The sequence below is a fragment of the Brevibacterium epidermidis NBRC 14811 genome (assembly GCF_001570805.1).
In the GTDB taxonomy this organism is placed as follows: Bacteria; Actinomycetota; Actinomycetes; order Actinomycetales; family Brevibacteriaceae; genus Brevibacterium; species Brevibacterium epidermidis.
In genome coordinates this window covers 57,672-114,970 of the sequence record NZ_BCSJ01000013.1, presented here as the reverse complement: position 1 = coordinate 114,970, position 57,299 = coordinate 57,672, and the positions used below count along the sequence as shown (strand labels likewise).

General features: G+C 64.8%; 53 protein-coding genes and 1 tRNA gene (2 of these 54 cut by a window edge). 40 read left to right on the top strand and 14 right to left on the bottom strand.

Going from position 1 to position 57,299, the window contains the following annotated elements:
• The 5 genes from imuA' to metX all read left to right on the top strand — a co-directional run.
• Positions 1–858, top strand: the 3' portion of a protein-coding gene (imuA', locus tag BEP01S_RS09635; protein ID WP_244882178.1) for a DnaE2-dependent mutagenesis accessory factor ImuA'. 6 nt of this gene lie to the left of the window's left edge; 858 of the gene's 864 nt are visible here — the last part of the coding sequence; its start codon lies beyond the left edge, outside the window; the stop codon is at positions 856–858.
• Entirely contained in the window at positions 848–2,518 is a 1,671-nt protein-coding gene (locus BEP01S_RS09630) for a DNA polymerase Y family protein (RefSeq protein WP_062242580.1), read from the top strand. The genes imuA' and BEP01S_RS09630 overlap by 11 nt, the downstream gene beginning before the upstream one ends.
• Before the next feature lie 76 nt (positions 2,519–2,594).
• Positions 2,595–6,047 carry an error-prone DNA polymerase gene (locus tag BEP01S_RS09625; RefSeq protein ID WP_062242577.1) on the top strand — a complete coding sequence of 1,151 codons (3,453 nt, stop codon included), beginning with the start codon at positions 2,595–2,597 and terminating at the stop codon, positions 6,045–6,047.
• 241 nt (positions 6,048–6,288) lie between these two features.
• Positions 6,289–7,611: an O-acetylhomoserine aminocarboxypropyltransferase/cysteine synthase family protein gene (locus tag BEP01S_RS09620; RefSeq protein ID WP_062242574.1), complete on the top strand. Its 1,323-nt coding sequence runs from the start codon at positions 6,289–6,291 to the stop codon at positions 7,609–7,611.
• Position 7,612: 1 nt separating this feature from the next.
• Positions 7,613–8,647 carry a homoserine O-acetyltransferase MetX gene (gene metX, locus BEP01S_RS09615; protein ID WP_062242571.1) on the top strand — a complete coding sequence of 345 codons (1,035 nt, stop codon included), beginning with the start codon at positions 7,613–7,615 and terminating at the stop codon, positions 8,645–8,647.
• 85 nt (positions 8,648–8,732) lie between these two features.
• On the opposite strand, the gene BEP01S_RS09610 is transcribed toward metX, so the two are convergent.
• Both BEP01S_RS09610 and BEP01S_RS09605 read right to left on the bottom strand, forming a co-directional pair.
• Positions 8,733–10,772, bottom strand: coding sequence for an acyl-CoA dehydrogenase family protein (locus BEP01S_RS09610; protein WP_062242568.1), 2,040 nt, complete (start codon positions 10,770–10,772; stop codon positions 8,733–8,735).
• Positions 10,769–11,380, bottom strand: coding sequence for a TetR/AcrR family transcriptional regulator (locus BEP01S_RS09605; protein WP_062242565.1), 612 nt, complete (start codon positions 11,378–11,380; stop codon positions 10,769–10,771). The genes BEP01S_RS09610 and BEP01S_RS09605 overlap by 4 nt, the downstream gene beginning before the upstream one ends.
• Positions 11,381–11,438: 58 nt before the next feature.
• Here BEP01S_RS09605 and BEP01S_RS09600 point away from each other — a divergent pair, with 58 nt between their 5' ends.
• The 5 genes from BEP01S_RS09600 to BEP01S_RS09580 all read left to right on the top strand — a co-directional run bounded on the left by BEP01S_RS09600 (position 11,439) and on the right by BEP01S_RS09580 (position 16,642).
• On the top strand, positions 11,439–12,728 hold the full coding sequence (locus tag BEP01S_RS09600) for an acetyl-CoA C-acetyltransferase (RefSeq protein WP_062242562.1): 1,290 nt from the start codon (positions 11,439–11,441) through the stop codon (positions 12,726–12,728).
• On the top strand, positions 12,725–14,077 hold the full coding sequence (locus tag BEP01S_RS09595; protein ID WP_062242558.1) for a 3-oxoacyl-ACP reductase: 1,353 nt from the start codon (positions 12,725–12,727) through the stop codon (positions 14,075–14,077). The genes BEP01S_RS09600 and BEP01S_RS09595 overlap by 4 nt, the downstream gene beginning before the upstream one ends.
• Positions 14,074–14,925, top strand: coding sequence for a MaoC family dehydratase (locus BEP01S_RS09590; RefSeq protein WP_062242556.1), 852 nt, complete (start codon positions 14,074–14,076; stop codon positions 14,923–14,925). The genes BEP01S_RS09595 and BEP01S_RS09590 overlap by 4 nt, the downstream gene beginning before the upstream one ends.
• A gap of 84 nt (positions 14,926–15,009) precedes the next feature.
• Positions 15,010–15,097 (top strand) — tRNA-Leu (locus BEP01S_RS09585).
• Between the two features lie 237 nt (positions 15,098–15,334).
• Positions 15,335–16,642: a M20/M25/M40 family metallo-hydrolase gene (locus BEP01S_RS09580; RefSeq protein ID WP_062242554.1), complete on the top strand. Its 1,308-nt coding sequence runs from the start codon at positions 15,335–15,337 to the stop codon at positions 16,640–16,642.
• Here BEP01S_RS09580 and BEP01S_RS09575 read toward each other — a convergent pair.
• Entirely contained in the window at positions 16,596–17,585 is a 990-nt protein-coding gene (locus BEP01S_RS09575; RefSeq protein WP_062242551.1) for a DMT family transporter, read from the bottom strand. The genes BEP01S_RS09580 and BEP01S_RS09575 overlap by 47 nt on opposite strands.
• A 4-nt stretch (positions 17,586–17,589) precedes the next feature.
• Positions 17,590–17,793: a DUF5703 family protein gene (locus BEP01S_RS09570; RefSeq protein ID WP_039207594.1), complete on the bottom strand. Its 204-nt coding sequence runs from the start codon at positions 17,791–17,793 to the stop codon at positions 17,590–17,592.
• A gap of 37 nt (positions 17,794–17,830) precedes the next feature.
• Here BEP01S_RS09570 and BEP01S_RS09565 point away from each other — a divergent pair, with 37 nt between their 5' ends.
• Positions 17,831–18,544 carry a histidine phosphatase family protein gene (locus tag BEP01S_RS09565; RefSeq protein WP_062242548.1) on the top strand — a complete coding sequence of 238 codons (714 nt, stop codon included), beginning with the start codon at positions 17,831–17,833 and terminating at the stop codon, positions 18,542–18,544.
• A gap of 61 nt (positions 18,545–18,605) precedes the next feature.
• Here the strand turns inward: BEP01S_RS09565 and BEP01S_RS09560 are convergent, their stop codons facing one another.
• Positions 18,606–19,442: an undecaprenyl-diphosphate phosphatase gene (locus BEP01S_RS09560; protein WP_039207597.1), complete on the bottom strand. Its 837-nt coding sequence runs from the start codon at positions 19,440–19,442 to the stop codon at positions 18,606–18,608.
• Positions 19,443–19,511: 69 nt separating this feature from the next.
• Here BEP01S_RS09560 and BEP01S_RS09555 point away from each other — a divergent pair, with 69 nt between their 5' ends.
• On the top strand, positions 19,512–20,426 hold the full coding sequence (locus BEP01S_RS09555) for an aldo/keto reductase (RefSeq protein ID WP_062242545.1): 915 nt from the start codon (positions 19,512–19,514) through the stop codon (positions 20,424–20,426).
• 45 nt (positions 20,427–20,471) lie between these two features.
• On the opposite strand, the gene BEP01S_RS09550 is transcribed toward BEP01S_RS09555, so the two are convergent.
• Complete coding sequence (locus BEP01S_RS09550) at positions 20,472–20,732, bottom strand: hypothetical protein (protein ID WP_025778383.1); 261 nt, start codon at positions 20,730–20,732, stop codon at positions 20,472–20,474.
• A gap of 57 nt (positions 20,733–20,789) precedes the next feature.
• Between BEP01S_RS09550 and BEP01S_RS09545 the strand changes: the two genes are divergently transcribed.
• Genes BEP01S_RS09545 through mshC form a run of 3 tightly spaced genes read left to right on the top strand, consistent with a single transcriptional unit; the run spans position 20,790 to position 23,492 of the window.
• The gene (locus tag BEP01S_RS09545) at positions 20,790–21,353 is read left to right on the top strand and encodes a DUF3090 family protein (protein WP_062242543.1); all 564 of its coding nucleotides are present in this window, start codon (positions 20,790–20,792) and stop codon (positions 21,351–21,353) included.
• 6 nt (positions 21,354–21,359) lie between these two features.
• A complete protein-coding gene (locus BEP01S_RS09540) occupies positions 21,360–22,172 on the top strand; it encodes an SCO1664 family protein (protein ID WP_062242541.1) in 813 nt (270 codons plus the stop codon).
• Positions 22,173–22,232: 60 nt separating this feature from the next.
• Positions 22,233–23,492, top strand: coding sequence for a cysteine--1-D-myo-inosityl 2-amino-2-deoxy-alpha-D-glucopyranoside ligase (mshC, locus tag BEP01S_RS09535; protein ID WP_062242539.1), 1,260 nt, complete (start codon positions 22,233–22,235; stop codon positions 23,490–23,492).
• Between the two features lie 58 nt (positions 23,493–23,550).
• On the opposite strand, the gene BEP01S_RS09530 is transcribed toward mshC, so the two are convergent.
• The gene (locus BEP01S_RS09530) at positions 23,551–24,381 is read right to left on the bottom strand and encodes a proteasome assembly chaperone family protein (RefSeq protein WP_062242537.1); all 831 of its coding nucleotides are present in this window, start codon (positions 24,379–24,381) and stop codon (positions 23,551–23,553) included.
• Between the two features lie 22 nt (positions 24,382–24,403).
• Here BEP01S_RS09530 and BEP01S_RS09525 point away from each other — a divergent pair, with 22 nt between their 5' ends.
• Complete coding sequence (locus tag BEP01S_RS09525; RefSeq protein WP_062242535.1) at positions 24,404–25,078, top strand: HAD family hydrolase; 675 nt, start codon at positions 24,404–24,406, stop codon at positions 25,076–25,078.
• 3 nt (positions 25,079–25,081) lie between these two features.
• On the opposite strand, the gene BEP01S_RS09520 is transcribed toward BEP01S_RS09525, so the two are convergent.
• Positions 25,082–25,891, bottom strand: a complete 810-nt coding sequence (locus BEP01S_RS09520; RefSeq protein WP_039207611.1) for a RecB family exonuclease — start codon at positions 25,889–25,891, stop codon at positions 25,082–25,084.
• Between the two features lie 127 nt (positions 25,892–26,018).
• Between BEP01S_RS09520 and BEP01S_RS09515 the strand changes: the two genes are divergently transcribed.
• The 3 genes from BEP01S_RS09515 to arc are packed head-to-tail and all read left to right on the top strand — an operon-like array spanning position 26,019 to position 29,947.
• Entirely contained in the window at positions 26,019–27,179 is a 1,161-nt protein-coding gene (locus tag BEP01S_RS09515; protein ID WP_039207614.1) for a site-2 protease family protein, read from the top strand.
• A gap of 45 nt (positions 27,180–27,224) precedes the next feature.
• On the top strand, positions 27,225–28,298 hold the full coding sequence (locus BEP01S_RS09510) for a tRNA (adenine-N1)-methyltransferase (RefSeq protein ID WP_083532646.1): 1,074 nt from the start codon (positions 27,225–27,227) through the stop codon (positions 28,296–28,298).
• Complete coding sequence (gene arc / locus BEP01S_RS09505; RefSeq protein ID WP_062242533.1) at positions 28,295–29,947, top strand: proteasome ATPase; 1,653 nt, start codon at positions 28,295–28,297, stop codon at positions 29,945–29,947. The genes BEP01S_RS09510 and arc overlap by 4 nt, the downstream gene beginning before the upstream one ends.
• A gap of 110 nt (positions 29,948–30,057) precedes the next feature.
• On the opposite strand, the gene BEP01S_RS09500 is transcribed toward arc, so the two are convergent.
• A complete protein-coding gene (locus BEP01S_RS09500) occupies positions 30,058–30,462 on the bottom strand; it encodes a DUF3054 domain-containing protein (protein WP_062242531.1) in 405 nt (134 codons plus the stop codon).
• A 32-nt stretch (positions 30,463–30,494) separates the two neighbouring features.
• Between BEP01S_RS09500 and dop the strand changes: the two genes are divergently transcribed.
• From dop to BEP01S_RS09465, 7 genes are all read left to right on the top strand, one after another.
• A complete protein-coding gene (gene dop / locus BEP01S_RS09495) occupies positions 30,495–32,024 on the top strand; it encodes a depupylase/deamidase Dop (protein ID WP_062242529.1) in 1,530 nt (509 codons plus the stop codon).
• Positions 32,025–32,035: 11 nt separating this feature from the next.
• Entirely contained in the window at positions 32,036–32,227 is a 192-nt protein-coding gene (locus BEP01S_RS09490; RefSeq protein ID WP_039207623.1) for a ubiquitin-like protein Pup, read from the top strand.
• A gap of 1 nt (position 32,228) precedes the next feature.
• Entirely contained in the window at positions 32,229–33,026 is a 798-nt protein-coding gene (gene prcB, locus BEP01S_RS09485) for a proteasome subunit beta (RefSeq protein WP_062242527.1), read from the top strand.
• A gap of 34 nt (positions 33,027–33,060) precedes the next feature.
• A complete protein-coding gene (gene prcA / locus BEP01S_RS09480; RefSeq protein WP_039207627.1) occupies positions 33,061–33,750 on the top strand; it encodes a proteasome subunit alpha in 690 nt (229 codons plus the stop codon).
• Positions 33,751–35,154, top strand: a complete 1,404-nt coding sequence (gene pafA / locus BEP01S_RS09475) for a Pup--protein ligase (protein ID WP_039207630.1) — start codon at positions 33,751–33,753, stop codon at positions 35,152–35,154.
• 64 nt (positions 35,155–35,218) lie between these two features.
• Positions 35,219–36,175, top strand: a complete 957-nt coding sequence (locus BEP01S_RS09470; RefSeq protein WP_244882177.1) for an FKBP-type peptidyl-prolyl cis-trans isomerase — start codon at positions 35,219–35,221, stop codon at positions 36,173–36,175.
• A gap of 63 nt (positions 36,176–36,238) precedes the next feature.
• Entirely contained in the window at positions 36,239–36,613 is a 375-nt protein-coding gene (locus BEP01S_RS09465; RefSeq protein ID WP_025778366.1) for an FKBP-type peptidyl-prolyl cis-trans isomerase, read from the top strand.
• A 116-nt stretch (positions 36,614–36,729) separates the two neighbouring features.
• Here the strand turns inward: BEP01S_RS09465 and BEP01S_RS09460 are convergent, their stop codons facing one another.
• Complete coding sequence (locus tag BEP01S_RS09460) at positions 36,730–37,863, bottom strand: DUF3866 family protein (RefSeq protein WP_062242525.1); 1,134 nt, start codon at positions 37,861–37,863, stop codon at positions 36,730–36,732.
• 40 nt (positions 37,864–37,903) lie between these two features.
• On the opposite strand from BEP01S_RS09460, the gene BEP01S_RS09455 reads away from it, so the two are divergent.
• The 5 genes from BEP01S_RS09455 to BEP01S_RS09435 all read left to right on the top strand — a co-directional run bounded on the left by BEP01S_RS09455 (position 37,904) and on the right by BEP01S_RS09435 (position 43,720).
• Positions 37,904–38,926, top strand: a complete 1,023-nt coding sequence (locus BEP01S_RS09455) for a helix-turn-helix transcriptional regulator (protein WP_235354939.1) — start codon at positions 37,904–37,906, stop codon at positions 38,924–38,926.
• Complete coding sequence (locus BEP01S_RS09450) at positions 38,910–39,797, top strand: WYL domain-containing transcriptional regulator (RefSeq protein WP_062242523.1); 888 nt, start codon at positions 38,910–38,912, stop codon at positions 39,795–39,797. Before BEP01S_RS09455 ends, BEP01S_RS09450 begins: the two co-directional genes overlap by 17 nt.
• A gap of 86 nt (positions 39,798–39,883) precedes the next feature.
• Positions 39,884–40,168, top strand: a complete 285-nt coding sequence (gene tatA, locus BEP01S_RS09445; protein WP_039207639.1) for a Sec-independent protein translocase subunit TatA — start codon at positions 39,884–39,886, stop codon at positions 40,166–40,168.
• On the top strand, positions 40,165–41,007 hold the full coding sequence (tatC, locus tag BEP01S_RS09440; protein ID WP_306306260.1) for a twin-arginine translocase subunit TatC: 843 nt from the start codon (positions 40,165–40,167) through the stop codon (positions 41,005–41,007). The genes tatA and tatC overlap by 4 nt, the downstream gene beginning before the upstream one ends.
• Complete coding sequence (locus tag BEP01S_RS09435; RefSeq protein WP_052239799.1) at positions 41,000–43,720, top strand: DEAD/DEAH box helicase; 2,721 nt, start codon at positions 41,000–41,002, stop codon at positions 43,718–43,720. The genes tatC and BEP01S_RS09435 overlap by 8 nt, the downstream gene beginning before the upstream one ends.
• A 93-nt stretch (positions 43,721–43,813) precedes the next feature.
• Here BEP01S_RS09435 and secA2 read toward each other — a convergent pair whose 3' ends face one another.
• Both secA2 and BEP01S_RS09425 read right to left on the bottom strand, forming a co-directional pair.
• Positions 43,814–46,075, bottom strand: a complete 2,262-nt coding sequence (gene secA2, locus BEP01S_RS09430) for an accessory Sec system translocase SecA2 (protein ID WP_062242521.1) — start codon at positions 46,073–46,075, stop codon at positions 43,814–43,816.
• Positions 46,076–46,117: 42 nt separating this feature from the next.
• Positions 46,118–47,803, bottom strand: coding sequence for a 5'-3' exonuclease H3TH domain-containing protein (locus tag BEP01S_RS09425; RefSeq protein ID WP_235354940.1), 1,686 nt, complete (start codon positions 47,801–47,803; stop codon positions 46,118–46,120).
• A gap of 76 nt (positions 47,804–47,879) precedes the next feature.
• On the opposite strand from BEP01S_RS09425, the gene BEP01S_RS09420 reads away from it, so the two are divergent.
• Together BEP01S_RS09420 and BEP01S_RS09415 are read left to right on the top strand one after the other, a co-directional pair.
• Positions 47,880–48,806: a hypothetical protein gene (locus tag BEP01S_RS09420; protein ID WP_062242519.1), complete on the top strand. Its 927-nt coding sequence runs from the start codon at positions 47,880–47,882 to the stop codon at positions 48,804–48,806.
• A gap of 270 nt (positions 48,807–49,076) precedes the next feature.
• Positions 49,077–49,823: a polyprenol monophosphomannose synthase gene (locus tag BEP01S_RS09415; protein ID WP_235354941.1), complete on the top strand. Its 747-nt coding sequence runs from the start codon at positions 49,077–49,079 to the stop codon at positions 49,821–49,823.
• 134 nt (positions 49,824–49,957) lie between these two features.
• Here the strand turns inward: BEP01S_RS09415 and BEP01S_RS09410 are convergent, their stop codons facing one another.
• Together BEP01S_RS09410 and BEP01S_RS09405 are read right to left on the bottom strand one after the other, a co-directional pair.
• Complete coding sequence (locus tag BEP01S_RS09410) at positions 49,958–50,299, bottom strand: RNA polymerase-binding protein RbpA (protein WP_039207644.1); 342 nt, start codon at positions 50,297–50,299, stop codon at positions 49,958–49,960.
• 169 nt (positions 50,300–50,468) lie between these two features.
• A complete protein-coding gene (locus tag BEP01S_RS09405; protein ID WP_052239801.1) occupies positions 50,469–51,233 on the bottom strand; it encodes a glycerophosphodiester phosphodiesterase family protein in 765 nt (254 codons plus the stop codon).
• Between the two features lie 56 nt (positions 51,234–51,289).
• Between BEP01S_RS09405 and BEP01S_RS09400 the strand changes: the two genes are divergently transcribed.
• From BEP01S_RS09400 to BEP01S_RS09370, 7 genes are all read left to right on the top strand, one after another.
• Complete coding sequence (locus tag BEP01S_RS09400; RefSeq protein ID WP_062242517.1) at positions 51,290–51,613, top strand: hypothetical protein; 324 nt, start codon at positions 51,290–51,292, stop codon at positions 51,611–51,613.
• A gap of 175 nt (positions 51,614–51,788) precedes the next feature.
• Positions 51,789–52,610 carry a septal ring lytic transglycosylase RlpA family protein gene (locus BEP01S_RS09395; RefSeq protein WP_152609596.1) on the top strand — a complete coding sequence of 274 codons (822 nt, stop codon included), beginning with the start codon at positions 51,789–51,791 and terminating at the stop codon, positions 52,608–52,610.
• Between the two features lie 228 nt (positions 52,611–52,838).
• A complete protein-coding gene (locus BEP01S_RS09390) occupies positions 52,839–54,197 on the top strand; it encodes a flavin monoamine oxidase family protein (protein WP_039207648.1) in 1,359 nt (452 codons plus the stop codon).
• A gap of 3 nt (positions 54,198–54,200) precedes the next feature.
• Complete coding sequence (locus tag BEP01S_RS09385; RefSeq protein ID WP_062242514.1) at positions 54,201–55,724, top strand: APC family permease; 1,524 nt, start codon at positions 54,201–54,203, stop codon at positions 55,722–55,724.
• The gene (locus tag BEP01S_RS09380; RefSeq protein ID WP_062242512.1) at positions 55,721–56,128 is read left to right on the top strand and encodes a helix-turn-helix transcriptional regulator; all 408 of its coding nucleotides are present in this window, start codon (positions 55,721–55,723) and stop codon (positions 56,126–56,128) included. Before BEP01S_RS09385 ends, BEP01S_RS09380 begins: the two co-directional genes overlap by 4 nt.
• A gap of 19 nt (positions 56,129–56,147) precedes the next feature.
• Positions 56,148–56,558, top strand: coding sequence for a VOC family protein (locus tag BEP01S_RS09375; RefSeq protein ID WP_039207654.1), 411 nt, complete (start codon positions 56,148–56,150; stop codon positions 56,556–56,558).
• 5 nt (positions 56,559–56,563) lie between these two features.
• Positions 56,564–57,299 carry the beginning of an ATP-binding cassette domain-containing protein gene (locus BEP01S_RS09370; RefSeq protein ID WP_244882176.1) on the top strand. The gene runs 1,637 nt beyond the window's last position, so the window shows 736 of its 2,373 coding nt (coding positions 1–736); it begins with the start codon at positions 56,564–56,566; its stop codon lies beyond the right edge, outside the window.

Genomic DNA, 57,299 nt, shown 5'->3' with positions numbered 1-57,299 from the left:
GCAGCACCAGTCATCGAACAGCTCAGCCGGGAGACGGGGATCTCCACGGCTGCGGCGCTGTTCGATAAGATCCCACCCCATCCGGTGGGTCCTGTGCTCTCTCCGCTGTTCCGTCGCGGCGGTCTGCCGCGCGGGGAACTCGTCACCGTCACCGGTGAGCTGTCGCTGAGCTGCGGCCTGGCGACGATCGCTGCGGCGACCCGGGAGCAGAAGTGGTGTGCCGGCATCGGGCTCGGCGAACCGGCCGTGTCCTCGATCGCCGATCTCGGTGTCGACCTCGACCATTTCGTCAATCTCGCGACTCCCGGTGAGGACTGGCTGCGGGTGGCTTCGATTCTCATCGAATCCTTCGACATCATCCTCGTCGACCCCGGCTTCGCCCCGAGCGCTTCCGAACGGGCCCGACTCCTGGCGAAGATCCGTGAACGGCGAATGAGCCTCATCAGCCTCCGCCCCATGTCCGGCAGCACGGAGCAGATCGAGATCACCGATACCCGCTGGTCGGGTGCCGCACACGGTCGCGGACGCCTGCAGTCCTGCCTCGTCCGCGCCCGGTCGCAGACGGGAACTCACCGGTTCCTGCTGCCCGGGCCATCCGGGACTCCCTCCAGCGTCCCCGCGGGGACGCTGGAAGTGGTGGCAGACGGGGGATCACCCGCCGCTTCCGCAGAGACCTCTGAGGTCTCCGGCGTGGCAGCCGAAGCGCGTGCCGTTCCTGCAGAGGTTCCTTCTGTATCTGTTGGAGCGTCTATTGCCCCGACAGCGGGCACGGGTACGGACACGGATACGGATACGGCGGACGATCCTCGGTGGTCGACGATCACACAGCTGCGAAAGGTGATCAGCCATGTCGGATGAGCCTGACCGCACCCTCGTGCTCACCGTGCCCGACTGGCCGGCGGTGGCCGCCGCGATCGAACACGACATCGCCCCGGGCCGCCCTGTCGCGGTCCTCCACGCAGGCAAGGTCATCGCCGCCAATGCTCCGGCCCGTGCCGCCGGAATCACCGCAGGCAACAACAAACGCGCCGTGGGATATCGCTGTCCGGAAGCCCATGTCGCAGTCTGGAACGAAGAGGCGGACAACCGACATTTCAGCGCCGGAGTCGGTGCCCTAGAAGACCTCGTCGCCCGGTTCACCCTGCTCAGCCCGGGGACACTGGCGATCCCTCTCGACTCGCTCAGACACGGCTACGCCGACGAAGCCAGCGCTGTCGAGACTCTGGTCTCGGCTCTCGTCGACGACACCGGATGGGAGTTCTTCCCCGGAATCGCCGACACCGTATTCGCCGCGGTCCTCGCCGCCGGACAGGCGCGCCGGGTCGAACCCGGACAGACCGTGGACTTCCTCTCCGCCCAGCCGATCACCACCCTGGAATACGCCGGCACCGAGGCGACCGCCCTGATCGAGGTCTTCCTGCAGCTGGGGCTGCGCACCCTCGGCGACTTCGCCCGCCTCGAGGCCAAAGACGTGAACGCACGCTTCGGTGCCTTCGGCCGGCATCTGCACGACCTCGCCTCCGGGCGGGCAGGAGCCCCGCTCGCCGATCATGTCCGCGGCGAACAGCTCGACGTCGAACTCGATCTCGATGCCCCGACGACCCGCAGCGACACCCTCGGCTTCCTGGCCCGCCAGCTCGGTGCGGATCTGCTGGCCAAGGTGCGCAGACAGGGGCTGGTCTGCACCCAGATCACGATCGAACTCGATGCCGCAGCCGGGCAGTCCTCGTCCCGGACCTGGCGGATCGAGGACATGCAGGAGAACGCGATCGCTGACCGTCTGCGGTGGCAGGCCGAAGGCTGGCTTGCCGGAGCGAACACCGGAGCCGGAGCTTCCGGACCGAAGCAGGACTCCGGATCGGGACAGAACCCCTGCACGACACAGAACTCCGGCACGGCACAGGCTGACCCGCAGGCGCTCGACATCGTCGACGAGCCGGCGCCCGATGCCGAGGACTTCTCCGAGGACGGCATCATCGCGCTGCGCCTCATCGCCGCCGAACTGACCACCCCGATCGGTGCCACACGCAGTCTGTTCGACGAGAACACCGGGCAGATCACCTATACGCTCGAGCGTCTGCAGGGACTGTTCGGTCCCGATGCCGTCCTGGTTCCGGGCATCCAGGGCGGGTGGGATCCCGCCGAGACGAACCTGTGGACCCCGTGGCAGCAGGCGGCCGCCCCCGAACGCAGTCCTGCCGCACCCTGGCCCGGTGCCCTGCACGCGCCCCGTCCGACGACCGTCGAACACTCCGCCGTCGACGTGCTCGCGGCCGACGGCTCACCGGTGGAGGCACGTCCCTCGGGGCTGGGTGCCGCGCCGGCGACGATCAGATTTCCCACCGGGCAGACCGAGACCATCACCGACTACTCCGGTTCCTGGCCCATCGAATCCGGTTGGTGGGACCCGAGCCGGACCGTCTACCGGACCCGTCTGCAGGTGGTCACCGATGCTGGCCGGGCCCTTCTGCTGAGCAAAGAACACGGCCAGTGGTACCTCACCGGCCGCTACCGCTGACCGGTGGCCCATTGGCCGGCACCCAGTGGCCAATGCCCCCGCTGACCGACGCCCCACCAGAGAGGAGGAGACCCCGATGGGATTCTCGAACCCGCGCACACCGTGGTCGAAGCTCGCCCGCCGCCTCGAAGGCAAGGGCCTCCCCGGTGCCTCCGACACCCCCGACAAGCAGGGAACGGGCAGGCAGGGGACAGGTCGTCCCGTCGACAAACACGCCGACGGCTCCGACGCCCCGGCCTTCTCCCGCCCTGACCGCTATCAGGTCTCGGTCGGCCCCGGCGGTTCGGACGGACGCAGCCGCTACCAGGGCCCGGAAGGCGCCGGCAGCGCTCAGGGGCCAGGCAGCGGACCGCTGCTGCGTCAGAGCAGTGTGGACTGGGCGGAGCTGCATGTGCATTCCCAGTTCAGCTTCCTCGACGGAGCCTCCGACCCCGAAACGCTCGTCGCCGCCGGTGCCGCCGCCGGACTGACCTCCCTGGCGCTGACCGACCACAACGGACTCTACGGCGCCGTCCGCTTCGCCCACGCCGCCGCCGAGGTGGGACTGGACACCGTGTTCGGCTCCGAGCTGTCCATCGGTCTGTCCGAGAAGATCCCCGGCCAGACCGACCCCGACGCCACCCACCTGCTCGTCCTCGCCCACAGCGTCGAGGGCTACCACCAGCTCTCTCAGGCCATCACCGAGGCGAATCTGCGCGGTGAGAAGAACCGCCCACTCTTCAGCCTCGAAGAACTCGCGGCAGAAGACGGCGACTGGATGATCCTCACCGGCTGCCGCAAAGGTCCGCTGCGGCGAGCGTTGGGCGACGATGACGGCGGACTCAGCGCTCTGCGCGAACTCACCGCACTCTTCGGACCCGACCGGGTCGCCGTCGAACTCAGCCGGGACGGAACCCCGGATGACGACGAACGGCTGCGCCACCTCGGCGATCTGGCACAGCGGGCGGGTCTGCCGGTCATGGCCAGCAATGCCGTCCACTTCGCCACCCGGGCCGAGTGGAAGTCGGCCCAAGTGCGCGCCTCGGTGCGGTCGCGGAAGTCCCTGGACGAACTGGCCGGATGGCTGCCGGCGACGGCGAGCGCACGCATCCACACCGGTGAGGAGATGCTCGCACGCTTCCCTCGGCAAGCTCTGGACAATGCGGTGCGGATCGGTCGGGAGTGCTCCTTCGTGCTGTCCTCGGCCCGACCCGACCTGCCGAAGGCGCCGATGCCCGATGCGACCGAGGGGGAGACGTATCTGCGCGGCCTCATCGCCGAACGCGGCCGCACCCGCTACGGAACCCGCGCCGAGAACCCCCGGGCCTGGGAACAGCTGGACCGGGAGATGGACATGATCGCGCAGCTGGGCTTCTGCGGATACTTCCTCATCGTCTTCGACATCACCGAATTCTGCCGTCATATGGGCATCTTCTGCCAAGGGCGGGGCTCGGCGGCGAACTCTGCGGTCTGCTTTGTCCTGGGCATCACCGCCGTCGACGCCGTCAAACACGGGCTGCTCTTCGACCGGTTCCTGTCCCCGGACCGCAAGGGGTACCCGGACATCGACATCGACATCGAATCCGGTCGCCGCGAAGAGGTCATCCAATACGTCTACGACCATTTCGGCCGCGACCGGGCCGCCCAGGTCGCCAATGTCATCACCTACCGGGCGAAATCGGCCATCCGGGACGCCGCCTTCAGCCTCGGGTATGCCCCCGGACAGCAGGATGCGTTCTCGAAGTCGAGCAACCGGTGGTCGAGCCTGCCCGATGCCGAGGACTCGCCCGTGCCCGCCCCGGTGCTCGAGATCGCCGAGGATCTGCTCGGCTCCCCGCGGCATCTGGGCATCCATTCCGGCGGGATGATCCTCGCCGACCGTGCCATCGGCGAAGTCGTGCCGATCGAGAAGGCGACGATGGGCCACCGCACCGTCGTCCAATGGGACAAAGACGACTGCGCGGCCATGGACCTGGTCAAATTCGACCTGCTCGGTCTGGGCATGCTGACCGCCCTGCACGAGATGGTCGGACTCGTCCACCGCCACACCGGGGTCCTCATCGACCGGGCGGAGATCGATGACGACGATGAAGCCGTGTACGAGATGCTCTGCCGCGCCGACGCGATCGGGGTATTCCAGGTCGAATCCCGCGCCCAGCTGGCCACTCTGCCCCGGCTGCGACCGAGGACGTTCTACGACTTGGCCGTTCAAGTCGCTCTCATCCGACCGGGACCGATCCAAGGCGGCTCAGTCCACCCCTATATCCGCAGACGTCAGGGCCTCGACGAGGTCGAATACCTCCACCCGCTGCTCGAGAAGTCCTTGGCCAAAACCTGCGGGGTGCCTCTGTTCCAAGAGCAGCTCATGCAGATGGCCATCGACGTCGGCGGGTTCACCGGAGCCGACGCCGACCGGCTGCGGCAGGCCATGGGCTCACGCCGCTCGGAGAAGCGGATGGCCGAACTCGCCGAGAAGTTCCGCACCGGAGCCATGGAGCGCGGAGTGGATGAGGACACCGCCGAGACGATCTTCTCCACCATCGCCGCCTTCGCGAACTACGGATTCCCCGAATCGCATGCCATCAGCTTCGCGAACCTCGTCTATCAGTCCGCCTGGTTCAAATACCACCACCATGCGGCCTTCACCGCCGGACTGCTGCGCAGCCAGCCGATGGGCTTCTACTCCCCGCAGTCCCTCATTGCCGACGCCCGCCGGCACAAAGTGCCGATCCTGCCCGTCGACATCCGCTGGTCCCAGGCGGCCACGGACCTCGAACGGGTCGAACCCGGGAAACCGGGGCACACCATCACCGAGGCGGCGGTCGGGAACGGGGGCACCGCCTCGGCGGGGGAGCTGGGGATCCGTTTGGGACTGGACACCGTCGCGCATGTCGGCTCCTTCGCCGAGGTGATCGTGACCGAACGCGACAAGGCACCGTTCGCCTCGGTGGCGGATTTGGCCGAACGCACCGGAATCGGCAAACAGGCCCTGGAATCCCTCGCCACCGCCGGAGCCCTGTCCGGATTCGACCTCGACCGACGGCAGGCGCTGTGGTTGGCCGGGGGAGTCGCCGGCGCCCATCCCGGGCTCCTGCCGGGGACGGCGAGCGTGGACTCGGCCCCGACCCTGCCGGCCATGGACGCCTTCGACGTGACCTTGGCCGAGCTCTTCTCCACCGGGATCACTGTCGACGGCTACCCCACGGAGATCCTGCGCGAGACGCTTCGTGCCCGCGGATACGCATCGACCGCGGATGCGGCGGCGGCCGCGGACGGAACCCGGATGACGGTGGCTGCGATCGTCACCCACCGGCAGCGTCCGGCGACCGCCTCGGGGATCACCTTCATCAACCTCGAGGACGAATTCGGGATGCTCAATGTGGTGGCCACCGCCGGGCTGATGAAGCGCTTCCGCACGGTCGCGACCTCCCGCAACGCACTCGTCGTCACCGGGCTCATCCAACGCGGGGGAGACGTGGTGAGCCTCTACGCGCACAAACTCATCCCCCTCGAAGTGCAGCTGCCGACGAAGGCCCGCAACTTCCGGTGACCCCAGATTTCCGGTGTCCTCGGCATCGCCGGCAGCGGCAGACCGCGGCGGACAGCCGGCCCAGGTGTGACACACGAGGCGCTGTGTGACACACGAACACGTCCGGGTGTGACGAAAGATGACACATGATGACGCCAACATGACAGACAGGCGGACGCAAGCCGGAGAAGTCGATGACAGTAGACACATCACATCGCCTCAACCAGCGACACGGCCACCGCACTCACAGAGGAGAGTCACCATGACCCAGGCATTCGAAACCCGTCAGATCCATGCCGGACAGGCACCCGACCCGGTCACCGGATCGCGCGCACTGCCCATCCACCAGACCACCTCGTTCGTGTTCAACGACGTCGACCACGCCGCGGCGCGCTTTGCGCTGACCGACGTCGGCCCCGTCTACAGCCGCCTGACGAACCCGACGAACGAAGTCGTCGAGAACCGCATCGCCGATCTCGAAGGCGGCGTCCACGCCGTCCTCACCGCCTCGGGCCAGTCCGCGGCATTCCTCGCGATCACGAACGTCGCCGGAGCCGGTGACCACATCGTGGCCAGCTCCAGCCTCTACGGCGGAACCGTCAACCTCTTCGATGTCACCCTGCGCAAGCTCGGCATCGAGACCACCTTCGTCGACGTCGACGACCACGCAGCCTGGAAGAACGCGATCCAGGACAACACGAAGCTCCTCTTCGGCGAGGTCGTGTCGAACCCGCGCTCGGACATCCTCGACATCGAGGTGATCTCCGGAATCGCCCACGAAGCCGGTGTGCCGCTCTTCGTCGACAACACACTCGCCAGCCCCTACCTCGTGCGTCCGATCGAATTCGGTGCCGACGTCGTGCTCCACTCCGCTACGAAGTACCTCGGCGGCCACGGCAACTCCGTTGCCGGAGTCCTCGTCGACAGCGGCAACTTCGACTACGGCGCACAGCCGGAGAAGTTCCCCGGCTTCAACGAACCCGACGCTTCCTACAACGGACTCGTCTTCGCCCGTGACCTCGGCGCCGACGGACCCTTCGGAGCCAACGTGTCCTTCGGACTCAAGGCCCGCGTGCAGGGCCTGCGCGACCTCGGACCCTCGCTCAGCCCGACGAACGCGTTCCTGCTGGCCCAGGGCATCGAGACCCTGAGCCTGCGCATCGAACGCCACGTGGAGAATGCGAACAAGGTCGCTTCCTACCTTGAGGCACACAGCCAGGTCGACCGCGTCGCCTACGCCGGACTCGAGTCGAGCCCCTGGAACCATCTGGCCAAGAAGTACCTGCCCAACGGTGTGGGTTCGGTGCTCGCCTTCGACATCGCCGGCGGATACGACGCGGCTGTGGCCTTCGTTGACGCCCTCGAACTGCACTCCCTGGTGGCGAACATCGGTGACGTTCGTTCGCTCGTCATCCACCCGGCTTCGACCACGCACGCTCAGCTCGACGAGGAAGCTCAGAAGGCCGCCGGAGTCAACCCTGCCCTGGTGCGTCTGTCCGTGGGAATCGAAGGCATCGACGACATCATCGGCGACCTCGACAAGGGCTTCGCAGCGGCAGCGGCGAAGGCGTCGGCCGCGGCCTGAGATGACCACCCAGAGCACCTCCGTCGAAAGGATCCTGGGCTTCGGCACGGACTCGGGGCACACCTTCGGCACGGTCGAGATCGCCTATGAGACCTTCGGCACCCTCAACGCCGACCGGTCCAATGCGATCCTCATCGAACACGCTCTGACCGGCGACACCCGCGTCACCGACTGGTGGGCGGGTGTCGTCGGGCCCGGGGAGGCCGTGGACACCGACAAGTACTTCGTGGTGTGCGCGAACTCCCTCGGGGGCTGCTCGGGCACGACCGGGCCGCAGTCGACCTACGATGACGGCCTGGCCTACGGCTCCCGATTCCCTCGGGTCTCGATCCGCGATATGGCACGCCTGGAGCACAACCTCGCTCAGATCCTCGGCATCGACTCCTGGGTCGCCGTCATCGGCGGATCCATGGGAGGTGCCAGAGCGCTGGAGTTCGCTCTGCTGGACAAGCGGAAGGTCCGCAAATGTGCGGTCATCGCCGCACCGGCTTTCTGCGAAGCCGACCAGATCGCCTGGGCGATGATGCAGGAACGTGCGATCGAACTCGACGCCGACTACTATTCCGGTGACTATTCGGCCGTCGGCAGCTTTCCCAGCCACGGCCTCGGCCTGGCCCGGCAGATCGCGCATCTGACGTATCGCAATGATGCCGATCTCAACGAGCGCTTCTCCCGTCGGCTGCGTTCGGAGGACTACTACGAGGTGAGCTCCTACCTGGACCACCAGGCCAAGAAGCTCACCGCCCGGTTCGACCCACACAGCTATCTCGTGCTCACCCGCGCCCTGCGCGATCACGATGTGCGCCGAGGGCGCTCCTCAGACCTCACGGTCGCACTGGCCGATGCCTGCACCGACAACCTCGTCGTCTCCGTGTCCTCGGACCGACTGTTCCCGCCGGAACAGGTGGGCATCCTCGCCGAGGCGCTGCCCGGGAGAGTCCGACACAACGTCATCGACTCACCGGTCGGCCACGACGGGTTCCTCACGGAGACCGAGAAGATCTCCGCGGTGCTCGCCGACTTCCTCAACGACTGAGACCGACCGAAACCTCAGACACCAGAAAACCCCCGCAGACCGTTCGCTGCGGGGGTTCTCTGATGCCCAGATCAGGGGCGTGGCATCACTTGGCGGCGGCCTTCGCCTTCTTCTTCGCGGCCTTGCGCAGCTGCTTCTCGTCGACCGGGAAGTCCTGACGAGCGCGTGCCCGACGGTAGTAGTCGGCGGCCTCGGCCTGACGCTCGGCCTCGACGCCGGAGGCGATCGTGGCCCGACGGTGAACGTCCGAGTAGCCGAATGCCTCGACGAGGTCGAGGGCGTTGGCCGAGAGCTTCTTGCACAGGCGGCCCAGCGTCTCGTTGATCTGGCGTGCACGCGACATCGGCAGGCGACCGTACATGAGGTGCCAAGCCATGTGCTTCTCGATCAGCCCGAGACCGTAGGTGTCACGCAGACGACGGAAAGCCTTGGCCTGATCGGCGTCGGTCTGTTCCTTCATCTTCTCGTCCAGCGCCTTCCACTTCTCGAGTTCGACATAGGCGCGTGCCATCTCGATGAGTTCGTGCTGGTGGACGTTGAACAGATCGGCTGCCTCGGCGGCCGGCATCTTCGTCGCCGGGCGCAGCGACTGGGCGACTCCGGCGACCATGACCTCCAGACGAGTCTCGAGCAGGGTCCGCTGCAGGCGTCCCGACCGGATCCGCTTGTCGCCGAGGTTTGGGGTCAGTGCATCCGAGATCGCCCGTCCGGCATTGGCCAGACCCGTACGGTAGAGCGTGTGCTCGGCGGCCTGCGTGCCGATGAAGCGGGCAGCACCGCCGACGTCGAGGTTGGCGAACTCCTTCGCATAATCGCCGAGGAGGCGCTTGGCCACGAGCTGCAGCAGCACCGTGTTGTCGCCTTCGAAGGTGGCGTAGACATCGAGGTCGGCACGCAGTCCCACGAGGCGGTTCTCCGCCATGAATCCGGCACCGCCGCAGGCCTCGCGGCATTCCTGGATGACGTCGAGGGCCATCCAGGTCGAATCGGCTTTGAACGCGGCGGCCCGGGTCTCGAGCAGAGCCCGGTTCTCTTCGGAGTCATCGGCGCCGGCGAAGACCTCTTCGAAGGACTTCAGCAGCTTCTCGTGTGCGAACGCCGAGGCGTAGACGGCGGCGAGAGCCGGCATGAGGCGGCGCTGGTGCTGGCCGTAGTCGAGCAGAGTCGTCTCGGTGAAGTCATCACCGGTGGTGAACTGCTTGCGCTCGAGTCCGTATCGCACGGCGATGTCGAGAGCGAGTTTCGAAGCGACCACGGAGGCGCCGTCAAGCGAGACGCGGCCCTGGACCAGAGTTCCGAGCATCGTGAAGAAGCGGCGTCCCGGTGATTCGATGGGGGAGGAGTACGTGCCGTCGGCGGTGACGTCCCCGTAGCGGTTGAGGAGGTTGGTGCGCGGGATCCGCACAGAGTCGAAGACGAGGCGACCGTTGTCGACGCCCTTGAGCCCGCCCTTGTAGCCGTCGTCTTCGATCGAGATTCCCGGCATCGGCTCACCGGCGTCGTCGCGGACGGGCACGAAGAAGGCATGCACTCCGTGCTTGACTCCCTTGGTGACGAGCTGGGCGAAGACGACGGCGGCCCTGGCATCACGGGCGGCGTTGCCGATGTACTCCTTCGTTGCGGCCCGGAAGGGGGTGTCGATGACGAACTCTTCGGTCGCCTCGTCAAAGGTAGCCGTCGTCGCCACGTTCGCGACATCGGAGCCGTGTCCGATCTCCGTCATCGCGAACGAACCCAGCAGACGACCGGTCTGGGAGTCGACCAGCCACTTCTCATGCTGGTCTTTGTTGCCGAGGTGGAGGATCGCCCCGCCGAAGAGCCCGAACTGGACGCCGGCCTTGATCTGCAGGCTGGGGGTGGCCGTGACGGTCTCTTCGAAACCGGCGACATTCGTGGCGTGTTCGTTCTTCCCGCCCATCTCCGGGGGCAGGCTGGTCATCGGCAGTTTGGTCTCGGCCATCTTCATGACCCCGTCCAGGGTCTTCGCGCGTGCCGTGTCGAGATCATCGGCCGGATCGTCGTGCGTCGACGGATCCTCGGCCAGGGTGCGGCCGCGACGGCGAGCTTCGGCCCAGTGTCCGTCGAGGACTTCGTTGATGGCTTTCGGGTCAAGAGACAGCTTCATTGTTCTACTCCTCGTTGTTCGGGCAGGGTTGCCCAGAGCCAATGGGTGATCGTGGTGGCGAATTCTTCGGGCCGTTCCGGTCGGGACAGCCAGGTCTCGGTGGCGGCGCGGACGAAACCGATCGCCCCGGCAGACCACAGCTGAGCCTGCTCTCCGCTCAAGTCGAGGCGTTCAGCCAGCAGTCCGGCGACGGAGCTGAAGAAGCCGCCGGTCTCCTTGGGCGCGAACCGGTTCACGGCCGTGTCGCAGAAGCGATAGACGTTCGGGGAATTCGCCGCGAGCATGACGAAGGCCCGAATCATCGCGTCCAGGGAATCCTCCGCTCCAGGTGAGCCCTCGGACTTCGCCGAGGCGGCCGCGGCCTCATCGAGAGACCGGACGATGACGCCCATCGCCCATTCGCCCATGGCCGCCTGCAGGCCGGCCCGATCGGTGAAGTATCGGTAGAGCACCGACTTCGACGTTCCGGTCGCGTCCGAAATCTGCTCCATCGACAAATCGTCGCCGTGTTCGGCGACGACGAGCCGCACGGAGCGCAGAAGCTCGCGACGTCGCTCGTCGCGATGCTTCTGCCACCTCGTTGAGCGACCGTCTGTGATCGATTTCATGGAACAGACAGTATCAGGTACTGTCGGTATCGGCTAAATCAATCACTCGGAGGTGCACATGTCCGCTCCCAACAACCGCGCCGTCATCCTCGGCGGCAACCGAATTCCCTTCGCGCGCTCGAACAAGCAGTACTCGAAGGCCACGAACCTCGATATGCTCACCTCGGCCATCGACGGGCTCGTCGCCCGTTTCGGACTGGCCGGCGAGAACATCGGCGAGGTCTCCGGAGGCGCAGTCCTCAAGCACTCGAAGGACTTCAACCTCACCCGCGAGGCTGTGCTCGGCTCCGCTCTGTCGCCGACGACGCCCGCCTTCGACCTCGGTCAGGCCTGCGCCACCGGCCTCGAGGCCGTGGTCAGCCTCAACAACAAGATCAACGCCGGACAGATCGAATCCGGAATCGCCTCGGGCGTGGACTCGACCTCCGACGCCCCGATCGTCGTCAATGATTCGATGCGCGAGATCCTCCTCGAACTGACCCGCGCGAAGACGATGGTGCAGAAGGCGAAGATCGCCTCCCAGATCCGCCCCGCCTACCTCGCCCCGCAGGCACCGACCACGGGCGAACCGCGCACCGGCCTGAGCATGGGAGAGCATCAGGCGATCACCGCCGCTGCGTGGGGCATCAGCCGCCAGGCACAGGACGAGCTCGCAGTGGCTTCGCACAGGAACCTCGCCGCGGCATGGGAATCCGGATTCTTCAACGATCTCACCACCCCGTACCTCGGGGTCAGCCGCGATACGAACATGCGCCCCGATTCGACCGTGGAATCGCTGGCGAAGCTCAACCCTGTCTTCGGCAAGAAGCTCGCCGCTGAGGCGACCATGACCGCGGGCAACTCGACTCCGCTGACCGACGGCGCCTCCTCGGTGCTGCTGGGCAGTGAGGACTGGGCCGCCGAACACGGTTACACCCCGCTGGCGCGACTCGTCGATGCCGAAGCCGCTGCCGTCGATTTCGTCGACGGGGCAGAGGGACTGCTCATGGCTCCCGCCTATGCCGTGCCGCGCCTGCTGGCCCGCAACGGCCTGACCTTCGATGACTTCGACGTCTTCGAGATCCACGAGGCATTCGCCTCGACCGTCCTGTCGCACCTGGCAGCCTGGGAATCCGAGGAATTCTGCAAGGACAAGGTCGGACTCGACAAGGCGCTGGGCAGCATCGACCGTGACAAGCTCAACCCGCTGGGTTCGAGCCTGGCCGCCGGCCACCCCTTCGCCGCCACCGGCGGACGCATCATCGCCACCACCGCCAAATACCTGAAGACCACCGGCAAGAAACGCTCCCTGGTCTCGATCTGCGCCGCAGGCGGACAGGGACTCACCGCGATTGTGGAGGCAGCATGAAAGACACCTATCTCTCCCTCGTCAACGGACCGCTGAAGCAGGTCGCCAAGACCCTCGGCCTGCCGCAGCCGGTCGAACTCAACCGCTTCGGCTCGACGCCGGCGTCGTATGAGAACAAGCCTGTTCTCGTCCTCGGCACCGGCCCCGGAGCCCAGGGCCTGGCCGACCAGCTGCTGGAGAACGGACTCGAGGTCCGCCGCAACGCCCAGACCGGTGAGAAGCTGCGGGCCATCATCGCCGTCCTCGACGATGCACAGTCCCCGGCAGACCTGTCACCTGTCGTCCTCGAGATCGGCGCAGCCCTGCGCTCACTGGCCGCCTGCGGCCGAGTGATCACCATTTCGACGGCACCGGATCCGCAGAACCAGACACCCGAGCAGGCCGCCACTACTCAGGGCATCACCGGCTTCACCCGGTCGGTCGCCCACGAGATGCGCGCCGGCGCCACCGCCAACGGAATCCTCCTCGACGGCGTCGACCTCGCCGCACCCTCGGTGGCTGCGGCCCTGTGGTTCCTGCTCTCCGGCAAATCCGCCTATGTCTCCGGCCAGTTCCTCACGGTGTCCTCGGACGCCGGGCAGCGACTGAGCTTGAACGAATTCATGTCCACCGGCGACGCCGGCCCGCTGGCCGGACGCACCGCCGTGGTCACCGGCGCCGCCCGCGGAATCGGAGCCGCGATCGCGGAGAACCTCGCCCGCGACGGCGCCTATGTCATCGGCGTGGACATGCCGCAGGCCGGTCAGGCGCTGGCCCAGGTGATGAACCGGATCGGCGGCAAGTCGCTGCAGCTCGACATCACCGCAGCCGATGCCCCGGATAAGATCACCGAGGCACTCGGAGGATCCGTCGACATCCTCATCCACAACGCAGGCATCACCCGCGACAAGATGCTGGCAAACATGGATGCGGCCAAATGGGACTCCGTCATCGCAGTCAACATCGCCGCGCAGACGATGATCAATGCTCGCCTGGCGGAAAAGGGACTCTTCGCCGATGGCGCTCAGGTCGTCTCCCTGGCCTCGACCTCGGGAATCGCGGGCAACCGCGGCCAGACGAACTACGCGACTTCGAAGGCCGGAGTCATCGGACTCACGGCCGCCTCGGCGGAGGACTTCGCTGCTCGTGGGGGAGCGATCAACGCGGTCGCGCCCGGGTTCATCGAAACGGATATGACCGCGAAGATGCCGACCCTGACTCGTCAGGTCGCGCGCCGGCTCTCGAGCCTGCAGCAGGGTGGTCAGCCGATCGACGTCGCCGAAGCCATCGCGTTCCTCTCCTCCAGCGGTGCCCGTGGCATCAATGGTCAGACCCTGCGCGTGTGCGGTCAGAACATGGTCGGTGCATGATGGCGGATTCGATGCTTCCCATCTACGCTCGCGCCCTGCTCAAGACCCTTCCGATGGTTCCGCGCACTAGTCCGGAGCTGCCGGAGAATGCTATCGATCGCAGCATTCCGCTCGAGCCGGTCGCCTATGCGGGCTTCGCCCATGTCGTCGGTCATCGTCTGGACGACATCGTCCACCCCGGTTACCTGCACATCCTCGGCTTCCCGCTGAGCATGCAGCTGCTGTCCGATCCCGAGGTGCCGCTGCCGATGATGGGGATGGTCCACATCCACAACCGCGTCGATATGCATTCGCAGGCCCGCCTCGGCGAGGTCGTGGACTTCCACCTCGAACTCGCCGGGCCCTTCGAGCACACGAAGGGCACGACGATCGAGGTGCGGCTCGAAGCGAAGGTCGACGGACGTCCCGTGATGGAGGAAGTCTCTACGTATCTGGCCAAGGGGCGGAAGCTCTCCGGAGCCAAGCCGAAGGCGCAGGTGCCGCATCTCGACTTCACGGCACCGCAGCCGAGTGCACTGTGGCGACTGGATCCGATCATCGGCCAGCGCTATGCGAAGGTCTCCGGTGACTACAACCCGATCCACCTCAACGGTCTGGCCGCGAAGGGATTCGGGTTCCCGAAGCAGATCGCGCACGGGATGTACAGCGCCTCTCGGGCGTTCTCGGCGATGGATCCGCGTCTCGAGTCCTACCGCTGGGATGTGTCGTTCGCGAAGCCGATCCTGCTGCCCGGAACGGTCGGCTATGCGCTGACCGAGGGACGTCGCCACGAAGCCTCACGCTCGGCCGTCTTCGACCGGAAGACGGGCAAACCGCACGTCCTCTCGCAGGTGGCACACCTCGACTGATGGGCCAAAAAGTGCAGTGCGTCACAAAAGCCGATTTCGATTTTGCGACACCGTTTCGCGCATGTAGAGTTATCTCTGTTGCCAGCGCGAGTGGCGGAATTGGTAGACGCGCTAGCTTGAGGTGCTAGTGCCCAACTTATCGGGCGTGGGGGTTCAAGTCCCCCTTCGCGCACAACGAGGAGATGGCCTCCGGATTTCGATCCGGGGGCCATCTTCGCATTCCGGGGTTGCAAGGCTGCAACGGGTTCAAAGATCATTCGCACCGATCAAGATCACCCCGTGTGAACTTCGAACCCGCGGAAGTACCCCTTATGCCCAGTGAGCCACGCCTGCCCGTGGGATACGGTGGTGTCTGTCAGGCCGATCACAGCACTGTCGCGTGATCCACCCACCACCGAGGGGAGTCCCCGTGTTTGATTTCAGTGCCGCAGAGGACGAAGTCACCGAACTGTGCCGTCAACTCATCCGCATCGACACCCAGAACTGGGGCGGGAACAAAGCCAACCCGGAGCTTCCGGCCGCCGAACTCATCGCATCCTGGCTCGCCGAGGTGGACCTGAAGTCCGAAATCGTCGAATCCTCCCCGGGACGGGCCAACCTCGTCGCCCGCGTCAAAGGCTCCGATCCGGAGGCTCCGGCTCTCGTCGTCCACGGCCACACCGACGTCGTTCCCGCAGCCGCAGAGGACTGGAGCGTCGATCCCTTCGAAGGCGTCATCAAGGACGGGCTGCTGTGGGGCCGCGGCGCGGTGGACATGAAGGACATGGACGCGATGATCGTCGCCTCCATCCGGGCCATGCTGTCCCAAGGACTCGTCCCTCGACGGGACCTCATTATTGCCTTCTTCGCCGATGAGGAGGCCGGAGGCAACTATGGCGCCCGGCATATGGTGCGCAACCGTCCCGAACTGTTCTCCGGAGCCACAGAGGCGATCTCGGAGGTCGGCGGGTACTCCGTCGACATCCGCGGGCAGCGCGTCTACCTCATCCAGACCGCGGAGAAAGGTCTGGCGTGGCTCAACCTCATCGCCCACGGCACCGCGGGCCACGGCTCCCAGCGCAATGATGACAACCCCGTCACGCGGCTTGCGGCCGCGATCACCCGGATCGGCAACCACCCGTGGCCCCAGGAGATCCCCCTGGCCACACGGAAGCTGCTCGAAGGCGTCTCTGAACTCACCGGAATCGGGTTCACGGCAGAGACGATCCCACAGCTGCTCGCGGAACTCGGATCGGTCGAGAAATTCGTGGCTCCGACCCTGCAGAACACCTCGAACCCGTCCTTCCTCGAAGCCGGTTACAAACACAACGTCATCCCCGGCACCGCAACCGCCTATGTCGACTGCCGCACCCTGCCCGGCCAGCACGAGGACGTCATGCTGAAGATCAAGGAGCTCGCGGGGGAGGGCATCGACATCACAGCCGAGGATGAGGGTCATGCGCTCGAGTCACCGTTCGACACTCCACTGGTCGCGCAGATGCAGAAGAGCCTGCTCACCGATGATCCGAGCGCGCAGGTCCTGCCCTACACGCTCTCCGGAGGAACGGACAACAAGTCGATGGCCGAGCTCGGCATCACCGGCTACGGCTTCGCCCCGCTCCAGCTCACCGGCGACCTCGACTTCCCGGCCATGTTCCACGGCGTCGACGAGCGAGTGCCGATCTCGGCTCTCAAGTTCGGGACGCGGGTTCTCGGCGACTTCCTGATGAAGGCCTGACCGGAACCGGCAGCACCGTCACGACGATCCCGACGAGGACTCCGGCGGCGCTGGCCACAGTGGTCAGCGTGACGTCGGAGCCCGGAATCGGCAGCAGCGCATCGAGCGCCAGCGCACCGACGAGGTTGCCGAAGAGCGCGAACAGGCTGAGCAGCAGCACGCCCAGCCTCGCCACGGTCACCGTTGTCAGAGCGATGAAGACCACCCCGAAGGCCCCGCCGAGGAGGATCCACCACTGATCCGGTGCCGTTGGGAAACCGCGCCAGGGGACCCCGGCCACGAGCAGGGCGAACGTGCCGATGATGAGCGCGACGAAGCCGACGGTGAAGTTCACTGTCGTCGCGACCACCGCCGACTGAGTGGCGGCCCGGATATGGCCGTTGAGGGCCTGCTGCACACTCGTCAGAGCTCCGGAAACGAACGGCAGCAGGGGAGCCCACAGTGCTGTTCCGGACTGCAGGCGGTCACCGGCGGCGAAAGCCAAGGACGCGAGCACGATGATCACGCCGAGGATGCGCAGCACACTCAGACGCTGTCGACCTCCCGGCGGCAACTCGGTGGAATCGACGATGAGTCCGCCGGTGACCTGACCGGAGACGAAGGCCATCGTGAACATGGCCACGCCCATCACAGGAATCGTCGTGGCCTGTGCGATGACGACGAGACAGCCGCTCAAACCGCCGAGCAGCATCCACCAAGGCAGTGTGCGATCACGCAGCAGTGCGAAGAGGTATCGGGCCGCGCTGCGGGAACGGGCGGAGACCGCAAGGGCGATGCCGACGCAGAGGAGTCCGACGAAGAACGAAACGAGCGCCGCGAAGACGGCATGGCCGAGAACCTGACCGAGCAGACCGTTCGCTCGTCCCTGCAGGGACATCGCCGCTCCCGCAGCGATCGTGACGAGACCAGCGGTGAGAACAGGGACGAGGGAAGGGGATCTCAAACCATCAGCTGCTCATGGTCAGCGGCATGATCTTCCGGCGCAGCCACACTGTGCGGACTCCGCCGACGGAGATGCGAGTGCGTGCGAGTTCCCACTGTCCGTATTCCGCCTGGTCGTTGAGTTCCTGCAGGCTGACCGACCGCGGCACATCCTTGGAGAACGAGACCTTCCGGAACTCGTAGGTCATACGTGGACGCTGACGTTTCATAGACTCACCCTAGATGATTTGGGCTAGTCTTGGCGGTATGCCCGTCATCGTTCTGCTGCGGCACGGCCTCTCCAGCGCCAACGTCTCCGGAATCCTGGCCGGACGCGCCCCCGGCGTGTCTCTCACCGATGAGGGAGCCCGGGCCCTGCGGGCCAACCTCGAACTGCTGCCGCACCGGCACTTCACCCACCTGCTCCATTCGCCGCTGCAACGCTGCGAAGAGACCGCAGCGATCGCCGCGGAGACAGCCGAGTTCGAGCATTTCGACGTCGACGAGGCCGTCATCGAACTCGATTACGGTGACTGGACGGGACGATCGCTGAAGGAACTGGGGCAGGAGCCGCTGTGGGCGACCGTGGTGAAAACGGCCTCGCAGGCCAAGTTCCCCGGAGGGGAATCTATCACCGAGGCGGCCGATCGTTCGACAGCCCGTATCCGTGATCTCGTGGCTCAGCTGCGCGAGGAGGAACGTGTCGACGCGGAGGACAGAGCCGCCTCGGGGAGCGGAACCGACGCTGAGAAGCCGGCGCCGCCTCGGTGGGCGATGATCGTCTCTCACGGAGACATCATCAAGGCGATCATCGCCGATGCACTGGGAATGCCCCTCGACGACTTCCAACGTCTGAGCGTCGCTCCCGGATCATTCACGGTCATCGACTACTCCGGGGACCGACCTGTGCTCGCGGCGATGTCCGTAACAGCCGCCGGACTCGCACAGTCGACCGCCGTGGGCGGCGGCGGAATGCGCTGATCCCGGCACTCATGAGTGAATGCCGGGATCAGTTCGTGCTCGTGTGGGACGGGATTTCGGCTCAGACGGCCGCGAGGACTCCCGTGCCGAGCAGGACGTAGAGGACGATGCCCAGTGCCACGCGGTACCAGACGAAGACGGCGAAGGACTTCGTCTCCACGTACTTGAGGAACCAGTGGATGACGACGAGGCCGAGACCGAAGGCGATGATCGTGGCCAGTATCGTCGGTCCCCAGCCGAGCACCATGTCCTCGCTGCGACCGAGTGTCTGCGCCACGCCGTACAGGCCAGAACCGACGACGGCGGGAATGGCGAGCAGGAACGAGTAACGGGCCGCGGACGGACGATCGAAGCCCATGAACCGACCGGCCATGATCGTGCCGCCGGAACGTGACACGCCGGGAATGACAGCGAGCGCCTGAGCGAAGCCGTACAGAATGCCCTGACCCCAGGTCATGTCCTCGAGGGTGCGTTCGCGCTTTCCTGCCCAGTCGGCGATGCCGATGATGAGGCCGAAGACGATGAGCATCGTCGCCGTGATCCAGAGGCTGCGCAGAGCGCCCTCGATGTAGTCCTGGAAGAGCAAGCCGATGATGACGATGGGGATCGAACCGACGATGATGAGCCAGCCCAGGCGGACCTCGGGGTCCTTGCGATCATGCTTGCCGACGAGTGCTTTGCACCATTTCGAGATGATCGTGACGATATCGCGCCAGAAGTAGACGACGACGGCCGCCTCGGTGCCGATCTGGATGATGGCGGTGAAGAACGCGCCCGGATCGGAACCGGGAAGCATGAGTTCGCCGACGATGCGCACATGCGCCGACGAGGAGACCGGGAGGAACTCGGTGAGTGCCTGCACGATTCCGAGCACGGCAGCGACCAGCCAGTCGTACATACGACTCCTTGAGAATATGAGGTGGGAACGAAACCACGGTAGTCGCAGCATCGGGTAACCTCAAGAAGCATGAAGCACCAACGCCTCGGCACCACCGGTCTGGAAGTCAGCGATGTGGGTCTCGGGACCTTCGAGTGGGGGCACCGGGTCGATGACCAGGTCGCCCAGCGCCTCGTCGACGAGTATAAAGACGCAGGTGGCAACCTCATCGAGCTCCCCAGCTCGGCCACGATCTCCGCCGAGGTGCTCGGGCAGCTGAGACTTCCCGAAGAGATTCTGCTGCTGGCCCGAGTGGGCGTGTCCATGAGTGAACCCGACCACATCGAAGTTGGACTCGGGCGCTCCAGAATCCTCAGTCAGGTCGACTCGCTGCTGCGCACGGTGGGTCGCGATCACCTCGACGTTCTCGTCCTCGACGTCTTCGACGCGGAGGTCGACCGTGCCGAAACCGCCTCGGCGATTGAGACGCTGCTCACTCTGGGAAAGATCCGCTACGTCGGTGTGTCCCATCACACCGGTTGGCAGCTGGCGGAGATGCGCGGAGTCGGAATCCCGGTGGCCTGTGCCGTCGCCGAATACTCTCTGCTCAATCGCGAGGCAGAGGCAGAACTCGTCCCGGCCGCCGACTATGCGGGAGTCGCACTCATCGCCGGAGCCGGATTGGGCCGCGGAGTGCTCACCGACAAGTACCGGAATGCGACTCCGCAGGATTCGCGCCTGGCGGGGGAGCTGAGCGAATACGCCGGCGCCTACCTCGACGAACGGTCGAACCGCGTGCTCGCCGGCGTGCGTCGGGCAGCGACCGCTCTGGGAGTGTCGACCTTGGACATCGCCCTGGCCTTCAACCGGCAGCACGGAATCGCGAGCACCCTGGTCTCGCCCCGCACCCCGGCACAGCTGGCCGAGGTCACCGGCAGCGAGGTCGAATTGGCTGACGAGATCGCCGAGGTGCTCGACCAGATCTCATGGAGTCCGTCGGCCTAGAGCCTCGGAGAGGGGACGAGTCGGCTCCGTTTCTGGACGAAGCTCTCAGTCGTCCTCGTCATCATCGTCGAGGAGGAACTCGTCATCGTCCTTGGCGTCCTCGACATCATCGAAGAGTTCGAACGGGGTGACTTCGTCGAACGCGGTGTAGATCGCGTCTTCGTAGATTTCGAAGGCATCGGCCAAAGCCATATAAGCGGCTTCGACTCGGGGGTCTTGGTCACCGTTGCGGTGTGCGGATGCAGCGTAGTGCTCTCTCACTGCTTCGAGGAATGCGTCCAGGGCCTCACGAGGATCAGTGCTCATGACTCAAATGTATCCCAGGCAGGACCGACATGTAAGTGTTTGAACTAGGCTGAAGACATGGCAGCTCTGTACGACCACCCCACACCCGATCGTTTCATCGTCGGCACAATCGGACTTCCCGGCGAGAGGACGTTCCTCCTCCAAGCGAAGTCCGGCAATGCGCTGACCACCGTGGTCGTCGAGAAGGAGCAGGTCGAGATCCTCTCCGATCGGATCACCGAACTGCTCGACATGGTGATGATCAAGGACCCGGCCGCTCGGGTTCCGCAGACTGCTCTCGATGATCTCATCGACAATGCCGGGCTCAACGTTCCCATCGAACCGGAATTCCGCGTCGGCACGATGAGCCTGGGCTGGGACACCGTCAAACACGAACTCGTCATCGAATGCTTCGAACTCACCGAGGCGGACGCCCAGGCCGGAACCTCCGCCGATCCCGATGACGACGAGGTCGAACGCGAAGTGCTGCGCATCGTCCTCGATGCGGCCGCTGCCCGAGAATTCGCCCGCCGCGGAGAGCAGGTCGTCAGCGCCGGACGCGGAGACTGCCCGTTCTGCTCCCTCCCGCTCGAACCCGACGGCCATCTGTGCCCGCGCGCCAACGGGATCCCGCGCGCCTGATCAGTGATGGACCAAGGGATACTCCTCGACGCTTTGGAAGCGGGGGACTGGACGGAGATGGGAGCGATCCCGCGCGCCAGCAACGACACCCGCCTGCTCGTCCTCGAACACGAGGGCCGGGCGATCAAGGCCGTGTACAAACCGATCTCCGGCGAACGGCCCCTGACGGACTTCCCACTGGAGACGCTGGCCCTGCGTGAGGTCGCAGCCTTCCGGCTCTCCCACGCTCTCGACCTCGGAGTGGTCCCGCCGACGGTGCTGCGCGACGATCTGCCCGCCGGTCGCGGATCTCTGCAGGCCTACGTCGAAGCCTCCGACGATGACGAAGCGGTGACCCTGTCGACGGTCAACGCGATCCCCGTCGATCACACCCCGATCTTCGCCCTGCGCGCCGAGGATGGCCGCGATCTCGTGCTCTCCCACTCCGTCGACGAGAGCCTGCGGACAATCGCCTTCTTCGACCTCTTGGCCAACAACGCCGACCGCAAAGCCGGCCATGTCATCACTGGCAGCGTTCTGCCGAGCACTGCCTCCGCTGATATCGGCATCTTCGGCATCGACAACGGACTGACCTTCCACCACGAGGAGAAGCTGCGCACCGTACTGTGGGGTTTCTCTCGCACCTCGTTCTGTGCTGAAGAGATCGATGCTCTGCAGGAAGTAGCCGCCATGGAGGAACCGCTGCGGGCCCAATTGAGCGACTGCCTGTCAGCCGCTGAGCTGCAGGCCCTGAAATACCGGGCGAGCCGGCTTCTCGCCGCAGAATTCTTCCCCGAAGCACCCGCCGATCGCACCGTCATTCCCTGGCCGCCGATCTGAAACCGGCATCACGTCGTTTCGGAAGTGCCGATCGCCTGCCTCTCGGTTAGGCTGGGTGCCGTGAAGTCATGGCCCGAACCTCAACTGCCCCGTCTGACCAGCACCGGCAAGGTGCCCACGGTCTTCGACACGAGCACCCGCAGCCCGCGCCGACTGCGCGGATCCGAGCAGACCGCTCGACTCTACGTCTGCGGCATCACCCCGTACGATGCGACGCACCTCGGGCACGCCGCCACATATGTGGCCTTCGACCTGCTCAACCGGATCTGGCGTGACGCCGGACTCGAGGTCGTCTACGGACAGAACACCACTGATGTCGACGACCCGCTGCTGGAGAGGGCCGACGCCACTGGAGTCGACTGGCGCGAACTCGCCTCCTCCCAGATCCAGCTCTTCCGCGAGGACATGGAAGCCCTACGGGTGATCCCGCCGTCCAGCTTCATCGGCGTCGTCGAATCCGTCGACGAGATCGCTGCCGGCGTCCGCGACCTCGTGGATAAGGGAGCCGCGTACAAGCTCGACAACGGTGACGTCTACTACCGGGTCTCAACGCAGATCAACCCGCCTTTCGGCACCGTCAGCCATGATGATCGGGAGACCATGGCTGCGCTCTCGGCCGCACGCGGCGGAGACCCCGAGACCCCGGGCAAGGACAACCCCATCGACCCGCTGCTGTGGCGTGCCGAACGTGAAGACGAACCGTCCTGGGACGGGGGAGCACTGGGCCGCGGACGACCGGGCTGGCATGTCGAATGCACCGTCATCGCCGACAAGTACCTCGGCTTCCCCGTCGACGTACAGGGAGGCGGCAACGACCTCATCTTCCCGCACCACGAGATGAGCGCCGCCCATGCCGCGGCGTGGCGGGACACTCCGATGGCGAAGACCTATATGCACACCGGTATGGTCGGCCTCGACGGCGAGAAGATGAGCAAGTCCAAGGGCAACCTCGTCCTCGTTTCGAAGCTGCGCGAACGCGGAGTCGACCCCATGGCCATCCGCACCGTGATCCTGTCCAACCACTACCGCAGTGACTGGAGCTTCACCGAGGAGCAGCTCTCCATTGCCGAGGCGCGCCTCCAGGCATGGAAGCATGCGGCCAAATGCGAATCAGAATGTCGTCAGGGTCTGCGCGAGCACATCATCGGCCTGCTGCGTGAAGCACTCACCGACGACCTGGACAGCCCCCGTGCCCTGGGAATCCTCGACGAATGGGCCGAACACTACGCGGACTCCGAACCTTCGGAGACCGCAGCGCTCAGCGGCGATCGCGTCGCTGACGCCGTCGATGCCCTGCTGGGCATCCGCTTGCTGGACTGACGACCGACGGTCACCGACTGACCACCGAGTGCCGGTGGTTCAACCGAGTGCCCGAGATTCACTTATCGCGGCCGCGTTTGCGCAGATAGCGCTCGAACTCGGCCGCGATGGCGTCTCCGCTGGCCTCCGGCAGCTCGGCCGAATCGTTCTGCTTCTCCAGTGCTGTGACGAGTTCGGCCAGCCGGGGATTGAAGGAGACGAGCTCGTCGGCGCCGAGTTCCCAAGCCCGACTCTCTTCTTCAAGCACGTGGATGTCGATTTCGATGCCGACATAGCGTTCGACAGCCTTCGCCAATGCGAGCTCGGCCTTCGGCGACGGCGACTCGGCCAGATAGTCCGGCACGCCCACCCACAGATTGATCGCTCTGATTCCGCGCCACCGGCACGCGACGCTGAGGAGCCCGAGAATGCCGATGGGTCCCTCATAGCCGTTGGCGTCGATGCCGAGCTCGGACGCGAGCTCGGCGTCCTCCGTATTGGCCACCACAGGCAGAGGACGTGTATGCGGAACCTCGGCATGGAGACCGCCGAGGAGGACGACAGTATCGTCGTCACCGACGTGAGCGAGGACGAGGGAGAGGAACTCCCGCCATTTCAGACCAGGTTCGTGGCCTTGGACGACCGTGACCGGCCGTTCGCCGAGGCGGCCCCGATGCACCGCGACACCCGGCCAGGCGATCGAGGCAGTTCCTTCTTCGTCGCGGATGATCTCGGGTTCGGAGAAGCGGAACTCATAGAACCCATCTGTGTCGAGGATCTCGGAGTCGCTTAAGTCCCAGACCTCGATGAGATCCTTGACCAGCGAACTCGCCGCCTCGGAAGCATCGGCATCCTGACCTTCGAAGGCGATGAAGACGAGTGCCCCGGACCCGGATGGAAGAATACTCATGGTTCCAGACTACGCTGGGCGTATGACGAACCATGCATCAGCCGACCCTGCCGCCGTCCTCTGGGACATGGACGGAACCCTGGTCGACACCGAGCCGTATTGGATCCGTGCCGAGACCGAACTCATGAACGCCCACGGCCTGCCCTGGTCGGAAGAGCAGGGACTCGAATTCGTCGGCAACGAACTGATTGTCTCCGCCCGAATGATGCGTGAAGCCGGCCTCGACCTGCCCGCCGAGGAGATCGTCGAGACCCTCATGGGCAACGTCATCGCACAGATCCGTGAGTCAGTGCCGTTCCGCCCCGGTGCCCTGGAGCTGCTGGCCGAGCTCAAGGCCGAAGGCATCCCGAGTGTCATGGTCACGATGTCCTACCGACCCCTCGCCGAGGCAGTCATCGCCAGCTGCCCGACGGACAGCTTCGCGGGTCTCGTCTCCGGCGATGAAGTCTCCGCCGGCAAACCGGACCCCGAACCTTATCTGCGCGGAGCTGCGCTGCTCGATCTCGATCCCGCCGAATGCGTGGCACTGGAGGACTCGAAGCCGGGCCTGGCCAGCGCCGAGGCTGCCGGAACCATTGCGATCGGAATCCCGCACTTCGTCGACCTCGAACCACGTCCGGGCCGCATCCTCTGGGACACCCTCGACGGCCGCAGTGTCGCCGACCTGCGCCACCTCCGGGCTCAGCAGAGCGCCTGAGACTTAAGCCCCGACGATCTTCGTGATCTCCGGCGTCGGGGGAGCGGTGTTGCCCCAGGCCGGGCACAGCGGTTTGAAAGTGCACCAGTTGCACAGCGGCGACTTCTTCGGCCGCCACCGATCCGATTCGGCAGAGGCGATGATGTCCTTCCAGATCGCATCGATCTCGAACTGCGTCTGTTCGACCTCAGCCATCGTCGGATGAGACTTCAGCACGCTGCGCGAACCCAGATACATCAGCTGCAGGGTATGGACGAGCTCACCTGACAGTCGGTAGACGACGAGAGCGTAGAAGCCCATCTGGAACTTCGCCTCACGTCCGTACTGAGGTTTCGGCTGCTTGCCCGTCTTGTAGTCGACGAGACGCCGTTCCCCGCCCGGAGCGACGTCGACCCGGTCGATGAAGCCGCGCAGCTCAAGACCGTTGTCGAGTTTCGTACGGACGAACTTCTCTGTCTCCTCCGGTTCGAGATGCTCCGGATACTCGAGAACGAAGTACGAATCGATGAGCCGACGCGCCGATGTGAAGAACGTCTCCTTCTCCGATTCCTCCCCGAAGATCTCGAGGACATCCGGATCCTTCTCGACGAGCTCCTCCCACGCCGGCATGAGCATCGTCTGCGCGAGTTCGGCCGTGCGTTCGGCCGCAGGTGCGGTGAACAGCTTCTCGAGCACCGAGTGGACCACGGTGCCGCGGAACGCCGCCTGAGAAGGAGGCTCCGGCAGCTTGTCGATGCTGCGGAAACGGAACTTCAGAGGGCATTGGATGAAGTCGTTGGCCCGGGAGGGCGACAGACTGGTGAGCTCGGCCATAACTACACTGTAACGACCTGCACTGACACGACGTGGCGACCAGCGGTCGGAGCGTCGTCGCTGTTAGGCTGAGTAACCGACCGTCACTGGTCCGCTGACCACCACATCGACCGGAGGAACCCCTTCAATGGCCGCGAAAAACCACCAGCCCGGTGCGTCATCGGGTCTGCGCTTGGGCACTGTGCTCGGTGCACCGGTGATTCTGGCGTGGTCGTGGTTCCTCGCCGCCATCGTGATCACGATTCTCTTCACCCCGTGGCTCAATCAGGTCCGACCGGATCTGGGCATCGGGGCCTGGTTCGTGGCTTTCGCCTACGCGGTGCTTCTCTTCGCCTCCGTGTTCCTCCACGAGCTCGCTCACGGAGTCGCCGGTCAGTTCTACGGGCAGAAGGTCGCCGCGATCGAACTGAACATCTGGGGCGGGTTCACTCGGTTCGAACCGCAGATGGACAACCCGCGCGACAAGGCGGCGATGACGAGCTTCGTCATCTCCATCGTCGGCCCCATCGTCAACATCGTTCTGGCCCTGCTGGGATGGTGGTGTCTCAGCGCAGCCAGCCCCACCTCGGTGCCGTGGCTGCTGCTCATCGCCGTGACCTTCGCCAACGTCGCACTCGGTGCGATCAACCTGCTGCCGGGCATCCCACTCGACGGCGGCTGGGCGCTGCAGGCGATCATGTGGCGCATCACCGGATCCCAATTCCTCGGTACGATCGTGGCCAGCTGGGTGGGACGCATCATCGCCGTCGGCTTCATCGGGTGGGCGGTCATCACCCCGCTGCTGGCCGGCGAACGACCCGACCCGCTGCAGGTCGCCTGGATGTCGCTCATCGCGATCATGCTGTGGTTCTCCGCCGGAGATGCCGCGACCCATGCCAAACGTGCCCGGAAGATGGAGACCTACGACCTCTCGCAGGTCATCCAGCCGGCGATCGCCGCCACCTGGGACGCCGATCTGGCCGACACCCTCGACTATGCGAACACGCTCGGGAACGCGAAGGAGCGCACGCTCATCGTCGTCCTCGACCAGAAGGGGTTGCCCTATGGCCTCGTCGACCGGCACGCCGCGGCCGGTCGGCTCGCCGAGAACCTCGATGCCGTTCCCGCCGGCGAGGTCGCCCGCCCCCTGGCGGGATGGATCGGAGTGCCGAAGGACATCACGGCCCCGCATCTGCTCGAATCGCTCACGCACCGTCCCAAGGCACAGTTCAGCCTGGTCATGGACGGCAGCACCCTCGTGGGAGTCATCGACCTGCAGGAGTTCTTCGACGAACTGCTCGCGGCCTGAGCCGGTTGTGTGAGGCAATCCTCACCAGCGTAGAGTGGGATCATCATGACTCAGCCACTGCATTCCCGGCCCCCGCGCGTCCTCGACCGCGGAGAGAAGGTCCAGCTCACCGACCCCAAAGGGCGGATGCACACCTTCGTGCTCGCCCCAGGTGAGCACTTCCATACGAACAAGGGCCTCATCAGTCACGATGACATCATCGGGCGCACAGAGGGAATCATCGTCTCGAACTCCGGGGGAATCGACTTCCAGGTCTTCCGCCCCCGCTACGAAGACTTCGTCCTCTCGATGCCCCGTGGCGCCGCAGTCGTCTACCCGAAGGACTCGGGACTCATCGTCACCCTCGGCGATATCTTCCCCGGCGCCACCGTCGTCGAAGCAGGCGTCGGATCCGGTGCCCTGTCGATGGCCTTGCTGCGTGCCGTGGGCCCGGAAGGGTCCGTCCACTCGTTCGAACTGCGTGAGGAATTCGCGACGATCGCCACCGGCAACATCGCCGACTTCTTCGACGGCGAACCGGACAACTGGTCGGTCACCGTCGGCGACCTCGCCGAGACTCTGCCGCAGACCTTCGGCCCCGGCAGCGTCGACCGTGTCGTGCTCGACATGCTCACCCCCTGGAACACGCTCGACGCGGTCAGCGAAGCCCTGACACCCGGTGGAATCGTCATCGCATACGTGGCCACCGTTCCGCAGCTCTCCCGCTTCGTCGAAGCCCTGCGCGCCTCCGGCAAGTTCGCCGAACCCGAGTCCATGGAAGCCATGGTCCGCGGCTGGCATGTCGACGGACTCGCCGTTCGCCCCGACCACCGGATGATCGCCCACACCGGGTTCCTCATCATGGCGCGCCGAATGGCCGACGGCATCAGCCCTCTTGAGAAGAAGAAGCGCCCACAAGGTGCCACCGCAGCCGCCGAGGATGTCGCGGCGTGGACGGAACCCGAAGTCACCGAGGCTGCCATCGGCACCCGCACCGCACACGGGAAGAAGCTGCGAAGGGTGATGCGCGATGCCGGCAGTCGGCTGCGCGACGCGGCCGAAGGATCCGGCGAAACGCGAACCCCAGATGTCACAGACAGCCCGACTGGCACCAGCACAGGGCCGAAGGAGGATCGATGACAGAGACCACGACCGAGGTGAAGAAGCTGCGTGAGGACACTGCGTCCCTGCGCCAGCAGCTCTACACAGCGGGCAAACGCAATGAAGCACTGTCGAAGACTCTGCGTACGGCCCGTGACGAGCTGGGACGGATCAAGGAGGAGGCTCGGCGTCTGACCGAGCCGCCGAACAACTGGGGCACACTCATCGCTCTCGGCGAGAACGCAGTATCCGCCGACGTCATCGTCGGCGGTCGCCGCATGCGTGTGGCTGTCGCTCCCGAGGTGGAGCCCGAGAGCCTGCGGGCCGGAGCCGATGTGCTCCTGTCCGAAGGCCTCGTCATCATCGGCACCGGCGAGTTCCCACCCGTGGGATCGGTCGTCAACGTCCGTGAATTCGTCGACTCCCAGCGCATCCTCGTCGGAGCTCCCGGCGATGACGAACAGGTCTTCACTCTCGCCGCCGGACTCGTCGACTCGGGACTGCGCGTCGGCGATGCCGTCGTCGTCGACACCCGCACCCACTACGCGCTGCAGGTCGTCGAGAAGCCCGAGGTCTCCTCGCTGCTGCTCGAAGAGGTCCCCGACATCACCTACTCGGACATCGGCGGACTGGCCGACCAGATCGAGCAGATCAAGGACGCTGTCGAACTGCCCTTCGAACATCCCGAGCTCTACACCGAGCACGGACTCAAACCGCCCAAGGGTATCCTGCTCTACGGCCCTCCCGGCTGCGGCAAGACGCTCATCGCGAAGGCCGTGGCGAACTCCCTGGCAGATCGCACGGGCAAGGTGCGCACGAGCAAGACGTACTTCCTCAACATCAAAGGCCCGGAGCTGCTGGACAAGTACGTCGGCGAGACGGAACGTCAGCTGCGCCTGATCTTCGCCCGAGCACGGGAGAAGGCCTCGGCGGGTTTCCCCGTCGTGGTGTTCTTCGATGAGATGGAATCGCTGTTCCGCACCCGCGGCACCGGCAAGTCATCGGACGTGGAGACGACGATCGTGCCGCAGCTGCTCACCGAGATCGACGGCGTCGAACAGCTCGACAACGTCATCGTCATCGGTGCATCGAACCGCGAGGATCTCATCGACCCCGCGATCCTGCGCCCCGGCCGACTCGATGTGAAGATCCGCATCGAACGCCCCGACGCCGACGCAGCCCGGGACATCTTCGAGAAGTACCTGACCGCGGAGCTGCCCCTGCACTCGAGCGTGCTCGCCGGTCACGACACCCCCGCCGAGGCGGTCTCTGCACTCATCGACAGCTGTGTCGAATGGATGTACGCAGAGACCCCGGAGAACGAATTCGTCGAGGTCAGCTACGCCGACGGTTCGAAGGAGATCCTCCACTTCTCCGCTTTCGCCTCCGGTGCGATGATCCACAACATCGTCGACCGGGCGAAGAAGGCCGCGATCAAATCGCTGCTCGACACCGGCGAACGCGGTCTGCGCCCCGGACATTTCGAGGATGCGATCGCCGAAGAGTTCAGCGAACACGAGGACCTGCCGAACACGACGAACCCGGACGAATGGGCCCGGATCTCCGGCCGCAAGGGCGAACGCGTCACTCATCTGCGGATGATCCACTTGGACACGACCAGGGGAGCCCCGGCCGTGCCGTATGAGACAGACATCGCCGAGGTGCGACCGAACTCCGACCTCGTCTGAGCCCGGTCAGAACTCGGATAGAACGAAGAGCCCGCCGTCTCCGTCGATTGACGGAAGCGGCGGGCTCTTCGTATTGGATCGAGCGTGGGGCCGGTTGAGGCGAAAACCTCTCAGCGGCTGCGTTTCCGACGGCCGGAACCGCCTGAGACGGCCGTGGCGATGAGACGCCAGCCGACCAGGGTGATGAGGTTGAGCGAGGTCGCCACGATCATGAAGCTCACCGGTACCGAACCGGGATCGCCCCCGGCGCCCGTGACGCCGCGCAGGACGAGCCCGACGAGGACGGTGATCGCCCACACGCCAGTTCCCGTGGCCAGGGGAGCGATCGGCCGATCCCAGACAGCAGTGAGCAGCCACGCGAGGACGAGGGCCGCGACGAACGGCCACCCTGTGGTCATGAGCCCCTGCGGATCGAAATTGTGAGAATGTGTGTAATGACCGACGATCGTGAACAGAACCACGAGGATGAGGTCGACGATCAGGGCGATGGGGAGATGAGATTTCTTCGTTGCCACGTCCCCGAGTCTAGACCTTGGAGGAGAATCAGATGCTCAGAGTCAGGCGCGTCATGGGAGCCGAGACGGAGTTCGGCCTCAGCCAGCCGGGCAATCCGTGGGCGAACCCGATGCGGGACTCGGCGCGTGTCGTCGACGCCTATGCCGGTCCGCGCGGGCTGAAGTCGTCCCAGAACTTCTGGGACTTCGCCACCGAGTCCCCGCTGGCCGATGCGCGCGGATTCTTCATGAACATCGCCGATGCCGACGCTTCGCAGCTGACCCATATTCCGCAGGACGATGTCGAAGCACAGTATCTGGCGAACGTCGTCACGGAGAACGGCGCCCGCTACTACGTCGACCACGCCCACCCCGAATACTCCTCCCCGGAGGTGCTCACCCCACGCGATATCGTCACCTTCGACCGAGCAGGCGACCTCGTCGCCCTGGAATCGGTGCGAACGCTTGAGAAGAGCGCCGAACCGGTCAACCTGTACAAGAACAACACGGACTCCAAGGGAGCCTCCTACGGCACCCATGAGAACTACCTCGTCGACCGGTCCACGGACTTCGACGACATCGTGGCAGGCCTCATTCCCTTCTTCGTCACCCGACAGATCCTGTGCGGTTCGGGACGCGTCGGCATCGGCCGTGAAGGCGAGGGCAAGGGCTTCCAGATCTCGTCCCGTGCCGACTTCTTCGAGGCCGAAGTGGGCCTCGAGACGACCCTGCGCCGCCCCATCGTCAACACCCGTGACGAACCGCACGCCGATCCTGCGAAGTACCGTCGGCTGCACGTGATCATCGGCGACGCCACCCTGGCAGAGCCCGCGACCTTCGTCCGCTTCGGCTCGACCTCCCTCGTCCTCGGACTCATCGAGGCCGGACTGGCGCCGCGGATCGAACTCGCTGATTCTCTACAGTCGCTGTGGGACGTCAGCCACGACCTGAGCCTGACCGCTCCGCTGCCGCTGACCGATGGCACGACGAAGACAGCGCTGGAGATCCAGGAAATCTTCTATTCCGCATGCCTCGAACACGCGGATCCGGACGATGCAGCGACGACCGAAGTGCTCTCCGAATGGCGTCGCTTCCTCGACGGGCTCTCGACCGACCCGAAGACACTGGCCGACTCGATCGACTGGGTCGCCAAATGGGTGCTCCTCGAGAGCTACCGGTCTCGCGAGGACATCGACTGGGACCATCCGAAGCTGGCCCTCATCGACGTCCAATACCACGATGTGCGCCCGGAGAAGGGGCTCTTCCACAAGCTCGAACGCGCCGGACGCATTCGGCGGATGACCACCGATTCCGAGGTCGAAGCCGCCGTGACCAACGCCCCCGACGGGACCCGTGCTTTCCTGCGCTCGGTGGCGGTCAGCCGCCTCGGCGAGGATCTGGTGGCCGCAAGCTGGGATTCCCTCGTGCTCAACGCGGGAGCCTTCGGTGTGGTGCGCCTGCCCATGCACGAACCGCTCAAGGGCACTCGTGAGCTGCTCGCCGATCGGGTGGAGGGAATCGAGACCGCTGAGGGCCTGCTCAAGGCACTCGGAGTGGATAGACTGACAGTGAAGAACGACTGAAGGAGTGTGAGATGAGCTCGCAGGAACAGGTCCAGAGAGACAAATCGTCCGGTGGGGGAGACGTACCCGTCGATCCGCCGGAGGCTGTGCAGGGACAGATCAACACTCAGAACGTCGATTCCATCCTCGACGAGATCGACGGTGTGCTCGAATCCAACGCGGAGGAATTCGTCAAGAACTTCGTGCAGAAGGGCGGCCAATGAGATGGCAGGATTCCCTCCTGCATTCTTGAGTTCGACGAGCAACTCGTTCGTCGAACTCGCCCGCTCGCTTGCCCCCGAAGCGCTGCCGCACCCCGGAGCCCGGGATCTGGCCGAACAGTCCCCGGAAGGCACGACGATCATCTGCTTCCGCACGGCCACCGGAATCCTCATGGCCGGAGACCGCAGGGCGACGATCGGCAACCTCATCGCCTCGCATTCGATGGAGAAGGTCAAGGCCGCCGACGACTTCTCGGTCATCGGCATCGCCGGCACCGCCGGTGTCGCCCTCGACCTCATCCGCCTCTTCCAACTCGAACTCGAACACTACGAGAAGATTGAAGGCGCCCGCCTCTCGCTCAACGGCAAAGCCAATCGGCTCGCGGCGATGCTGCGCGGAAACCTTGGCCTGGCGATGCAGGGACTGACCGTCGTCCCGCTGTTCGCCGGAGTCGACGAATCGCGACCACAGGGTCAGATCTTCAGCTTCGACGTCACCGGCGGAAAGTACGAAGAGCACCGTTTCCACTCCATCGGCTCCGGTTCCGGATTCGCCCGCGGGGCACTGAAGAAGCTGTGGAAGCCCGACTTGGACACTGCCTCGGCGGTCTCTGTGGCCGTCGAAGCTCTCTTCGACGCCTCCGATGACGACTCGGCAACGGGCGGACCGGATTTCGTCCGCCAGATCGCCCCGACGATCTTCACCGTCGACCTCGACAACGGGGTCACCGAAGTCGATTCGGCCACTGTTCTGGAGACCGCCACCGAGGTCGTCGCCCGCCGCACGGCCACCGCCCGGTGATGAGTGCGCCACTGTTTTCGCGAAAGGATCGTCGATGAGTCAGGCACCGTTCTACGTCTCGCCCGAACAGCTGATGAAGGACCGGGCCGACTTCGCCCGCAAGGGCATCGCCCGGGGTCGCTCCGTCGTCGTCATGCGCTTCGACGCAGGAATCCTGCTGCTGGCGGAGAACCCGTCACCGACGCTGCACAAGATCGCTGAGATCTACGACCGGATCGGCTTCGCCGCCGTCGGAAAGTACAACGAATTCGAGACCCTGCGCCAGGCCGGTGTCCGCTACGCCGATCTGCGCGGATACTCCTACGACCGCACCGACGTCACCGCTCGCGGTCTGACGAACGCATACGCACAGACGCTGGCCGGAGTCTTCACCACCGAATCGAAGCCCTTCGAAGTCGAACTCGTCGTCGCCGAACTCGGACTCACACCGGAGACCGACCAGCTCTACCGGCTCAGCTACGACGGATCCGTCATCGACGAGACCGAACATGTGGCCATCGGCGGTCAGGCCGATGCGATCACGGCATCCCTCGCCGGGGTGCGCAGCTCGCAGATGAGCCTGCGCGAAGTGTTCAACCACGGTGTTGCCGCTTTGGGCGCCGCGACCCAGGCGACCCTGGCCACCGACGCACTCGAGGCCGCCGTCCTCGACCGCACGACGACGAAGCAGCGGACATTCCGCCGACTCGACGATGCGGCGATGAGCGAACTGCGGGAGGACTGAATGGCACGCATCTACGGGCTCGAAACCGAATACGGACTCGCCCACACCGCCGACCCGGAAGGCCGACGCATCGGCCCCGAGGAGATCGCCCGCTACCTCTTCCGCCCCGTCGTCGAATGGGGCCGATCGTCGAACGTGTTCCTGCCCAACGGGTCTCGCCTCTACCTCGACGTCGGTTCCCATCCGGAGTACGCGACCGCCGAATGCGACGACTTGCGCGATCTGCTTACCCAGGACCGGGCCGGCGAGGGACTGATGATCGACCTGCTGGACAAGGCGCAGACCGCGCTCGAAGCAGACGGCATCGGCGGACGCGTACACATGGTCAAGAACAACACGGACGCCGCAGGGAACTCCTACGGCTCCCACGAGAACTTCCTCATCCGCCGCACCCTCGACTTCAACCGACTGACCACGGTGCTGCTGCCCTTCCTCGTCTCCCGGCAGCTGCTCGTCGGAGCGGGAGCCGTGATCCCTCGCCGTTCGGCCTTCGCCCCCGACGAGGAAGCCGACCGGTCGGAGATGATGTTCGGTCTCTCCGCCCGTTCCGACGTCATGTGGGAGGGTCTGTCGTCGGCGACGACACGGTCGCGTCCGATCATCAACGCCCGCGACGAACCGCACGCGGATGCGGAGAAGTACCGACGGTTGCACGTCATCGTCGGTGATTCCTCGATGTCGACGGCCACCTCGGCGCTCAAGATCGGATCCGCGGTGCTCATGCTTGACCTCATCGAGCAAGGCGCGCGGATCCCGGAGAACGGGCTGCGCCACCCGGTCCGCGACATCCGACTCGTCGCCCGCGATCTCACGGGACAGGTCGTGCTCGAACGCACCGACGGGACGACGACGACTCCGCTGGGACTGCTCGGCGACTACCGGGATCGAGCTCAGCGGATCGTGGAGTCCGGGGAGCACAGCCTCGGCGATGATGAACTCGCCCACTACGTCATCGACCTGTGGACGCGGATGCTCACCGCGGTCGAATCGCAGGACTTCTCGTCCGTGGACACGGAGATCGACTGGGTGATGAAGCGCACCCTCATCGAACGGTCCATGCAGCGCGGGATCTCCGATATCGCCGATGCGCGCATCCACCGCCTCGACATCGCGTACCATGACATCACCCCGGCAACAGGGCTGTTTCCGAAGCTCGAAACCGGCGGAATGGCGAAGAACCTCGTTCCCGCCGAGGCGGCCGAACGAGCGAAGACCGTACCGCCCGAAAGCACACGGGCAGCGATCCGCGGAGAGTTCGTGCGCGCCGCTCATGCCGCCCGCCGGGACTACACCGTCGACTGGGTGCATCTGCGCCTCAACGACGAATCCGGTCGCGCAGTCGCGCTCAAGGACCCGTTCGCCACGACTCACCCGCAGGCGGAAACACTCATCGCGGGCCTGTAAGATCACCCTGTGATCCGGTCGAGCCCCTACCCAGGGCACGGCCTCCCGTGACGAAAGGAAACCAGTGCGCACCAAAGTGCTCAGCGCCATCGCGGCGGGCCTGTTGCTGCTCTCGGCCTGCGGACAGGGTGATGAGTCAGAGGACTCGACCACACCTCCGCCTTCGGTGGCCGCTCAGGACGCGAAGTCGACCAGCCTCGACGACATCACCGTCGACGGCAAGATCGGGAAGAAGCCGAAGGTCAGCTTCGAGGCCCCACTGGTCATCGACGAGACCGAGAAGAAGGTGCTCAAGCAGGGCACCGGCGACAAGATCGCTGAGGGCGAGCAGGTCACGGCACAGATGACGCTGGTCTCCGGAACCACCGGCAAGACCGTCGAATCCAGCTACGATTCGGATTCCGCAGCCGGATTCCCCATGGACAAGTCCCAGATCTCCGAAGATCTGTTCGACGCACTCATCGACGTCAAGGTCGGATCACGGGTGATGATGTCGCTCCACGGCAGCGCCGAGCAGGGCCAAGCCTCCCAGACGCTCGTCTACGTCATCGACATCGAGGACACGAAGAAGCCGCTCACTCGCGCCGAAGGCAAGAAGGCCGACCAGTCGGACAACCCCGTCACCGTGAAGTGGGGCGACGACGGCGCCCCATCGATCTCGAAGCCGAAGGGCAAGAAGCCGACCGAGCTCGAGACTTACACGACGATCGAAGGCGAAGGCGACGAGGTCAAGAAGGGCCAGAGCGTCGCCGTGAAGTACTCCGGCTGGCTCTGGGACGATACGTCGAAGACCTTCGACTCGAACTGGAAGAAGGGCGGACAGCCCTTCGTCGTCGCCCCGGTCGGCGAAGCCCAGGTCATCGACGGCTGGAACGAGGGACTCGTCGGCAAGAAGGTCGGCGACCAGGTCGTCCTCGTCGTCCCGCCGGACAAGGGCTACGGCGAACAGGGCAGCGAACCGTCCATCCCGGGCAATGCGACCCTGATCTTCGTCGTCGACATCCTCTCGGCCCAGGGCTGAGGAACCGGTCAGGTCCGGTCAGACAGTACGAACAGTCAACAGAACCGACACCAGGAGGAACACATGAGCAAGCAGAAGCCCGAAGTCGATTTCCCCGGCGGAGACGCACCGACCGAGCTCATCATCACCGATGATGTGATCGGCACCGGCGCCGAGGCGGGACCCGGCGACACCGTGAGCGTGCACTATGTCGGAGTCGCCCATTCCACGGGCGAAGAATTCGACGCCTCATACAACCGCGGCACCCCGCTGGAGTTCCGACTCGGATCCGGAATGGTCATCTCCGGCTGGGACCAGGGCATCCAGGGCATGAAGGTCGGCGGACGCCGCACCCTGCAGATCCCGCCGCACCTGGCGTACGGCGATCAGGGCGCCGGCGGAGTCATCCAGCCGGGCGAATCGCTCATCTTCGTGTGCGACCTCGAGAACGTGCGCTGAGCATCAGCACACGCTGACTCTGCCTGAAACGGCTGTGGCCGGGTTCTTCGGAACCCGGCCACATCTGTCTTCCGGGCTTGCGCTGCCCAGGCTTGCGCTTCCCGGGCTTGCGACGGTCAGCTGCGGGCGATCCCCGCGGCGCAGCGTCCCGCGGCTGCGGCTGCGAGGAACGATGCGGCATCGGCGGGCAGCTTCCTGCCCATCGTCGACAGACGCACCGGCGAGGAACGCAGCGCATCCCACAGCCCGGTGAGATCGACATCGACGAGATCATGCATCTGCAGCTGCGACAGCTGCCCGGCCACTGTCTCGGCCACGACATCGGGATCCGGATCCATCTCGGCTCGTTCCGCCTCGGTGAGGGTGGAGAAATCGGGCACCGGCACGGTCATCCCCGGTCGGGCGATCTCACTCAACGGCGTCAGCGAATGATGGGAGATGCCGAAGTGGCGGCCCCGCGCATCGGCGTTCGACATCCGCAGCAGACCGACCGGACGACCGCCGAGCAGGGCCGCGGCGTTGAGATGCTCTCCCGTGACCAGCCCCGAATAGCCGTACTTCGTACCAGTGCCCAGGTTTCCGGGTCCCTGAGCGACGATGGTGATATCGGCATCCATCACATGCTTGGCAGCGAGCAGTCCCGTGTGGATGGTCACCGCTTCCAGATCTCCGCCCCAGGCCTGCCCGGTGCTGATCACGCCCGTCAGCCAGTCGGCATCTCTGAGCCCGGCGACGGCTTGGGAGAACGGGGCCGGCAGAGCCGCACCATCGCTGAGCACATAAGCCACCGACAGCGTCGGGTCGACGGTCCGTATTCCGGCGATCACTGCGGGCAGTGCCGAATGCAGATCGGCCACGACCACGGGCATGCTCTCGAGGTTCTCCGCCTCGGCGAGGGTGGAATGATGCTGTGATTCCTGATCGTCGACGCCGAGGACCATCGTCTGCAGAGGTGAATAGCGGTCCTTGACCAGATGGCCGGGACCTTCGGGAGGATCGGCCGGCAGCGCATCGGGCAGGGCGACGATGAGACCGAAGCCTCCGGTGCCCAGACGCTTGGCCAGAGCCGAGACATTGACGAGGACGGTGTCCTGGACACGCGGCTGCCCGACGGCATCGGTGTAGGCGACCGCTCGGATGGATCTCACATCGGTGCCCGGCAGAGCCTCGTCCAGTTCGACGTCGACCTCTGTGTATCCTGGCCGGGTGGAGCGAATCGCTGTGACGATTCCTTTGCGCCAATGAATCATGGTCCCAAGACTATCGCCCGGCCTAGGTTACGGTGGAATCGTGAAAACACCCCGCACCAGCAGACAGAGACAGCAGACCGAACGTCTGATGAATCTGCTGATCGCCCTGCGCGCTTCCCGCGGCTGGGTGTCGCGCAAAACGCTGATGAGCGCCATCGACGGCTATTCCGGGCTCGACGAGGTCGCCTTCGATCGCAAATTCTCCCGCGACAAGGAGCTGCTGCGGCATATGGGCATCACCATCGCGACTCGAGCCGAACACGATGCCTACGGTGATGCGGGGGAGACGGGCTACCGGATCTCGACCGCCGACTATGCGATGGACGACGTCGATCTCACCCCCGCCGAGGTGGCTGCGGTGACCGTGGCCGCCGCATTCTGGTCGGAGACCGAACTCGGGGAGTCCTCTGCCCAGGCACTGACGAAGCTGCGTGCCCTCGGCATCGACCTCGACCAGTCCGCGGCCGGGCCGGGAAACGTCGACCCGGGCACCGCCGCACACAGGCTCGCCAGCGCGAACTTCGCCACCGCGCTCCACCACATCAACGCCCGCGAAGCCGTCGGCTTCCGCTATCACAAGCCCGGCCAGAGCGAGCGGAAAGTGCGGCTGGAACCCTACGCGCTGCTCAGCCGCGGCGACCGCGTCTACCTCTTCGGCTTCGACCTCGACCGACAGGCACGACGCACCTTCCGACTCTCCCGCGTCGAAGGCGGGATCGCGAAGCTCAGCGGCCGCGAACCCGGAGACTATGAGATCCCCGAAGACTTATCCCCGCAGCTGGCACTGCAGTCGAGTTCGGAGATGGCCGTCGTCGCCGAGGCAACGCTGCACATCCGTGCCCACCGTGCCGATCCGCTGCGCCGCCGCCAGATCCGCGGCGACGGAGACGAAGTGATCATCGGCTATTCCGATGTCGAGACCCTCGCCGCCGAGATCGTCGGTTTCGGAGACGCCGTCGAGGCGGTCGACCCGCCCGAGCTCGTGCGTGCCGTCGAGCGCAGACGCGACACGATCCGCGAATCCCTCAACCGTTTGGGAGGCGCCAGTGTCCTCAGCGCGTGAACGCCTCACCCGGCTGCTCAGCCTCGTGCCCTACCTCGACGCCCATCCGGGAGCGGATCTCGAGGAGACCGCCGCCTACTTCGGCATCGACTCCGACACCCTCATCGACGATCTGCAGCTGCTCTTCGTCACCGGTCGACCCGGACATATGCCCGACGACCTCATCGACGCGTCGTGGGAGGGCGGGCAGATCTTCATCTCCAATGCTGAAGAGGTATCCGTGCCCGTGCGGCTCAGCGCCGAGGAAGCCGGAGTCCTCGTGCTCGCGCTCGACATGCTCTCGTCTCTTCCCGGGCTCGATTCGGAAGCAGTGGCCACTGCCGCGTCCAAACTGCGCGTGGCCGCAGGAGAGAACTTGCGCACCGCGGTCGACGTCAGCCCCATCGACGCCGATGAGGAGCTCTTGAGTGCTCTGCGGCAGGCGGTCGAGGACGGCTCCGCCCTGAGCATCGACTACTACGTGGGCTCCCGCGACGAACTCACCACACGGACCATCGCTCCGACCCGACTGGTCCCCGGCGCTGACTGGTACGTCGATGCCTGGTGCTATTCGGCCGGAGCTCCCCGGCGCTTCGCCCTGGGGCGCATCCGGTCTTGGGAGCCGGCGGCGCATCCGCCGATGTCGGTGAGCGAAGCGACGACGAACTCGTACGAAGTCACCCTCGGCCTCGCAGCTGGGGGAGCGTGGCTGGCAGATGAACTCGACGTGACGAATCGGGAATACCTCGATGGCGGCGACACGAGCGTGCGCATCCGCCTGCTCGTGCATTCGGTGGATTGGCTGAGCCGGTTCCTGCTCTGTCATGCCGATGTGATCACCGAGATCGACGACACCGAGGCGGTTGCGGCCGCCCTGCGCAGGCTCGGCTGAGACACATACCGCGTCCGAATGTGGATGAAAGGCACAGCCGCAACGCGTAGACTCTTCCTCAGCATCAACAATCCAAGGAGCTCCCCATGAGACCAAGTTTCGTGCAGATCGCGATCGTGATCCTCATCATCGTGATCATCTTCGGCGCGCCCAAACTGCCGCAGCTGGCCCGAAGCCTGGGACAGTCGATGAAGATCTTCAAGTCCGAAGTGAAGGACCTGCGCGACGACGAGGACGAATCCGGCAAGACCACCGAGCCGGGAGCGCTCAACCAGAAATCCTCGACCGACTCCACTACGGCCACCGGTGAGACCACCGGAACCGAGGAGTCGCGGCGAGAGAAGCAGGACCCGCAGTCTCACGAGAAGTGAAAGAGAACAGTCAGCGGAAGCCATCTCGATCACGGAAGAACAATCCTGAGAAGAAGATGCCCGTCGTCGGGCACCTCGTCGAGTTGCGCAACCGCGTCATCATCTCCGCCATCGCCATCGCACTGGGTGCGGTGGCCGGCTGGTTTCTCTACGACCCCGTCCTCGATATCCTTCAAGAGCCGATCCGGACCATCCGCGACAACGGCGGACGGATGGCCGAGATCAACTTCGCCGGAGTCGCCTCGCCCTTCGACCTGAAGATCAAACTGTCGTTCTTCATCGGTCTCTTCCTCTCCTGCCCGATCTGGCTCTACGAGGTGTGGGCCTTCATCGTCCCGGGCCTGAAGCGGAAGGAGAAGCTGTACTCGCTGGGATTCCTCGGGGCAGCGATTCCGCTGTTCCTGGCCGGGTCGACGATGGCGTTCTTCGCGTTGCCCAATGCGGTGAAGGCGCTGACCTCGTTCACTCCCGAGGGCGGCACGAACATCATCCCGGCACAGGACTACCTGAGCTTCGTGATGATCATCATCGTGGTCTTCGGACTCGCCTTCGTCCTGCCAGTGCTCATGGTGGGACTGAACATGCTCGGGATCCTGTCGGCGGAGCGGATCAAGAAGTCGTGGCGCATCATCGTCATGCTCGTGTTCCTGTTCGCCGCGATCGCCACCCCCACTCCGGACGCAATGTCCATGTTCTTCCTCGTCATCCCCATGATGACCCTGTTCTGTCTGGCGTGGGTGATCTGTTTCTTCAACGATCGCCGACGCAAGAAGCGCCTCATCGCACAGGGCCTGTGGGTCGACGAGGACGAACTGACCGACGAAGAGAAGAATGACTGACCCCACACCGCTTTCGACCGACACCTCCGCGGAAGAACCGCTGAGCCCCTCCGCCGCCTATGCCGACTTCAAGGCGCGTGCTGAGTTCGCCCGCACCCCCTTGGGCCGGTTCATGGAACGCACCGAGTTCGCGCTCGACGACTTCCAGGTCGAAGCCTGCAGCCATCTGCAGGACGGCGAGGACGTGTTGGTCACTGCACCGACGGGAGCAGGCAAGACGCTCATCGCGGAGTTCGCCGTGGAGCTGGCCCGCGGCGAAGGCAAACGAGTCTTCTACACTACCCCGATCAAGGCCCTGAGCAACCAGAAGTTCAACGACCTCTCAGAGGTCCACGGGGCCGAGAACGTCGGTCTGCTCACCGGAGACACGTCGATCCGTCGCGATGCTCCGATCATCGTCATGACCACCGAAGTGCTGCGCAATATGCTCTACAACGACGTGGCTGGCCTGTCGGACCTCGGCTTCGTCGTCCTCGACGAAGTCCACTACCTCGCCGACCGGTTCCGCGGCCCGGTGTGGGAAGAGGTCATCATCCATCTGCCCGACCGAGTGCAGATGGTGTCGCTGTCGGCGACCGTGTCGAACGTCGAGGAGTTCGGAGCCTGGCTGCGTGAGGTCCGAGGACCGACGACGATCGTGTCGACCAGCCACCGTCCGGTGCCGCTGGTCAACCATGTCCTGGTCGGCCACCGGATGTACGACCTGTTCACACACAGCGATTCCGACCGCATCGATCCGGCCCTCAACCATGCCACCCGCACACACGGAGGGCCACGCTCGAAACGCGCACGAGCCACCCGCGCACGGTTCCGCCGACCCAGCCGCACCCAAGTCGTCGCGTCCCTCGCCGAGGCGGTTATGCTGCCGGCGATCATGTTCATCTTCTCCCGCAATGGCTGTGACGAAGCCGTCGAACAGTACCTGACTTCGGGCACCGACCTGAACTCTCGGGAAGAGAAGACGATCGTCAACGCCGCACTCGAATCGCTGCGTGACGAACTCGCCGACGAAGACCTCGGCATCCTCGGCTATCACACCTTCCGCGAGGGTCTGCTGCTCGGAGTGGCCGCCCACCACGCGGGGATGATCCCGCAGTTCAAACAGCTCGTCGAAGAACTGTTCTCGCAGGGAATCATCAAGGTCGTCTTCGCCACGGAGACCCTGGCACTGGGCATCAACATGCCCGCTCGCACCGTTGTGCTCGAGAAGCTCGTGAAGTTCAACGGCGAAGCGCATGTGATGATCACCCCGGGAGAGTACACGCAGCTGACCGGACGAGCCGGGAGGCGCGGAATCGACCGCATCGGCCACTCGGTCGTCGTGTGGCATCCGACCATCGAGGTCAGCGAACTGGCCGCTCTGGCTTCGAACCGCTCCTACGCACTGAACTCAGCGTTCGGACCGACCTACAACATGACGGCGAATCTGCTGTCGCGGATGAGTTCGGACGAAGCCGCAAAGGTGCTCGAAACCTCGTTCGCACAGTTCCAAGCCGATAAGGCCGTCGTCGGTCTGGCACGGAAGGTGCGCAAGAACGAAACCACCATCGAGGCGTATGAGAAGTCCATGCACTGCGATCTCGGTGACTTCTCCGAATACGCCGGACTGCGTCGCGCGATCTCGGATACGCAGAAGCAGGAGACCCGGACGAAGTCGCGGAACAAGCAGCGCGATATTGTCGAGTCCCTCACCGCGCTCAAGATCGGCGATGTGGTGACGATGCCGGCCAAACGAGTCGGCGGTCGTGCGGTCATCATCGCCCCGATGAGCAACAAGGACGGAGTCTCCCGACTCCCTACGGTTCTCACCGAGCAGGGCAAGGTATGGCACCTGCGCCCGCACGAGGTGACCGAGCCCGTCGCCTCCCAGGGGCGAGTCCGAGTGCCGAAGAAGTTCAACCACCGGCAGGCAGGGGACCGCAGGCAGCTGCTGTCCATCCTCGAAGTCGCCGTTCATGACGGCAGGGTCGATTCGGAAGCTCATTGGGAGTCCAGCCGACAGCAGCAGGGCGAGAGCACCACTGTGGCCGAACTCCAGGCACAGATGAGGGCACACCCCTGCCACGACTGCCCGGATCGCGAGCTTCACGCCCGTTGGGCCAACCGAGCGGACAAACTCATCAGAGAGAACGAATCTCTCATCGCCCGCATCGAAGGACGCACCACCTCGATCGCGCTGGTCTTCGACCGTGTCCAGGACGTGCTGCGTGGACTCGGTTTCGACCCCGAGCACTCGACGATGCTGCGTCGGATCTATGGTGAACGCGATCTGCTGGTGGCACTGACGATCCGAGCCGGCCTGTGGGACCGACTCAACGAGCCGGAACTCGCGGCCTTCGCGTCGATCTTCGTCTTCCAGTCGCGCAGGGACACCCTGACCGCACACCGGGCGCCGAGCGCCGATCTCAAGGCCGTCTGCGACGAGTCCGAGACGATCTGGCGTCGACTCTTCCACCTCGAAGAACAGCATGCGCTGAAAACGACCGACGAACCGGACCGTGGGCTGATCAAACCGATGTACCGGTGGACCGAAGGCAAAACGCTGTCGGAGTCGCTGCGGGGCAGCGATATCGCGGCCGGAGACTTTGTCAGGTGGGCCAAGCAGAGCCTCGATCTGCTCGGTCAGGTCGCTGAAGTCATCGACCCGGAGACCGCGGTGCGCGTGCGTCGCACTGTCGAAGCGATTCGTCGCGGAGTCGTCGCCGACTCCTGAGCCTCAATGACTCTAGACCGGCGACAACTGCCGTTCCTGCGTCCTCAGCCGACCGAGCCGGCCCCTGAACGTTCAGGGGCCGGTTTCGTCGTCTCAGCGACGAACCTTCTTGACGATGTTCTCGATATCGGAGCCGAACGCGTTCTCCGTCGTCAGATAGGTCCACGTCGACGACGGACGCTTCAGCCCGTGCGACTCGAGGTCGATTCCCTCATCGGTGATCGTCGCGTCCTCGATCGTCGCCTTCGAATCGTCGATGACGTCGGACCAGAACGACGAGAATACGCGGATCGATTCGGTGTTGAACGCCTCGTGCGGCTTCTCCCTGGCGAAGGTGCGCAGGTGGATGCCCTCACGCAGATCGTTGAGGAAAGCGAGGTGGTCGACCCAGCGCGCGTCGAGGTGGAAGAGCATGACTTCGCGCAGGACCGAGTCCAGCAGTTCTTCGGAATGTTCCTCCGCGATCTCATCGGCGCGGTCGCCGAGTTCCTTGCGCAGCTGTTCGACCGGTTCGGCATCCTTGCGGATCTCAGCTCGGCGCTCGAGGACGAGTTCGCGCTGTTTGGCCATGAGCTCGTTGAAACGCCAAGTGTCGCGGTGCAGTGCGGTGTTCTGCCCTTCGGCGATGCGCTGAGCGTGTTCGACGAGGCCGAGTGCGCGCTTGGATTCGATGAGTCCGGTCTCATCGCCTTCGGACACGAATCGTTGGATCTCGGGAACCCTGGTGACCAGTTCGTCTTCGAGGCTCGTGAAGAACACGGATGTGCCGGGATCACCCTGACGGCCTGCTCGGCCTCGCAGCTGGTCGTCGAGTCGGGATGAGGGATAGCGTCCGGCACCGATGACGAGGAGGCCCCCGGCGTCGGCGACGTCGTCGTCGGCGAGACGGATGTCGGTGCCGCGACCGGCCATCTGCGTCGACACCGTCACCGCACCGGGTGCACCGGCTTTCGCGATGATCTCGGCTTCGTGCGAATCGTCCTTCGCATTGAGCACAGCTACGTCGATTCCGCGTTCGGTCAGTCGTTCGGCTAGGGACTCGCTCTCGGCCACCGAGGAGGTGCCGATGAGGACGGGACGGTTGCGGGCATGATTGTCCGCGACCTCTTCGACGATCGCACGTTCCTTCGACTCCTGATAGGTGAAGAGGCGATCGGGTTCGTCGATGCGGATCACGGGCAGGTGGGTGTCGATGGGCACGATCTCGAGCCCATAGAATTCGCGCAGATCGTCGCCGACGGCCAGGGCGGTTCCGGTCATTCCGCACACGGTCTCATAGCCGTGGATAAGTTCTTCGACCGTCATCTGGTCGAGGATCTCTCCGCTGTCGGTGGCGTCGAGGCTCTCCTTGGCTTCGACGGCTGCCTGGAGTCCGTCGGGCCAGCGCTGGAGTTCGGCGACGCGTCCGCGGGAGGAGGAGATGAGTTTGATCCGTCCGTCGACGACGAGGTAGTCGACATCGCGTTTGACCAAGGCACGGGCGTGGAGGGCGAGGTTCACGGCGGCGAGTGTCTCGGAGTCCTCTCCGAAGAGTTCGACGTCGAGTTCTTCTTCGACCCGGTCGACCCCGGCATCGGTGAGTGAGACGGCATGACGGTCGGCGCTGACTTCATAGTCGGTGTCCGGGCTGACTTTGGACACGAGTGCTGCGATTGCGGCGTCGGTGTCCTGGACACTGGACGAACCGGCGAGGACCAGCGGCACACGCGCTTCGTCGATGAGCACGGAGTCGGCTTCGTCGACGATGACGACATCGCGTTCGGGCACCCGCTGATCGGCATCCTCGGTGAGGAACCGGTCGCGGAGCACATCGAATCCGACCTCGGTCACCGAAGCGTAGACGACCTCGGCGCGGTAGGCCTCACGGCGTTCGTCGTCGGCCTGCGCACCGGAGATCGCGGTCGACTTCACACCGAGGAGGTCGAACAGCGGCTTCATCCAGTTGCGGTCACGGACGGCGAGGTAGTCGTTGACGCTGACGACGTGCACGCGTCGACCCTGCAACGCGTAGCCGGCTGCCGCCAGGGCACCGACGAGGGTCTTGCCCTCACCGGTGGCCATCTGCACGATGCTGCCCTGCAGCAGTCCGACGAGTCCGCGCAGCTGTGTGTCATAGGCGCGTTCGTCGAGGACTCGCTCACCGGCTTCGCGCGCCAGTGCACAGTAGCGGATGAGCGTCTGCTGCTGAGTGCCTGAGGCGAAGACCTCGCCTGCGGCCTCCGTGAGTTCGGCATCGCTGAGCTCGGAGAATTCGCGCCCGGCCGCGTCCAGATCGTCGACGGCGCGCTCGAACCAACCTGTCGTCTTCTCCGCATGAGAGCCGGGTCGGTTGAGCAGGCGAGAAAAGAATCCCATTGTCGTCCTTCGTCGTTTGTACGTCGGTGTCGAGTCTAGCGTTCAGGACATCGGCCACGAACCGTCGACGACGGCTTCGGCGTTGCCCTTCTTCCGCAGCCAGGCCTGCAGTCCCGCCGCCTGCGAGCGCTTCCAATCGGCCTGCGCGGCCATGATCTCATCGTTGGTCATCGCAGAGATTTCCGTGGACTTTTCGGCCAATGCACGGGAAATGTCCAGAGCAGCCAGGGCGTCGGCAGCGGCATCATGGGCGTCGAGGAGTTCGACCCGGTAGGTCTTCGCCGTTTCGATGAGCGTCCTTTTTCCCTTGCGGTACGGATCGATGTGCTTGTCGACGACGAATGTGTCGATGATCGTCGGAATGACCGACGGGAAGTCGATGTCAGGGCGATGGCGCGCCACTTCGGCCGCCATCACGCTGAGGTCGTAGACGACATTGTGTCCGACGACGACGGCGCCTTCTTCCTTGAGCGCGGCGAATTCCGCGCAGAGTTCGCCGACGACCTGCGCGGCCGCCGCACCGTTGGCCTGGGCGAATTCTGTGGTGATGCCGTGGACTGCTCGTGCCGATTCAGGGATCTCGATGCCCGGATCGGCCAGCCACGTGCGCACCTCGGTGGCCGAATCGACGAACGCCGCAGTGACGATGCGGGCGGTGGCCGGTTCGACTCCGGTGGTCTCGAGGTCGAAGCCGACGAGCCGGGACTGAGCCCAGGAACTGGGCCCAGAGGACCGCGGCGTCGACTCAGCAGACTTGTTCGTCCAGGGCGATGCCGTCGTACCGCTCTGGGCCGCGGGCGGGGAGGCCGCGGCACCCGACACGGATTCGAGTGCACCGGTGAGGTTATCGACGGAGCGACGGATGTTCTGCCCTTCAGCGGCGTCCTCAACCGCGGCACGGTCGAAGCTGTTCGGGACGCTGTCGAGGTCGATGCCATGGTCGACGTCGGTCAGGCACCGCATGACCTCGAGAGTCTTATACAGGGTCTCTTCGACCTCGATGATCGTTGAGGCTCGTTTCGGACTGAGCCCACCGGTCTTCACTCCAGCTTTGGCGGCCTTGACGATCGACTCGAGCGAACCGAAGTTCTCCAGCAGCGTCGCGGCAGTCTTCTCTCCGATGCCGGGGGCTCCGGGGAGCCCGTCGGACGGGTCGCCGCGCAGAGCGGCGAGCTCACGGTAGCGGGTGCCGTCGGGCACTCCGTAGGCGGTCGGAAGGTCGGACTGCGTTAGGGCTTCCCACTCGCCGCCCTTACGGGGCCGCAGAACGCTGACGTCGGTGGACGAGTCGAGCAGAGCCAGCAGGTCACGGTCGGGGGAGACGATGACCACGGGGGTCGTGGACTGGGCGGCCATCGTGGCGATCACGTCATCGGCTTCGGTTCCGTCCACCTCGGCGATGGGGATCCCGGCGGCCGTGAGGACGCGATTCATGATCGGCAGCTGAACCGCCAGCTCCGGTGGGATCTCCGTGCCGGCTTCCTCATCCTTGACGCGTGCCGCCTTGTATTCGGGCATGATCGCGGTGCGGAAGGCCGGACGCCAATCGGCATCCATCGTCGCGATCACACGATCGGTGTCGAAGCGGCGCACCATCTGGGCGACGGTGTCGAGCACCCCGCGCACGGCGTTCACCGGGTGACCGTCGGCATTGACGATCGAATCCGGCACCGAATAGAAGGCGCGGTAGTACAGGGCTGGAGTATCGAGCAGAACCAAGGGCTTCACAATCGATGACGATACCCGACCCTCCTGACACAGGTGTAGCCGCAACGGCCGACGGTGTAGCCTGTCGGCTGTGACTATGTACTTTGGCGGAGATGTTTACAGCAGTGTCGACCCGTTCGCGACGGCACTGGGACACACGGACGGAAAGGTCTCATTCATCGGTTCCGATGAAGCGGCCAGGGCCCTGGACCCGGAGGCGATCGACCTCGGTGAGGACTTCCTCACCCCGGGCTTCGTCCACGCCGGACTGATCCTGGACGATTCGGCTCCGACTGCAGCGGAACTCTATGCGCAGGGGTTCACCCATGTGCACGCGATCGGCACCGCCGATGCGGTCGCCCAGTTCGCCGCCGACGCGCCGGAGGGACTGTCGGTCGTCGACTACCTGCACCTGGACTCCGGGTCCACGGAGACCCGCCGCGCCTCGATCTCTGCTGCCGATTTCCTTGGCCTGGAGGAGCTTCCGGCGCTGAACCTGTTCATCCTCGTCGATTCGAATGAACAGCTCACCGACGTGCTCGAAGCACTGCGCGCCGATGCCGCTCACGCTCAGCGTCACGGATACCGGCTGCGCTTGGGCTTCGCCGTTTCAGATGACCAGGTGGACGTCCTCGGCCGCAGCGGAATCGCCATCACCCTCGATCCCGCACAGCCGCAGCCCTTGGCGCAGCTGCTCGCTGCCGGGGCGCAGGTGTCCTTCAGCCATTCCGACGCCTCACCCTGGGCGGGAGTGCGCAACGCTGTCGTCGGCGACGGGGGAATCGGCGCCCGTGCCGCGTTCAACGCTGCGACCCGCTTCGCTCACCGTGCGGCCGGAAACCCCGAAGGCGGAGTGCTCGCGCCCGGAGCCGATGCCGATATCGTGCGCTGGAAGGTCGAGCGTCTCGTCGTCCAGGTCGCCGACCCGCGTGTCGCCGCTTGGAGCACCGACCCGCGATCGGGAACACCGGGACTGCCCGAGCTGTCTCCGGACGTGGTGCTGCCCACGCGCGTCGAACTCTGATCCGTCTGCCGGCCTGTCCAGCCGACACGCCGATATGCGGAAAATTTTTCAAACGCGTTTAAGCCTGTGACCTCGGGTTTCAGTCATCAGCCCAGGTCACAGCGATTTTGCAAAGTCTGTGTGGGCCACTAGATTCGAAGTGAACATTCCGCTTGATGCGGGATGGAGTCGGCACTCCCGTCAATAGATAACTCGCTGTTGTTGCAGCGTGGTCCGAAGGCGGGGGTGTCGACTCATTGTCTGGGGCGGCTACCGCGTATCGTGGAGTCCGTGCTTTCCAAGATTCTTGTCGTCATCCCCACCTTCAATGAACGTCTCGCCCTCCCCGTGACTCTGGCTGGATTGTTCGAACAGCAGCCCGACGTCGACGTCCTCATCGTCGATGACAGTTCTCCCGACGGAACGGGGGAGTGGGCCGATGAGCAGGCTCAGAACGATCCCCGCATCAACGTCCTCCATCGCACCGAGAAGTCCGGACTGGGCATGGCCTATATCGCCGGATTCGGATGGGCGCTGGAACGCGACTACGAAATCATCTGCGAGTTCGATGCCGACGGATCCCACCGCTCGCTCGACCTGGGACAGCTTCTCAGTGCTGCCGAAGAGGGCCGAGGGGATCTCATCATCGGATCACGGTGGGTGCCGGGCGGAGAGATCGTCGACTGGCCGAAGTCGAGATACTTCCTCTCCCGCGGCGCGAACGTCTATGTCAACGCGGTCATGGGACTGGGAGTCAAGGACGCAACGGCCGGATTCCGTGCGTATACCCGTCCTGTGCTCGAAGCACTCGACCTCTCGGGCGTCCAGTCGCAGGGATACTGCTTCCAGATCGATATGACCTACCGCACTGTCGAAGCCGGCTTCCGCGTCGCCGAGGTGCCCATCGTCTTCGTCGAACGCGAGCTGGGCGAATCGAAGATGAGCGGCTCGATCATCAGCGAGGCTTTCACAAAGGTCGCTGGTTGGGGTCTGACTCGCCGCCGCAAGCAGATCCGTCGCCTGCTGGGCGCCGCCTAACCCCTCTATTGCTACCTGACGGCGGCCCAGCAACCTCGCGCTGTGCTGGGCCGCCGTCAGGTAGCAATTGGGGAAAGAGGAAGGGGTGCAGGTCCGAAGACCTGCACCCCTTCACTGCTCTCAGCGCAGCTGATTCAGCTCTGAGCCGGAACCTCACCGCGACGGATCGCGAGGCGCTCATCGAGGAGCACCTGGAGTTCGTCGAAGGACCGGCGTTCCAGGAGCATGTCCCAGTGGGAACGCACATGCTTGACGGGCTCACCATCGGGTTCATTGACTCCGACGCGGACTCCGACGCCGTGGATGCCTGAGTCCCAGGTCGAGGGGACCTCGGCTTCGATCGAAAACGGCACCTTGAATCGGGTTCCGTCTTCGCATTCGAATTCGACCATCTGACGGGGTGCCGGCTCGACGCCCTCTTCGGTTTCGAGGCTGCGCGAGCCCAACTGTGTTCCGCGGAGACTGCGTTCGCTCATATCTAGGACCTTCCGACTCGACTGCACACCTTGGACGCAATGTAACAGTCTACCGTGCCCGAATATTCCTTGCAGACGGGCCGCGACGGCGTTCGGTAAGTGACCCACGCGGCAGAGCAGAGCACGAACCCGAGCGCAACGCCTCGCATCCCCGAGGCGGCCCCCTGAATCAGCCGCGTCGACTTGCCAATACCTCGAGACCGAGGTCGACATCATCGGTGACGATCCCGTCGACCCCGAGGTCGAGCAGCGATCGCATCGTCGCCTCGTCATTGATCGTCCAGACATGGACGAATAGACCTGACTGGTGCGCCCGCGCCACGAAATCGGCAGTGACCACAGGGATCCGTCTGAACGAGGCGGGGACCTGCAGGGCGTCTACTCCGGGCGGCAGGGGAGCGACACCATGATCCGGAACTCCCGGCAACCGACCCAAGGCGAAGAGGGCGGTCTCCGTCGTTCCCGTCGATGTGCGCACTCCGGGCAGAGCTGTGCGCAGTCGTCGCAGCGTCCTCGAATCGAACGAGGCGAGACGGATCCGGTCGACCGCATTGAAATTATGAGCGAAGCGGATCATCGGGCCGATGCTGTGGGCAGCCTTGACGTCGATGTTCCATTGCACTCCCGGCAGCGCCTCCAACAGTGCTTCGAGGCGTGGGAGTCGGCCCCCGGCGAGGAGTTCGACATCGTCGAGTTCGTCCGCAGGCAGGTCGCGGATGGAGTGGGGCAGTCCGGCGATGCGGTTGAGGTCGGCATCGTGAGCGGCGAAGAGGATGCCGTCAGCGGAAGCGTGGACGTCGGTCTCCATCCATTCGACTCCGGCTGCCGCCGCAGCCGTGAACGCCTCGAGCGTGTTCTCGCTCATTCCCGGCCACAGGCCGCCTCGGTGCGCAATGATCTCTGGGTCCGCGATGACCTCCCGCTGGGAATTCATGGTCCAATCCTAACCAGGGTGTTGATTTCACCGAGGCACTGCTCAAGGATGGAGCTATGAGCTCACACCGCGAACCCATCGAACCCGACGACGTCATCGACGCGACCGCGAAGACCCCGACCGAACGCGCACGCCGGGTTGCCGGACGCGCTTACAGCGTTGCGAGCACCGGTGTGAAGAACGTGCGGGAGGCCGCCTCGACCTCCCGCCTCATCGAAGCCACCGAGAACAGCGTCAACCGCGCACTGGGATCCGTTTCGCACGCGATCGATGACGCCGTGCGCAGCGGCAAGGTCGAGCGAGCCTTCGACAGGGCACAGGAGACCGTGACGACCGGAGCCGACGGTGTTCGGAAGCTGGTGACTCGCAAGTCCCGCTGACTGTGAGCAGATTCTCATTCATGTGGCACACCCATCGGGTGTGCCACTTTGCTTTTGTAACAGTTCCTTAACTAGAATCTGTGAAGGTAACGATCAGATAACTTGGAGTTCCTCCTCAAGCGCACTGCTGCGAGAGGTCTTCCCCCGCATCTCCGAGTTGCCGAAACACTCTCTGATGACGACGAGGAACACCACTGTGGGCAGACACTCAGCACCGAGCACGAAGAAGACCGGCTCGATCTTCTCCGCACTGACGGCAAAGAAGAAGACCGGACGCCATGCACCCGCCGACCGGCAGAACACCGCCGGGGGAGTGCTGGCAGCAGTTCGCACCCGTCCTGTGCTCTCCGCCTTCATCGTGCCGACCGCCGCCACGGCCGCCGTCGTCGCATCCAGCCTCGCAATGGTCCCCAATGACTCCTCCACGGGCGGCCAGGTCGTGGCCGAAGCGCCCGCCGTCGCCATGTCCGAGCCGACGAAGGCCACGGATGAATTCCTTGCCAAGGCGAAGAAGCAGGCCAAGGAGAAGCCTGCCGAAGTCACGATCGACACCCACATCGAGACTCCGAGCCCTGAGCCGTCGCAGACCGCTGACAAGAAGGACGAGGCATCGTCAGGTGGAGAATCCTCCGACGAAGGTTCGTCCAAGAGCGGCGCAGCCGATGAGAACGACGGACCATCGAACTCCGGTAAGTCTGCCGGCGAATCGGGCAGCTGCCCGATGTCGTACTACGGCGGCGGTGACGGATTCGATGGCAAGCAGACTGCCAACGGCGAGATCTTCGATACGAACAAGCTCACTGCAGCCCACAAGACCCTGCCGTTCGGCTCGAAGGTGAAGATCACGAACACCGCCAACGGCAAGTCCGTGACAGTGCGCGTCAACGACCGCGGCCCGTACCACGGCAACCGCTGCTTCGACCTGTCCAAGGCGGCCATGGAAGCTGTCGGCGGCGTCGGCGCCGGACAGATCAATGGCAAATACGAAGTGCAGTGACCCGACCCGACTGGGCGTCCAACTGCGGATTCCGCACTCGAATTCGTTAGTTGACGAATTTCGAACAATTTGAAGGTCTAAACCGCGGGAATCAGTCGCATGCAGATGCGCTGACAGATGATCCGCTCATTCGGTGCGAAATCCGTACTCACGTTTTCGACCTTGGCTTTCGACTGTGGGCTGGCTAACCTGAAGCCAACACCCCAGCCCCTTTCGAGGAGATCGCCAATGTCGGAAGAAACCTGTGACGTGGTCATCATCGGAGCAGGCCCATCGGGCCTGAGCGCAGCCCGCCGGCTGCGGAAGGCCGGACGCAGCGTCATCGTCCTCGAGGCGCGTGATCGTGTGGGCGGACGCACCTGGACCGATCACATCGACGGTCAGATGTTCGAACTCGGCGGTCAGTGGATCTCTCCGGACCAGACCGCGCTGCTTGCGCTCGTCGACGAGCTCGGCAAAGAGACTTACCCCCGGTATAAAGACGGCGACAGCGTCTACATCGCCCCCGACGGAACCCGCACCGTCTATTCGGGCGAGATGTTCCCGGTGGGGGAGTCGACTCAGGCAGAGATGGAACGCCTCATCGGCCTCCTCGACGAACTTGCCGCTCGGATCGGACCGAAGGCCCCCTGGGATGCCGAGGACGCTGCCGAACTCGACTCGATCTCCTTCCACCACTGGCTGAGGCAGCAGTCCGAGGACGAACTCGCCTGCGAGAACATCGGGCTATTCATCGCCGGTGGCATGCTCACCAAGCCCGCCACCACCTTCTCAGCACTCCAGGCCATCCTCATGGCCGCCTCGGCGGGATCATTCACAAACCTCGTCGACGATCACTTCATCCTCGACAAACGCGTCGTCGGCGGAATGCAGTCCGTCTCGGTGCAGATGGCCGAGGAACTCGGTGCGGACACAGTCCGACTGCAGCAGCCCGTCCGACGAATCGAATGGTCGGAGACCGGAGTCCGCGTCTCGACCGACGAACTGAGCGTCAGCGCCCAGTCTGCGATCGTCGCCGTTCCGCCGAACCTCTACTCGCGCATCAGCTACACACCACCCCTGCCGCGCCTCCAGCAGATCTTCCACCAACACCAGTCGATGGGGCTCGTCATCAAGGTCCACGCCACCTACGACACTCCGTTCTGGCGCGAAGACGGACTGAGCGGCACCGGATTCGGCGCCTCCCGCCTCGTCCAAGAGGTCTACGACAACACGAACCACGGGGAAGAGCAGGGCACCCTCGTCGGCTTCATCTCCGATGTCAACGCCGACGCCATGTGGGCGCTGGACGAAGAGACCCGCCGGAGACAGATCCTTGAAGCCCTCGCCGAATTCCTCGGCCCGAAGGCGCTCGACCCGCGCGTGTTCTACCTCTCCGACTTCGGAGCGGAGGAATGGACCCGCGGAGCCTACGCGACGAGCTACGACCTCGGCGGTCTGCACCGGTGGGGACAGTTCCAGAACGACCCGGTCGGGCCGATCCACTTCGCCAGCTCCGATATCGCCGCCGAAGGCTACCAACACGTCGACGGAGCCGTGCGCATCGGCACCGCCACCGCCGAGAGGATCCTCGGCGAGAAGTCCTGATCCATGAGCAGCACACAGCCGTCACCGTCGACGAACACGAGCGGACTGAGTTCGAAGGGGCTCTCCGCTGGCAAGATCGGTGCCATCGGGGGAGCCATCATCGGCATCTCCTGCATCGCCCCGGCCTATACGCTGACCTCGGGACTGGGCCCGACGATCTCCGAGGTCGGGGTGCACACCCCGGCCGTGCTGCTCATCGGCTTCGTCCCGATGCTGCTGGTCGTCTTCGGCTACCGGGAACTGAACACGGCGATGCCGGATTCGGGGACCACGTTCACCTGGGCGACCAGAGCGTTCGGACCGTGGCTGGGCTGGATGGGCGGTTGGGGCCTCGTCGCCGCCACCGTCCTCGTACTGTCGAACCTCGCAGCCGTGGCCGTCGACTTCCTCTTCCTCCTCTTGTCCCAGGTGTTCTCCGACCCGTCCATCGCCGAACTCACGAGGGTCCTGTGGATCAACATCCCCGTCACGGTCGTCCTCACCGCCGCCGCGGCCTGGGTGTCCTACCGAGGAGTCGAAACCACGGAGAAGCTGCAGGTGTGGCTGGTCGCCTTCCAAGTGTTGGCCCTGGGATGGTTCGTCGTCGCCGCAATCGTTGCTGTGGCGAACGGCACCGCCTATGATCCGACTCCGGTCTCCCTCGACTGGTCCAATCCGCTGTCGGCCGGTGACTTCTCCACCGTCGCGGCTGCCGTGTCACTGTCGATCTTCCTGTTCTGGGGTTGGGACACCGTGATCACGATGAACGAAGAGGCGAAGGACCCGGAGAAGACTCCAGGTCGGGCCGCCATGCTCACGATCATCTCGATCGTCATCATCTACATCGCCTGCACCGTCGCGGTCATCTCGTTCGCCGGCGTCGGCACCGAGGGCCTGGGAGCAGGCAATCCGGACAACCAGGAATCGATCTTCGCCGCACTTGCCGGGCCCGTGATGGGTCCCTTCGCGGTGCTCGTGTCCATCGCCGTTCTCTCATCCTCACTGTCCTCGCTGCAGGCGACGATGGTCTCGCCCTCGCGGACGATCCTCGCGATGGGCCACTATGGAGCCCTGCCGGAGAAATACGGCAAGGTCTCGCCTCGGTACAAGTCGCCGTCGGTGGCCACAGTCACCTCGGCGGGGGCGGCGATCATCTTCTACGTCGTCATGCGGCTGCTCTCGGAGAACGCGCTGTGGGACACGATCACCGCGCTGGGGCTCATGGTCTGCTTCTACTACGGCATCACCGGTCTGGCCTGCATCTGGTACTTCCGACGCAGCTTGTTCGCCTCGGCACGCACGTTCTTCTTCCGGTTCCTGTTCCCGCTCATCGGGGGAGTGACACTGCTCGTCATCTTCTTCACCACTGCGATCGACTCACTCGACCCCGATTACGGATCGGGATCCTCGGTCTTCGGCGTCGGCCTCGTCTTCGTCCTCGGCATCGGGGTCCTGCTGCTGGGTGTGGTCATCATGATCATCCAATCGATGCGCCATCCCGACTTCTTCCGTGGGCGCACCCTGAAACAGGGAGTCCACGCGGAGTGAATGAGCAGCTGGTAGCTCTGCGTCGGGTTCGGGACCGCATCGACCGTGAGTTCGACCAGCCGCTGAGCGTCGAAGCCCTGGCCGCAGGTGTGCATATGTCCGCCGGACACCTCAGCCGTCAGTTCAAATCGGCTTTCGGCGAATCCCCGTACTCGTATCTCATGACACGCAGGATCGAACGAGCCATGGCGCTCATCCGCCGCGGCGATCTCACGATCACCGAGATCTGCTTCACCGTCGGCTTCTCCTCCCTGGGCACCTTCAGCACCCGCTTCAGCGAACTCGTCGGACTCTCACCGACCCGCTACCGCGACGGCGTCGCCGCAGGCGAGCACCGGCTGCCGACGATCGTGGTGAAGAATGCACTGCGACCGGTCAGGAATCGAGAAGTCCCACCGAACTGAGCAGTCTACGATTGCTGACATGGACATCTCGATCAACGCCAGTTTCCTACCGCATACCGATGCCGACGAATCCCTGACCTTCTACCGTGACATCCTCGGCTTCGAGCTGCGCCTCGACGTCGGATCCGGACGCATGCGCTGGCTGACCGTCGGCCCCGTCGGACAGCCGGACACATCGATCGTGCTCACCCCGCCCGTGACCGACCCGACGATCAGCGACACCGAACGCGAGACCATCGAAGCGCTTATCGCCAAGGGCAGCTATGGTGCGATCGTGCTCGCAACCCCGAACGTCGATGAGGCATTCGCCGAGGTGGAGGCCAAAGGCGCCGAGATCGTGCAGGAACCGATGGACCAGCCCTATGGTCTGCGAGACTGCGCACTGCGGGACCCCGCCGGCAACATGATCCGCATTCAGCAGAGAGGCTGACCCCGGTGCACACAGCAGACAGCCATGACCTCATCCGCGTCAGCGGAGCCCGCGAGAACAACCTCAAGAACGTCAGCGTCGAGATCCCCAAACGACGCCTCACAGTCTTCACCGGAGTCTCCGGCTCCGGCAAGAGCTCATTGGTCTTCCACACCATCGCCGCCGAATCCCAGCGGATGATCAACGAGACCTACTCCGCTTTCGTCCAAGGCTTCATGCCGGCGATGGCCCGCCCCGAGGTCGACGTCCTCGAGGGACTGACGACCGCCATCCTCGTCGATCAGGAGCGGATCGGGGCAAACCCGCGCTCCACCGTGGGCACGGTATCGGACATCAACGCGAAGCTGCGCACGCTTTTCGCCCGTCTGGCAGAACCGAACCTCGGATCGACGAACGCCTATTCCTTCAACGTCGCCACCCTCAGCGGCAAGGGCGCGGTGACCATCGACAAGGGCGAGGGCAAGCAAGTCGAACGCAAGTCGTTCTCCGTCAACGGCGGCATGTGCCCGCACTGTGAGGGAATGGGCACGGCCACGGACATCTCCATCGCCGAGGTGGTCGATGAGTCGAAATCATTGAACGACGGAGCCATCACCGTCCCCGGATACAAACCCGGCGGCTGGTCCGTGCGATTGTTCTCCGAATCCGGGTACTTCGACCCGGACAAACCCGTCGCTGACTTCGACGAAAAGGAGCGCCACTATCTGCTCTATGCCGAAGGTGAAAAGGTCAAGATCAACG

What these genes read in the sequence shown, in the direction of transcription:
- BEP01S_RS09460 (WP_062242525.1), bottom strand. Translation starts at nt 37,863, where the DNA reads ATGATTCATTGGCGCAAAGGAATCGTCACAGCGATTCGCTCCACCCGG.
- BEP01S_RS09540 (WP_062242541.1), top strand. Translation starts at nt 21,360, where the DNA reads ATGGACCAAGGGATACTCCTCGACGCTTTGGAAGCGGGGGACTGGACG.
- metX (WP_062242571.1), top strand. Translation starts at nt 7,613, where the DNA reads ATGACCACCCAGAGCACCTCCGTCGAAAGGATCCTGGGCTTCGGCACG.
- BEP01S_RS09465 (WP_025778366.1), top strand. Translation starts at nt 36,239, where the DNA reads ATGAGCAAGCAGAAGCCCGAAGTCGATTTCCCCGGCGGAGACGCACCG.
- BEP01S_RS09555 (WP_062242545.1), top strand. Translation starts at nt 19,512, where the DNA reads ATGAAGCACCAACGCCTCGGCACCACCGGTCTGGAAGTCAGCGATGTG.
- BEP01S_RS09390 (WP_039207648.1), top strand. Translation starts at nt 52,839, where the DNA reads ATGTCGGAAGAAACCTGTGACGTGGTCATCATCGGAGCAGGCCCATCG.
- BEP01S_RS09410 (WP_039207644.1), bottom strand. Translation starts at nt 50,299, where the DNA reads ATGAGCGAACGCAGTCTCCGCGGAACACAGTTGGGCTCGCGCAGCCTC.
- BEP01S_RS09515 (WP_039207614.1), top strand. Translation starts at nt 26,019, where the DNA reads ATGGCCGCGAAAAACCACCAGCCCGGTGCGTCATCGGGTCTGCGCTTG.
- BEP01S_RS09375 (WP_039207654.1), top strand. Translation starts at nt 56,148, where the DNA reads ATGGACATCTCGATCAACGCCAGTTTCCTACCGCATACCGATGCCGAC.
- BEP01S_RS09530 (WP_062242537.1), bottom strand. Translation starts at nt 24,381, where the DNA reads ATGAGTATTCTTCCATCCGGGTCCGGGGCACTCGTCTTCATCGCCTTC.
- prcB (WP_062242527.1), top strand. Translation starts at nt 32,229, where the DNA reads ATGGCAGGATTCCCTCCTGCATTCTTGAGTTCGACGAGCAACTCGTTC.
- BEP01S_RS09565 (WP_062242548.1), top strand. Translation starts at nt 17,831, where the DNA reads ATGCCCGTCATCGTTCTGCTGCGGCACGGCCTCTCCAGCGCCAACGTC.
- BEP01S_RS09385 (WP_062242514.1), top strand. Translation starts at nt 54,201, where the DNA reads ATGAGCAGCACACAGCCGTCACCGTCGACGAACACGAGCGGACTGAGT.
- BEP01S_RS09545 (WP_062242543.1), top strand. Translation starts at nt 20,790, where the DNA reads ATGGCAGCTCTGTACGACCACCCCACACCCGATCGTTTCATCGTCGGC.
- BEP01S_RS09620 (WP_062242574.1), top strand. Translation starts at nt 6,289, where the DNA reads ATGACCCAGGCATTCGAAACCCGTCAGATCCATGCCGGACAGGCACCC.
- BEP01S_RS09520 (WP_039207611.1), bottom strand. Translation starts at nt 25,891, where the DNA reads ATGGCCGAGCTCACCAGTCTGTCGCCCTCCCGGGCCAACGACTTCATC.
- BEP01S_RS09435 (WP_052239799.1), top strand. Translation starts at nt 41,000, where the DNA reads ATGACTGACCCCACACCGCTTTCGACCGACACCTCCGCGGAAGAACCG.
- tatA (WP_039207639.1), top strand. Translation starts at nt 39,884, where the DNA reads ATGAGACCAAGTTTCGTGCAGATCGCGATCGTGATCCTCATCATCGTG.
- BEP01S_RS09395 (WP_152609596.1), top strand. Translation starts at nt 51,789, where the DNA reads ATGACGACGAGGAACACCACTGTGGGCAGACACTCAGCACCGAGCACG.
- BEP01S_RS09605 (WP_062242565.1), bottom strand. Translation starts at nt 11,380, where the DNA reads ATGAAATCGATCACAGACGGTCGCTCAACGAGGTGGCAGAAGCATCGC.
- secA2 (WP_062242521.1), bottom strand. Translation starts at nt 46,075, where the DNA reads ATGGGATTCTTTTCTCGCCTGCTCAACCGACCCGGCTCTCATGCGGAG.
- BEP01S_RS09490 (WP_039207623.1), top strand. Translation starts at nt 32,036, where the DNA reads ATGAGCTCGCAGGAACAGGTCCAGAGAGACAAATCGTCCGGTGGGGGA.
- BEP01S_RS09420 (WP_062242519.1), top strand. Translation starts at nt 47,880, where the DNA reads ATGTACTTTGGCGGAGATGTTTACAGCAGTGTCGACCCGTTCGCGACG.
- BEP01S_RS09630 (WP_062242580.1), top strand. Translation starts at nt 848, where the DNA reads ATGTCGGATGAGCCTGACCGCACCCTCGTGCTCACCGTGCCCGACTGG.
- prcA (WP_039207627.1), top strand. Translation starts at nt 33,061, where the DNA reads ATGAGTCAGGCACCGTTCTACGTCTCGCCCGAACAGCTGATGAAGGAC.
- BEP01S_RS09550 (WP_025778383.1), bottom strand. Translation starts at nt 20,732, where the DNA reads ATGAGCACTGATCCTCGTGAGGCCCTGGACGCATTCCTCGAAGCAGTG.
- BEP01S_RS09400 (WP_062242517.1), top strand. Translation starts at nt 51,290, where the DNA reads ATGAGCTCACACCGCGAACCCATCGAACCCGACGACGTCATCGACGCG.
- BEP01S_RS09595 (WP_062242558.1), top strand. Translation starts at nt 12,725, where the DNA reads ATGAAAGACACCTATCTCTCCCTCGTCAACGGACCGCTGAAGCAGGTC.
- BEP01S_RS09625 (WP_062242577.1), top strand. Translation starts at nt 2,595, where the DNA reads ATGGGATTCTCGAACCCGCGCACACCGTGGTCGAAGCTCGCCCGCCGC.
- BEP01S_RS09570 (WP_039207594.1), bottom strand. Translation starts at nt 17,793, where the DNA reads ATGAAACGTCAGCGTCCACGTATGACCTACGAGTTCCGGAAGGTCTCG.
- pafA (WP_039207630.1), top strand. Translation starts at nt 33,751, where the DNA reads ATGGCACGCATCTACGGGCTCGAAACCGAATACGGACTCGCCCACACC.
- BEP01S_RS09610 (WP_062242568.1), bottom strand. Translation starts at nt 10,772, where the DNA reads ATGAAGCTGTCTCTTGACCCGAAAGCCATCAACGAAGTCCTCGACGGA.
- arc (WP_062242533.1), top strand. Translation starts at nt 28,295, where the DNA reads ATGACAGAGACCACGACCGAGGTGAAGAAGCTGCGTGAGGACACTGCG.
- BEP01S_RS09590 (WP_062242556.1), top strand. Translation starts at nt 14,074, where the DNA reads ATGATGGCGGATTCGATGCTTCCCATCTACGCTCGCGCCCTGCTCAAG.
- BEP01S_RS09600 (WP_062242562.1), top strand. Translation starts at nt 11,439, where the DNA reads ATGTCCGCTCCCAACAACCGCGCCGTCATCCTCGGCGGCAACCGAATT.
- BEP01S_RS09405 (WP_052239801.1), bottom strand. Translation starts at nt 51,233, where the DNA reads ATGAATTCCCAGCGGGAGGTCATCGCGGACCCAGAGATCATTGCGCAC.
- BEP01S_RS09560 (WP_039207597.1), bottom strand. Translation starts at nt 19,442, where the DNA reads ATGTACGACTGGCTGGTCGCTGCCGTGCTCGGAATCGTGCAGGCACTC.
- BEP01S_RS09525 (WP_062242535.1), top strand. Translation starts at nt 24,404, where the DNA reads ATGACGAACCATGCATCAGCCGACCCTGCCGCCGTCCTCTGGGACATG.
- BEP01S_RS09510 (WP_083532646.1), top strand. Translation starts at nt 27,225, where the DNA reads ATGACTCAGCCACTGCATTCCCGGCCCCCGCGCGTCCTCGACCGCGGA.
- dop (WP_062242529.1), top strand. Translation starts at nt 30,495, where the DNA reads ATGCTCAGAGTCAGGCGCGTCATGGGAGCCGAGACGGAGTTCGGCCTC.